Below are 55484 nucleotides of genomic sequence, written 5' to 3'. Positions count from 1 at the left end.
CTGAGGGATTAACGCTTCTTGAAATTCTAGAACAAGCGCATTCCTTAACTAGCGATGGTAAACGCTCGCAGATATTGTTCTTCCCATTTGGTGAAGAGGAATTTGGACGGCATCAGTGTTTTCTTATTAGAGGTAACAACCATTTCCTTGAGATTGATAGGGGTTTCTCCGATTTTATACCAATTTATCTGTACGGAAGAGAGATTTATGAGCTTAGGGAAGCTTTAAAAGAAATCCTTGATATTAAGCAATTACATGTCGGCAGGGGGGAAGAGCCGAATGAGACGCATCCGATTCAAGCAGCTGGGGTTGCGGAATTACAAAGTGCACCGTTCTCTGACGGTCAATTACGGTGATATCACCAGACTATCCGGAAAAAACGGCGAGGGAAAGTCATCAATCGGTGAGGCGCCGGCATGGGTATTCTTCGGCACCGATTTGTTTGGAGGCTCTAAGTACAACCCGACGCCTACGAATTATGAGTTCGACGCTGTGCATGCTTCATTGCTGATATCAGTTGACGGCACCGATTACCTTCTTACCCGCGAGATTGTCAACGGCTCAAATAAATATTATCTGAACGAGGTCCCGGTTAAGGAAGGGGAGTATAGTGGATTCGTCCAGTCGCTGTTCGACAAAGAGACGTTCCTATCGCTCTACTATCCATTGTACTTCTTCAGTCTCCACAAGGATAAACAGCGCGATTTGCTGTTAAGGTACTTGCTGCCACCAGCAAATTCGGAAGTGCTCGCGGAAATGTCGCGAACGAGTCCGGACCAGAAGCAGAAGGAGATTGCCTTAACCCCCCAAGCAGCTCGCTTGGCTGAAGCTTTGAAAAAGCATTCTATCGACCAGTTGGCAAGCTTGCATACGGACCTGAAGAACAAGAATGACAAGCTTCATATTCAGGCACAAGGTAGCGTTAAGACGCTCACAGGGCAATTGCAAGAGTTTGGAGAGACAGGTCCGTTAGACCAAGAAGCAATCTCGTCTGAACTTGCATCGTTGAAAGATCGGATCAAAGCGTTCGAGACGGACCGGAAAAAGGTTGCTGATCGGAATAACGAAATCCGTACGTTACAGTTGAAAATCGATGCTCTTACCCGGCAAATTGACGCTGGGAAAAAAGACTATGATGCTGCAGTTGCTCAAGTGATTGATCAGGAATGCCAGACATGCGGACAGCCGCTGACCGAAGAAGCCAAGGGAAAGGCGGAGCAAGCCAAGAAAGATGCTGTTAAATATCAAGCTGAAAAGGTGAACCCTCTGATCCGCGAGCGCAAAGCTTTACGAGAGCAACTGGCCGGACTCAAACCGCTGACGGAACCGGGATATTCCGTTTCTGACCTTGTTGTACGATCAAACGAACTGAATGCTTTGCTTCAATCCGAACAGTCCAGAATTAAGATCATGCGCGACTTGGAAGAAGCCAAAAAGAACGAGGCGGCGTATCTCCAAGCTAAAAACGACTCCATCTTCATTCTGGACGCAATCAAAGCTTTCAAGGCAAAAGAGGCGGAGCTTCAAACCAAAAAGGTGCAGGATCTATTCACAACACTGTCGGTCCGGCTCTTCAAATACGTGAAGAGTAGCTGCGAGTATATATCGGACTTCATGATTCAGATGGACGGTAAAGATTACGTCGCGTTGTCGGCTGGCGAGAAGATTGCAGCGGGCCTTGAGCTCACTGAGGTTCTGTTCAAGCAATCGGAGTTGATCGTACCGTGCTTCATTGATGGCATAGAGTCGTATACCGGAAAGATAGTTGTTTATGACCAATTGATCACTGGTAGAGCCATACCAGATCAAGAATTAAAAATCGAAACTGAAAAGGTAGGTAATTAATCCATGGCCCAGCAAAACCAAGTAATGCTTTACCAAAACACTGTTTTCGGTGAATTAACTCCCGAGGATGTAAAGACGGTCCATGAGACCATTGCAAAAGATTGCAACGAATCTCAATTCCGTTTATTCATGGGCATTGCTAAGGCAGCCGGCGCGAATCCAATTTTGGGAGAGATCCACCCCAGCGTTTTCCAAGGCAAGCTTACAACGCAATTTGGCATTGACTTTTATGTTCGCAAAGCAAAGGAAACTGAAGGCTACCGCGGTTACGACGTTCAATTGGTTCATGAGCAGGATGATTTTGAAATGCATCAGGAGTTGTCGGAAGACGGGCGCTATTTTATAGCTATCGACAAGCACAGATTTGGCTTTCCGCGAGGCAAGGTTATCGGCGGATATGCGTTTGCATATAAAGAAGGTTTTGAACCATTCTCTGTCATTATGGAAGTTTCTGAAGTTGAGCATTACCAGCGCTCGCAAATCGGAATGCAAAAAAGAATGTGGACGGATCAATTCAACGACATGTTCAAAAAACATATGGTTAAGCGCGTGCTGAAAGCTGCTTTCGGCTTGACATTCGAGAATGAGGAGCGCGAAGCGGCAGGTTATTCGGCCGAAAACGTGCCGGCCTACGAGCCCCAGCGCCGAGATATCACTGCTGAGGCGGAAGCTATGGCAACAGAGCAGCGACAAAAACAAGCACCTGATGGGGAAGACTCTGGCAACGAACAAGAATTGAAGCTTCAAGAAGCGCGTCAACAGATGGCGGTAAAGTTTCAAGCACTTGGCATTACCGATCCGGAGGAGATGGCCAAATACATTGCTCAGCATGCCAAGCCAAAGGGTAAAAAGCCGACTTTGGCCGAAATGATGGGCCTATTAAAAATCATGGACATGCACATTGAGGAAAAGAACGCTGCAGACGCGGATAAGTCTGGTGACGACCTCTTGGATGATGAATTGATGGCGGCGCTTGAATAGATGGCTGCAATCCAACTCGATCTTTTTGATGATGTACATCCGGTTCCGGTGTCCACTGTGGCGCCAGGGAATCCGGTTCTCAACGGATTTTACTATGAAAGCTCAACCGATAAGTTCGTATCCTTCGCACAGGGGCGGCGGTATTACGAGGAGCCAGCTAAGGGCTGCGGGCATTTGAAGGAGTGGCAAGAAAGAATCAAGAAGGAGCGTGCGATATGAACACAGATCGTTTGTGGAGACATTATAAGTTTATTTTTAAACATTATGGTCATATCGAAGGTGTGTCGCGTAAGACAAAAAAAGCAATAATCGGGAAGAAGATGAGCCGAAAGGCGTTGCGAAAGCGGCTTGCAGCAGTGGTTATTACGAAGGATGAGCAGTCTCGGACAGTGGATATTTCAGATGTATTCTGCCCTAGGTGTGGTTGCGATCAAACACGTTCAACTGGAAATATGACAGAATACCCCGAATTATGGGTACGGAGTTACTGCTTACGCTGCGGTTTTCTGGTGTGCGAAGCCGACAACAGTCTAGAGCATCACGCTCTGGAATTTCCAGAAGATAATTATAGGATTCATTGAGGTGAGGGGATTGAAAGTAACTATTCTCGCGTCCGGAAGCTCCGGAAACTGCATTCATCTTCAAAGCGGTGATACTGGCATCCTAATCGATGCCGGAGTACCTAAAACCAAAATCGAAAAGCGTATGATCGAGGCCGGGATTAACCCAGCTTCAGATATCCAGGCAATTTTCATCACACACGCACACGGGGATCACATAAAAGGCTTGCCGCTTGCCAACAAATGGCGGATTCCAGTTTGGGCCAGCGAAGGCGAATGGAAGAATATCCAGGCGGTGGATGATGATCTTCGGCGGGTAATGGATGTTGGTTTTGACATGCATCTATTCGGAACATTTTGGGTTAGGGCATTTCCTACCCATCACGACTCCTATAATTCATTAGGTTATGTTGTCGGTTGGGAAAACGACGGATGGTGTTCAATATGCCTCGACACCGGAAAGGTTGATGCCGAAATGCTCGAAGCAATGGCTGGCAGCGACGTCTACATCATAGAGAGCAACCACGAACCGAATATGGTTGAGGCCAGCAGCTACCCCGATAGCGTAAAGGCCCGGGTACTCTCAGACATTGGACATTTGAGCAACGAGCAAACAGCTGCGGCACTGGCGAAGCTGATCAAGGGCAAAGGTGAACGAATTTACCTCACACACCTTTCGAACAACAACAATATGCCAGCTCTTGCCGAGGGAACGGTTAGGCGAGCATTACGGCAAAAAGGATTTGAAGCAGGCAAGCATTATCATCTGGAGGTGGTTTGAGTGCTTTATGTAATTACGATCGGGAATATTATGTACAAACACGATTGTCATCCTATACCCGCTGGAACGCTGTTAGAGGTTGAGGAAAGCGATGGAGATCGATATCAGGTCATTAGGGGGCATTACGAAGGGGTTAGCATCTATAAAAGTAGATGCGTTCTCGCGCCACTTTGCCAAGAGCTTTCCTTACTCCGAGGCATTATTGATCAAGGCAACGATATTAAATTGCATGAAAAAGCTTTATTCGAAGCACTTGAGGTTATTGCCGAGCTAAAAAGAGACATCCCCAAAGAACGGAACAAAGATTGGCCGGAAATTCCTTTGGAAGTTGCTGAAGCTCTGATAGTTTGTGCTGATGCGGGAATTTCGAAATATAACGTCCTGCCACTAACGGAAGTAATCAGTCAATTGTTTAGGGACTATGATCAAAGGACACTAGATGCCCTTAAGGTTATTAAGGAGTATAACCAGACAGCGGCCGGCGCAGAAAAGCTATTTAGAGCTCTCGCCAATGGCTACAGAATCGAAATGTCCGGTCCGGTTCAACAAGCTTCATTGGACGATCGTTTGAAACTGGGCATTCGTCAAATTTTCGAGCAATTCGGTTTCGAACAAAACAAGCGGGACAAAGAATTATCCGATCGTATCGCTTCCTTTGTTAAGCAAGTATACGCAGAACAAAATGCATAGAGGGTGAGGTGAGATGCAGGGCTGGATAAAACTTCACCGCAAGTTGCTGGCAAGTCCTTTCTTCGCTGATCCGAATTACCTCAAGCTGTGGGTTTTGTGCCTGCTCAAAGCATCTCACCAACAGACTAGGCAGCTTGTAGGTAACCAACTGATTGACTTGGAAGTTGGGCAGTTTGTAACCGGCAGACATTCCATTGAAGAGGAGTTCAACAAGGGGATAAAGCCCTCAAAACAGCTAAGTGAATCCACTTTATGGCGAATGCTATCACGCTTCGAAAGTGAGCAAATGTTGAACATCAAAAAAACGACGAAATACAGCGTCGTTACTGTGGTTAACTGGATTCAGTATCAAGATTTGGACAGCAGTTGGACAGCAAATGAACAGCAATTGAACACAAACAAGAATGTAAAGAATTATAAGAACTTAAAAGATCTTAAAAGATATAGTGTTGTGCGTAAGAAATCAGGTTTGAAAAAAGAAAAGACGGAGGGAGAACCAGTGTCAAAGGAAAACGAAGCTTTAGTCGCGGACATTATCCATTACCTTAACGCAAAGCTTTCTACGAAATATAGACCTTCGACTAAAGAGATAAAAAAAATGATCAACGGGCGCTTGAACGAAGGCTATACGCTGGACGACTTCAAGTATGTGATTGACGTAAAATGTGCCGACTGGCTTGGAAATGTAAAAATGGAAAAGTTCCTTCGTCCTTCTACATTATTTCGTCCAACTAATTTCGTTGAATACCTCAATCAAAAGATGCCTATTGCTGCAGAAGTGGACGGCGGAACACTGTCTAAGGAAAATGAAAGGCTCTTACGAAAAATCCAAGAGGAGCAGGCAAATGAAAAAATCGGAGCTTATTCAGATTTTGACGATTCTCCGAAACACTTACAATAACTTCACCTTCGACGATTTTAAAGAGAACTTATGGTTCGATTTGCTGAACGACCTTCCTGATGGTACCGGGCTGGCAAACGTTCGGGAGCACATAATGTCCAATAAATATCCACCAACTATAGCCGATATCAGAAAGTCCAAGGAAGAGGAGATCGAAGTGGACCCCGAAATTCGAGCCCGCAACATCGAAATAGCTCTTTCGGCTTGGGTAAGAGCAGGAAATGATCCGGAGGCGTTTGTCTATGAACCTGATGGAGACTCCATTAAACGACTTAGAACTTGAAATGGCCGTGCTTGGGGCGGTACTGCTAGAAGGTGACTGCATCGATGAAATCTATTTTCTAGAGCCGAGGGATTTCTCCCAAAAGCGGAATGAAATCATTTTCGGTGTGATGCGGTACCTACGAGACAGGAACGAACCGATCGATCTCCAGACGCTCGCCGGGCATTTCGAACTGCGAGGAAAAACGGCTCTATTGATGAAATTGGGGGGGATAACCTACCTCTCGCAAATGGCCGGTGCAGTAGCAACAACTCGAAATATTAAGCGGCATGCTCAAATCGTTCGTTCAAAGGCGCACCGGCGCCGGGCGATTGAAATAAGCAAGGATATCGTTGAAATCTCGAGCGGTGGCGAGTACACGATTCAAATTGTTCCGAATCCTGATGCGGAGAAATCAAAGGTGAAGGAATTCGATAACGATGAAGACTTCTTTGCAGCAGTCGAGGATCGAGTTTATGATCTGCGTCCGCAGAAAACCTCAAAGATGCGAAGCTTTGCTGAATCCAAAAAGGAATACTTCGAACATTTAAAAAGTAAAGCTGCAAAGCTGATGACCGGGTTATTCCAACAATTCGACGCATGGGCAATGATCTGGATCGGATGGCTATATATCATCGCCGGCCGTCCAAGCGTAGGGAAAACCGCCAAAGCACTGCAATTAGCATACGGAATCGCTAAGTACAACAAGAAAGCAGGCCCGGTCCTTATTTACAGCCAGGAAATGAACGAGGCCGAAGTTAAGGACCGGATGGTTGCAATGGTAGCCGAGGTGAACTACAGCAAGCTCATCAACAAGGGCGGCGAGTACGGATTCACAGTCGAGGAGTGGGAACGAATCGAGAAAGCATATGCCGAAATAGAGGGACTGCAGATCTTTATCCAGGACAGCGCGGGCGTTACGATCGATGAGATCCGAGCTACGGCGAGGCAATTTATCAAGGAGTATGGGAAGATTGCGGCAATTATTGTGGATTATTTGCAAATCATGGAGATTCCACAACGAAAAGGTGAAAATCGAACGCAAGCGATCGGGCGAGTAACTCGCGCCGCCAAAACCATGGCTCGGAACATGAAGTTCGTCATGATCATGCTGTCACAACTAGACCGGGCCGTCGATGACGAAGAGCCGAAGCTCCGACATTTAAAGGAGTCCGGAAGCATCGAACAAGATGCTGATGTCGTGGAATTTCTTTGGTGGAACGGAGAAATGAAAGACGGTCTAAAAGTTATACAATCCATTTTTGCGAAGGGCCGTAACGTAGGGCTTAACAAATTCCGATACCTCTTCCGCTGGTGGCATCAAAAGTATGTCGAGCTCGAAAAGAAGGACGGTGATGACGATGGCGGCACTGCAAATCCAAAACGTGGAGCAGTTAAGAAAGGCCGAGGAGCTAAAAAATAGTCTTGAAGTGGAACTTAGAGATCCGCTGCTGGATGATGCAGAAAAGTCAAAGCTTCAGACAAAGGTCAATCGGCTGAGCGCTGCCATCCAAGAGTACAAGGATATAACAAAACCAGTCGATCCTGTCCCCAAGTCAGAAAAAACAGCCATTGTACTGCAAGAAGCTGCGCCGCCGGAAAAAGATCCACGTCCGGACCTTACGGAGGATGCTCATTTATGGGCTGATTTGCTCCAGATGGCGCTAGATAAGGACAAGCAGGCCGGCAGGGTATACGGCGAGGTAGATACGCTCTGCGGTGTTTTAAACAGCTTTCGGTGCGCAGGAACACGGCTGCGGGCGGGTAAAAGTATCTGGGTGCTAAAGCCCGACATCGATCCAAGTGGCCGAGGCGCCTGGGAATCACAAGCCGAATACGACGACTTCAAAGTACGCTATCTTCAACAATGGGGCGATGTGATCCCGGAATTGCTGAAGCAGTTGACCAGAAAGCATCCGCTGCCGATAGGGGAGTGATATTAACCGTGGGCAAGCAAAACCCACTCACAATGTGCAAACTGACAGACATGTATGAGTTGTACCTGTTAGCCGCAAATGAAGCCATACCGCTAGAGATTCGCTATGATATCGTACGTCAAATGATGCAGATACGAAGATCTCGAAGAATCGCTTTGAAAAGAGTTAAGGACTATCGCCAATATAAAGAATTGAAGCACCAAGCTGCAGTAAAGATTATTTCCAAAACACGAGAAAGAAGGTTGCAAAAGAAAGCGAGGCGGTCACATGGCCCAAACATTTATTATTAAGCGCAAGGATAAAATTGACGACACCCCTACTGCTGTTGACCTTGAGCAAAGCATTTTGGATGTAAGGAAAGCGTATAGTGACGGCACAGATGAAGAGTTTGCAAGATTTTATCGGCGCCGATACAAGGTTGCCGAATCCATAGTACTTAGGGTACTGCGGGCCCGGGATAAGATTTTGGATCTACGGCCAAAGCATTCAGATATGCCGGCGGACGATTTCGCCGAGATGATCCATGCAGAGCATAGGGTCAAGCATGAATTTGTTAAGGTGGTATTGAGAATGCAGCAGAAGGAGATGGAAAAATGAATTTAGAGAAAATGTACGAAATGCAAAAAGAGTTGGACGCTCGAATCATCAAAGAAAAAGGTCTTGAGGGAGTGGATTTGCTGCCGAACACCGTTCTGGCGCTTCAGGTTGAAATCGCCGAACTGGCAAATGAATGGCGAGGGTTTAAGCATTGGTCAAATGATCAAGAACCGCGGTTTAATGTTCTGGAAATCGGGGTAACCGACTGCAGTGAAGAGAAACTTGTTAACCGGGTGCTTGAAGAATACGTAGACTGCCTTCATTTCTTTCTCTCCATTGCCCGGCAGCTTGATTTACCAGCAGAAGATTTGTATGTATGTGAGGATGTGCTCGAAGAGGAAACAGTCGTGTTATTTATGGAATTGCTGCATAATGTTGGGTTGATCAATGGGGAGAAGTTCTTATTTCAAAATCCAGATAACCTTAGTAAATATCAACGCGAAAGTTTGCGTGCGGCATTGTTTATATTTTATAACCTTGGAGAGCAACGTCTGGGATTCACCTTCGAGCAGATCGTCGAAGCTTATGTTGCCAAGAATGCAATTAACCATAAGCGTCAATCGACCGGGTATTAAGGACGGTGCCGCATGACAAAAAATCTTGCAGACGATATCAATCGAGTTATCGATGACCTTGAAACTAAGTTTCGAACTGAAATGGAAATAACAAAGAATTACCTCGCATTTGGACGTTTTATCCCGGCAATTAGTCATATCCACACTGCCGCCGGTTACCTCTATGCTGCAGGGGAGTTGAAGAAATTGCTATGAATTACCCAAAAGTCACAAGACATCGGTGCAACTTTCCCAACTGCGCTGCGGCCGCAAATAAGTCGTGGGCCTTGGTTCCACTATGCTGTTGTCACTACGAAGTAGTCCGAGCTGAGACGTGTCGTTACTATGCTTCATCAAAGCCGGCTTCATTTCGGAGAACGCAATATCGTCGGATAGCCTGGTTGATTCCTTGGAGCCAAAAGGAGGGAAGGTCAACGTGATCAGGTTCGTAGGAATTGACCCAGCAACAAAGACCGGTTTCGTGGCATTAGACGAGCAAGGCAACATTCTTATTGCGAAGGATCTGGCCGGAAAATCGAAGGAAGATATTCAAAAACTGGTCGAGCTCGAAAACGAGGTATACCGCCACCTGAAAAATGAAGACGAAATCGTCATCGAGGGAACCCCATTCGATACGCAAAAGGCTATTACGGCTGGCATGATTCACGGCGGCGTAAGGACAATGGTCGTCAGGAAAGGACTAACCTTCAACCAAGCTGCCCCCAATGCAGTGAAGAAGTACGTCGGCGTCACTGGTTGGGTAGGGGAACCGGGAAGCAAGCGACGCCTCAAGGATAAAGAAAAGAAGGAAGCAATGAAAGAGGCAGTGCAGCAGCATTTCGGCTTCACGCATAAGAGCAATAACGTCGTTGATGCTTATGTGATCGCTAGGATCGCCTGGAATCTGTATCGGGAACGCGAGTTGCTGGGGATGATCGATAGGATGCCTTATCAACTGGAAGTCGTCAGGGATATTCTTAATGCAAAATCATAATCGAAAAGGATGCGTGATCAAATGAACATTGTATTGACTTCTGCCGAAATTAAGAGAATTGCAAGCAGCAAAACCACAGTTTTAACCATTGAAATTCCTTCGAGCGTAAGTCTTGATTCTATCCAGCGGCTGGCTAAACGGGATGAGATCTTCATTGCCCTCGGTATTTCACAGATGGAGGTAACGGATTATCTCGGCGAACCTCGTAAGGGGCTTCTGATCACAACTGATTCGGCCGGCGTAGTTGAATCGGCAACTGCTTCAGAAGAAACTGGGCAAATGAACATCGATGAGGTCGAAGAGGCTCGTGAGGACGAAGATGCCAAGGGGCAAGAAGATAGTACTGAAGACGGCAACGAAGAGGATGCAGACGGTATGCAAGGCGCCGAACGTGATTCGGACGAGGAAAAGGAACAGGAAGAAGATGATGGCGATGAGGAAACCGATGAAGAGCCTCAAATGCCTGAAGACGATGACCTCCCTTTCTGATCCCGGGCATTTCTATGCCCATAAGGTCAGCGAAAATGACGGAGATGTAAGCAATGGTATCGAAAATAGCACAAACGAGGGCGGAGAGATCCGCTCTCAAGTGCAAAGATTGTTCTGAAATCACCCCCGGCTGCATCCTGGGGGATGGGCAAGGGGGTGGAGGAAATACCAGCAGATAAAGATCGTATTGAGGCTCAGGAGGTTCTCGCAGAGCAACTAGAGTTGTTCCCTTCGATAACGGAATTTGACATTGAGTGCACATTATTTCTTCTTGATCAGTACGTTTACATGAAGATGCTTTGCATAGACTTCGAAGAAAATGAGGATGAAATGTATAAAACGGATATCGAAGGAGAAACAGCTCGTCGTATATCGCAAGAGGAGACTCATGCTGATAAAACATCTAATGCGGTTATCCTTCACGAACATAGGAAATGGGTTTACAGCGAATACAAAATTGCTACAAAAGCGGTCGAACGGGCTCACCGGCTATTACGGACTGAGGATCAGCGAAAGGCAATTAAGTACAGATATATCGAGGGCCACCCGTTTATGATCGCCTTACAATTTGCTTTCATGAGCAAGTCAAAATTAAGGAGAAAATTAATTGCAAGCATTCCTGCAATGACGGACTCTTTAAAACTCTGGGGAGTTCTTTCAAAAGAATGGGTTATCAAAGCCACTAAAGAGCGAATGGAGAAAAAGCAGACCCAATAGGAGGAAGCGATGGACCACATAAATTTGCTTGATTTCATCGTATTTTGTTTAGCCGCGTACCGAATCACGCACTTTCTTGTTTTTGACAAAGTCTTCGATCCGATCCGGAATTTCTTCGTCACTCGGGATTATGGTGGCCCTATACCAACTTTCACACTTCAAGGAGGTTCCATAAGGAAATACATCGGAAAGCTGCTAAATTGCCACTGGTGCACAGGGATTTGGGTATCGTTCGCGATGGTCGGCTTTAACTGGGCGTTTCGTGATGCGGCAAGTTGGTTCTTCCTTGCTCTGGCTGCTGCAGCCGTACTTTCCCTGATAGAAACATGCTGGATGAAGGCTGTCGGCTTCCCGGAGATGAGAGAACGGAGGGAGCCATGAATTTTGCCGATCGTCCAGCATTGACCTATACGAAAGAAGATCAATGCAAAAGCAAGCGCCAGAAGCTCACACAGCGCCAAATGGGAAACATAACCCCAAAGGTGGACAAGCAGCTTAAAGACCGCTCAAACGGCGTCTGCGAACGCTGTGACGCTGCCAGAGCAACCGAGCGGGCACATCTCATTAGGCGCGGGAAATTGACGGCTAGGACGACGGTAAACGATTTAGCCCACTTATGTACTGATTGCCATGATTGGGCGGACGAATCCGGGTTTGAGGGCCGTCAGTGGCTTAAAGAGTTCAGGAAGGGATTGAGAGAATGAAAGGAAATATTAAACCAGAAATGATCACGCAATTTAATGAAATGTTACAAGATCACGAATCTGTTCTTCGCATCTATAAGTCTACTTGGAACGATTATGGTTATGAAATCAATGTCATGGATGATGTTTTCATTAAAAATAACTCTCTCGTTTATCCAAACGACGACTTCTATAAACTGTTAGGCGATTTTTTCAAGGGATATGGTGTTGAACTGTCTTTCAACAACACAGGAACTACATTCTGGAGCCTGTAGACCCCTCATAAGGGATAAAGGAGATGAAACGTAATTGGAAAAGAAGAGCATTGACTTTTTTAGAACAAGCAATACGGCAATTGAAATCAACGAAATGTGGTGTCCATACTGCGAAGGTGTCTTCTATGAACTTGATATGTATGAATTGGATGAGTGCCCATTGTGTAGATCTGTTTTTGTCGAGGAGCCGAGTTTAAATGAATCAGATTCCGATGAGTATACGCTCATTGTGGATCCTCAAACAGGGATTCCGACAGTGATCAGAAACGACGAATACGAACCTGTATTAAGGCCGAAGGCCATCGGGGCGACCGAATAAGCCCAGCAACGCGGAGGCCGTAAGAAGATTTTAGTCGGGGAGTTTCGGCTCCCCAAGGAGAGGATGATACCGGATGTTCGATTTCTATCAATGCGAGGAATGCGGTATCCAGTTTGCAATTCAAATCGGACTAATCGATGAACCAATATGTCAATGCGGATGCTCCTATGCTAAACACCTTGGAACGTTTCTCGTACAGATTGAGGTGAATGAACATGCCCAGGACCGATCAGAAGTATCTGGAAATACAGAAAACGTATTGGCGGATTGCTGACGAGAAGGTGATCGGGAAAATCTCTAAATTGTTCAATGGCGAATGCCTGGCGTACTTCAAAACGAAATGGACGCAGTATGTTGCCATCGTAGAGATTGGTGAGCGGTATGAATTTTGCCAGTTGGATAACCACTATATATCACCTAATGGATACAACAGTTGGGGGTATGGCGTTGTCGAGTACTTCCGGAAGGAAGGCAGGGGATATGACAACTATTTCAGGGATGCATGGAACTGGACAGACGAGAAAGCCATTACGACGTTCTTCGACTGGATCTTTGCGGAAGAATACAAACTATATTCGGCCGAGTCACGGGCGGAAGACGAAATTGTCCGCACGCCGAAACAAACGACGGCCAAGGCGAAATCTAAGAAAAAAGATAGCAACGACACAGGCAGTCAACTGGACTTGTTCGACTTTGTGTCATGAGTAATTTGATACCGGAGAAGGTCAATAAGCCTTCTCCCCATGGGAGGAATGGAACGGATGATTAGACTGACGAAAATTAAAAATGAAGGTTATGTTTGGGTGAATCCTGAATCGGTGGTTGCAATTTGGGAAAACGAAACAGGTGTTGGATTCGGCAAATTACCAGTGGTCACTTTTATTGAAACCGTCGCGGGTAAAATCAGTGTCACCGAATCACCCGAGGAAATTGCTCATAAGGTACTGAACTATCGATTGGCTATGGTCAGACATATGGCATCAAGTCAGGCAGCATACTTCAATCGAGCTAAAACCGAAAATCCATGGACGCCTACACTTGAGGAATGGAATGTGCTACTGGATCTTGCCGGACTCTCTGGATTGGAGGCCGAACGCCATGAATGAACAACAGGTACGGGATATGAAGCCCGGACGAGAGCTGGATGCTCTTGTAGCAAAAGCGATGGGATGGACTAACTTTTCTCCGATTGATCCTAATTGCGATCATGCCGTCGGTGTAGACGGTTATAGAAGGAATTTTGCTCTTGATCCGAGCGACGGAAAGCAAAAGCCGTTCCCGCTGTATTCCACCGATATATCCGCAGCATGGGAAGTGGTGGAGAAGTTCCCTTTATCAATTATAGAACGCACTGAAATATTTGTGGGGGAAGTCACATATACCATCACCATTTATCCGCGATCAGATAGCGACGCTTTCTATACGGAATCATCAAGGGAATTCCCGCATGCTGTCTGCTTGGCCGCTCTCCTAGCCTTGAGAGGAGAGGAACAGCAGTGAAAGTTAGATCTAAGCAGCAATGTTACCTAGATCCCGAAGCGAGAACGACTCGTAAGACATGGCACCCGCAGGTCAAATTCAACGGCAGATGGTGCTATCTCCCAGACGATACGACGTTAAGCAAGCTAATGGAGGCTACCGACGAGACAACAGCCGTTGAAATGGCGATTAAGGCTTTACGTGAGATTGAGTCAAAGTATGGAGGTGAACAGGGATGAGCATGTACTTCAACGACAAACAACTTGCGGAGCTGAGAAAAGAGTTTCGGACACATCCAGTAGACGAGGAAGGTCGTGTGAAACCTGTCGATTACTCCGAAGAATACGTTCGCGGAACCGTCTTGAAACTGCTTTCGGACATAGAAGGGCTACATGCTGAGATCGAACGACTCACCAAAGAATACGCCGAAGAAAGAGCGGCCCATAATGCTCATGTGGCCGAGCTTCTGGAGTCTGAGAAGCTCATCAAGCAATTCACCAAAGAACGAGACGACCACGGTCCAGAAGGACGGAACTATACAAACGGGCAGTATGTGGAATTGCTGATGAAATACGAAGCCATGCGCGAGGCGCTGGACCTCACATTGCCGATCGTCGAACACAACAGCCCAACAAGAGCGGAAATGATCCGTTCCATCCTAGCAAAGATAGGGGAAGGTGAAAAGCCATGAAATACACTCCAGAACAGATCACGGAGCTTCTGGAAGAGGTCCAAACGGCGAGGGAAGCAGCTACGCCGGGGCCGTGGACAACAAGTTTTTTTGCACCGGGATACATTATTACAGATTACCCTCTGCACAAAGCTGTGGCATCAGTATTGGAATATAACGAAGACGGTTCTGTTCATCATGAATTTGATAATTGGCGTCACAACAGAAAGTTGATCGCCAACGCCCCCTCGTGGCTCCAGCAGCTAACTGAGATCGTCCAGCAGCAGTCCGTGGAGCTTTCCGAAGCATGGAAGGCATACGACAATCTGAAAGCTGAGATGGAGGCGCTGGGGAAAGCGAAGGATGCGGAGATCGAGCAGATGAAAAACGAACTAGAAATAGCAGATGAAGCATTGGGCCTCATCGAACATGGTGTGCCAGGCCAAGATGCCGCTGATATAGCCACAGAAGCCTTAGATCGGATCAATCAGGCAGACGAAGATGATATCGTCAGAAGCATGAACTCTGGTCCTGTTGACTTAGAGCCTGATGATGGATCACAAGAAACTGAAGGGAGCAAAGCCAATGCCTAAAATCGTGACTACTGACTTTTTTGCAAACGGAAAATGCGTCTGGAGAAAAGAATACCCCACAACCTTGACTACCGAGCAGATCGAAAAGGAAGTCTCATATATCGCTGAGATCGGCTATGGAACGGTGGAGGCGGTCACGGATTCGACGGGACGATATATTCGTATCAAGGCATCACAAGAAACTGAATAGGAGGGGATCAGCATGATAATTTGTCCAGTATGCGGACCTGATTATGGAGCTAATGGCACTCGAAAATTCAATGGGAAAGAACACTGTTGCAATACAGAAAAGCATCATGGATTTTACCACGCCTTGCAGTATAGCTGCAAACACGGGCTTAAGTATAAAGATTGTGCGGATTGTCAGGCTGAAGATTACGTCAAAGAAATGAACGAACGACGAGCGAGCATGGAACTGGACGTTGGTAATATAGTGTTATTCGAAAAAGAAAAGGAGCCTTACATCGTCAAGGCGTGCAATGACAAGTTTGCGATCTGCATAACAAGTTCATCTGATCTCTATACCATTATTGATTGGAATAAAGGTCAGCGTAATCGAAATAACCTGATATTTAATCCATATGACTATAAAAAGCAAGAGGACATCGAAAGGTGTCTACGCGATCTTTGCGACACGGAGCACGTCTGCGAAATATCACAACGTGGAGCAGTAGAATTAGACATTGTGAAAGTTGAACGAGTCTGAATACAGAATTACAAGGAATAGGCGGTGTATCGTGCCATATTTAAAAAAAAAAGAACTGAAATCTTTGCTCCATAATTTTTTCCGAGCTGGTTGTGATGCTGGACATGGTATGGACCACGAAAACGACCTAATCAAACAAGAAAACGAGGAATTCGAAGAATATTACAAGATGGTTTTTGATCGAAGGAAGAACGATCGAATTACAACAACAAAATAAATATAGGAATAGGCGGTGTATATGGATGCAAATCAAGAAAGGCATCACGTACTGGGGAATGGAAGGAAAAAGGCAAGTCGAGCGGCGAGTCAACATCATTGAGACAAGAAGCAGTGGCACAAAATACGTCAACTGGACACATATCAAAAAAGACGGGTCCGAGGGCAAGCATAGATGGACGGAGCTTCGGAAGTTTGAGACTTGGGTGAAAGGCATTTACGAATTACCACAAGAGAGCGGAGGTAAATGAACATGGAAATAGAAAAAATATCGGAACAAATTTTCAAAATGACCGATCAAGCAAAAGATACAAAAGAACTATTCAAAATCATTCATAACATTGCCTATACGATTGGTGGAATGATCTGTTTATTTCCACCAGATGATCGCTCACAAGTAACCATGGATTTGACACAGTCAATTGTCTACGGACATATGCTCACTGCAAAAAATATCGGAGAAACGTGCGACATTGAAATGATTGTAGGTCATGGTGGGGAGAGCGGAGGAAGCGAGACATCCCATCCGGTATCCCAAGAGAAAGGGTGAGGGGATGAAGAAGTGTAAATGACGACTCCCCCACATGGTTAGTGGGGGAGAGCAGGGATTATGAAGGGAAGAGGTCACCTCTAATTTTGACAGGGGTTTTATGGAAACTTGTGTATTCGACTCTATAGATTCCCGGCGGTAGTGTAAAAGTTCTTACGTGTTTGTCGTTGCCTTCAAAATCGAACATTTGACTACCAGCGCCCGTTTCACTCTGTATTAGATATCTTATTGCTTCAATGTTTGTATTGTCATAGGTATATTGTTTAACTTGTAAAGTGTAGTTTGTTGGGGTAGATACTAATATTTTATAGTCATCTATTACAACCCACTTATCTGCTTCCGTTAAATAATCGTGATCAAACTGAAGATCGCGATAATACGCGGATGGCTGTACTTGTGCTTGAGTTGACTGAACATTAGCAGCATGTACTTTTGCAGGAGCGTCGATAGGTAGAGCTACAATCCCGGCAGTAAGCGAAAGAGCCAGCAAACCATTAACAACAAGTTTCGTCAATGTAAATCATCTCCTTATAATGGAATAATTTTACTACTGCTTCATAGTAACATTGTTTACCTATAATGTAAATTGGTTTTTTTGTAAATTCTATTCTATTACCCTGAAACGGCAGACCAGTATGCTCGGGGAGATTTGAAGCTATTGAAAATAAAATAGGTTACAAAAGAAAAATATATATCAGTAACTGGGTCTTCCTAATGTATGAGACATGCGGGCAATTGAATAAAGTGTAACGAGGTGATTATAGATGAAAGAACAAACTGATTTTAAAAAAGACACACTCGAAGTATCCGATATTAGGAAGATACTCGGATGCGGTTTAAATCAAGCTTACAAATTAGTTCACTCTGGCGTTTTCCATTCAGTCAGAGTTGGAAGAGGAATAAAAATTAATCGTGAATCTTTTTATAATTGGTATAACGGTACCAAATCAAAACAGGAGAACTAAAGCTCTCCTGTTTTCTTTTTTTGTTTGATGCAGTTGATGCAAATTTGATGCAAAAAGAGCAAACGAAAGGGAAATTTAAGAAGTGACTAGAGGTGAATAAAGGGGAGATGAAAATGGACAAGTCCTAATAAATACAAGGAAAAAAGGGGAAACTAGGGTGAGGCGAGTGAAACCAGAATAAAGGGTATTTATGCCTTTGAAAGGCAGCGATCACAAAAGTAAATTTTTGCTCACCAATCGCGAACGTGAGGTCTTTGAACTGCTGGTGCAAGACAAAACGACAAAAGATATCGCACAGCAGCTGTTTATTAGCGAAAAGACAGTGCGGAACCATATTTCTAACGTCATGCAGAAGTTAAATGTCAAAGGCCGTTCGCAAGCCGTTGTCGAGCTGATCAAGCTTGGGGAACTGCAGATTTGAAGCATTCGCGAAACAGCCACACCAGCCTTCTTTTTCCGCTTTCCTTCCGGGGAAGCGCGGGAAGAGGGCTATTTGGTTTTCGGTGGTACTTAACTGGAATTTTTCTCTGTTGCAGATCACGGATATAATTATCGATACAGGGTCATCTCATACTGTGTTCAGTCCTGATGTATTGGAAGAAATCGGGGTTACATATGAAAATGGAGATCCTGTATATGAAGCATAGGGGATTGGTGGAACGTAGATATGGATACACTGGAACTTTATTCATCTTATTCTATGGGGTAGCTGTGACTTTCATGCCTGCTCTCTTCAACCCTCGAAGCAGCCAAACTGGCCTTCTTTTTCCATTTTCCTCATGGGGAACGCAGGAAGAGGGCTATTTGATTTTCAAAGATTGAACGCCATAAAAACGTGCCGAAATTTACATGAATTTGGAGAGGGAGATGGCCGATATATACGGAGGTGTTTGAATTAAGCCCACGTGAAATCGAAAGGAAGCAACTTATGCAAAGCAGATTATTTCGACACACCATGAAATGGTTAATGGTCATGACATTCTTGGCCGCAGCGGTAGGCTGCGAGAAGTTAACTCAGGATAAACCGGGGGCGACACAGAAAGACGCAAGCCATCAGCAGGAAGACACTAAACAAAATGCGGAAGCATCGCAACCGCAAGCGCAAACCCAAGCTCCATCTCCATCCCAACTGGCGTCCGCGCCGCAATTCAAGCCTCAGCCTGAACCGCAGCAGACTGGAGCCCTACAAGATATCCATAACCTTGCTTCTCTCATTCCGGCAGGCAAAGAACTCTCGCTTCTAAGTAACGGTCAGAAGGCCGTCGCCCGCGGAGACCTCAACAAAGACGGAATTGACGATCTGGCCATCATCGTAGAAGATCCCAAGGAGTCCATGGTGGAAAGGATTTAATTTTATTGTTTGGAAACGCCGCAGGAGCTTACGAACAATCGATCTACGCCAAAGAAGCCATTTTGTGTAAAGACTGCGGGGGCGTCTATGGAGAACCGTTGGACGACTTGTCTGTAAACAATAATACGGTTCTGGTGAGCTTTCACGGAGGGTCAAGCGAACGGTGGTATTCGAAGTACCGTTTTCAATACCGGGATCGGGACTGGGTTTTGATAGGCTATACGGGCGGAAGCTACCATACGATGGATGTTTATCAAGGGGAGGAAGAAGACATCAATCTGCTGACCGGAGATTTTATCCTCAAAAAGAGCGACAAAAACGATCCGGCCGGCAAGCTGATTCAAACCGAGAAGGGGAAGCGGCCCAAGCGCAAGCTTGTCAAGTTAAGCGAGTTCAAAGGGAAGATCTACGATGAGACGGTCATCGAACGTTTGGAGGCAGATAAAGGCAATCACGATATTACTCCATCTCCCGACAGGCAATTCGTCTTTTTTACCAAGGAGAAGAACGAAACCCATTTTCTCTGGAATATAGACGAAGCGCAGCCCAAGGAAATCATAGGGATTGCTTCCAGAGTCGGTCATGTCATTTGGTCGCCGAACAGTAAATGGCTGATGGTCGATTCGGGTACTTCTCCGATCCGTACGGGGCAGCTCGTTGATCCGGCAAGCGGTCAAATTATTTTGGAAGTAAGCTACATAGGCGCAGGCCAAATCTCTTTCTCACCCGACAATTCCAGACTGCTGTATGCTCGTGGTTCGGAGAAACTCCCCTCGGTTAAAGACCACTATGTTGAAGGAGGCCGCATAAGTATTATCGTGTTGGATCTTCGCACGGGTAAGGAGCAGATCGTAAAGCAAGGCACGGAAACCGTCGATTACCATTTTCCGAAGTGGAAGGATGATGGTCAAATTTCTTACACGAAGATAACGAACAGCGCAGCCCATGGTGAGCTTGTCCAGACGGATACCCAGGAAACGACGAAGCTCGACGAATAATCCATGACAAAAAATACCCTCATCCCGCAAAGGGGAGAGGGTATTTGCTCGTTGTAAGTGGACTGGTTGGTTTGGTTCGATCAAACTTCCATAATAATCGGAAGAATCATCGGTTTTCTTCTGGTTCGCTCATATAAGAATCGTCCAAGCGCATCTTTTACATTTGATTTTATCGTAGACCATTGGTTCTCATTCTCGTGAGTTAATTTGTTGATAGTATTGGACACTATGCGGCTTGCATCGTCGAGCAAGCCTTCCGATTCGCGGACGTAGACGAAGCCGCGGGAGATGATGTCAGGTCCGGAGAGGATCGTGCCTTCCTGCTTGCTGATCGAAACGACAACAATCAGGATGCCGTCCTGAGACAAATGCTTGCGGTCTCGCAGGACGATATTTCCGACGTCACCGACGCCTAAGCCGTCGATGAGGGTATTGCCTGCCGGAACTTTTCCGCGTTTGCGGGCTGCGCCGTTCTGAATTTCAACGACTTCGCCGTTGTCGACGATGAAGATGTTGGCCGGGTCGACGCCGACCGCTTGCGCCAGCGTACTGTGCTGACGAAGCATCCGGTATTCCCCGTGAATCGGGATGAAAAATTTCGGACGCATCAGATTGATCATCAGCTTCAATTCTTCCTGGCTGGCATGTCCGGAAACATGCATGCCCGTCAGCGAGCCGGAGCCGTAGATGACATGGGCTCCAAGACGGAACAGCTCGTCGACCGTCCGTCCGATATTTCTTTCGTTCCCCGGAATGGGCGTGGCCGAGATGATGACCGTGTCCCCGGGGAGAATTTCCACCTGCTTGTGGTTCGAGCGGGCCATCCGGGTCAGCGCCGACATCGGCTCGCCCTGACTGCCCGTACACAGAATAACGATACGGTCGGCCGCATATTTATTCACTTCATTCGGCTCGATCAGCATGCCGTCCGGAATGTTCAGATAACCGAGCTCGGAGGCGATGGTAATCATATTGACCATGCTGCGTCCGATGACGACCAGCTTCCGGTTCGAAGCGATACCCGCTTCGATGACCTGCTGAAGCCTGTGCACGTTGGAGGCAAAGGTGGACACGATCACGCGCTGGCGTGCAGTCCGGAATACATCTTCAAGATTGACGCCGACGCTTTTTTCCGAAGGGGTGAACCCTGGACGCTCCGCATTCGTGCTCTCGGACAGCAGGGCGAGGACGCCTTTTTTGCCGATATCCGACATGCGGTGAAGGTCCGCATATTGGCCGTTAACGGGCGTTTGGTCGAATTTAAAATCGCCGGTGTGAACGACTGCGCCTTCAGGGGTATCAAGCACGACCCCAAGGCTGTCCGGGATGCTGTGATTCGTCTTGAAGAACGAAGCGACAATTGATCCGAACTTTAATACGGAATCCGCGTGAATTAACACCCGTTCCGTCGAGCCCAGAATCCCGTGTTCTTTTAATTTTCCTTCAATAAGTCCCATCGTCAGTTTGCTCGTATAGACGGGCATGTTGAGCTGCTTGAGGATATAAGGCAGTCCGCCAATATGATCCTCATGACCGTGCGTAATGACGAGCGCCCTGACTTTATTCCGGTTCTCGATCAGATAGGAGATATCCGGTACGATAATATCGATGCCGGGCAGCTCCACATCCGGGAATTTCGAACCGCAATCAATGACAACAATGTCGTCTGCGTATTGTACTACATACATGTTTTTGCCAATTTCGCCTACGCCGCCCAAGGCAAAAATGGACAACTTTTTTTCTGAACCAGCCAAGTTAGACCTCCTCGATGGAATTGACGACGAACATACAAATCAAACTCAAAAGATCCGAACCAGTCACTTGCTTTTATTATAACACAACTCTCGGAAAAAAAGTAAATGTTGGACGAACTCGGAACCAGAACATGCTGCGGGACAAAGAGATCATGGCAAATGCCGCCGCTTTTGATACAATGGAAAGGAAATACAGCCAGGCGCGGCACAAAAGACGGAAGGTTGTACATCAGCCGTTATTCGATATCATTCCACGTATTCAAGGAGGAATTCTTATGAGCGAGCAGCAAGCATCCGGATTGCAAAAGCGGCGTTTCGAGCAGCCGATTGACGCCGGGCTGACCCTTCGGGGTGAAGTAACGGTACAGGAGATAGCAGACGGAGGGGCGCTGCCCGTCGTGATCATGGTGCACGGCTTTAAAAGCTTCATGGATTGGGGCTTTCAGCCTTATGCCGCCGCCGAGCTGGCCCGCCGCGGATATTACGTTGTGAGGTTTAATTTTTCTTGCAACGGAGTGAACGAGCGGGATTTCGACGAGCTGGACAAATTCGCCGCAAACACGTACTCCCGCGAGCAGGCGGATCTGGCGGTCGTATGGGAGCTGCTGCAGGAGAAACGGCTGCCCTTTGCGGAGCGGGCGGATACCGGCCGGCTTGTCTTGCTCGGCCACAGCCGCGGGGGCGGAAACAGCATTGTGTTTGCCGCGGAGCATCCGGACGTGCAGGCCGTCGTCACGTGGAACGGCATCGCTTCGGCCGACTTGTTCGACGACGCGTTCAAGGAAGAACTCGCCCGGAGCGGCGTCGCCTACGTGGCGAACGCGCGGACAGGGCAGAACATGCCGATTCGGCAAACGTTCTACGATGACTTGAAGCAAAATGCGGAGCGCTTCGATATTACAGCGCGGCTCGCCGAGCTGAAGACTCCGGTGCTGTCCGTGCAGGGCGACGCGGATTCCGATCGGCTGAAGGAGGGCTTCCGCAGGCTGCGCGAGGCCGCTCCGGACCAAACGTTCGTGACGATTGCAGGGGGGACGCATACGTTCGGCGCGGTTCACCCGTTTGCCGGAACGACCCCGCATCTGGAGGAAGCGCTCGAAGCGACTTTGCGTTTTCTGGACGACCGGATGCGCGGTACCGGCGAAAGGGGCAGGGAGGTTTGAACGCAGAACGAAAAGCCGGGACATCGGTCCCGGCTCCGTCGGATTTTTACGGACAGCGCATTCTTCCCGCCGTACGCAAGCTGAAGGATTTGGAGCATTTGCTCGCATCCTCCTATGTCTGGATCGTTCTGCTGGACAGCCATGTGTCGCAGCTGATGAGCGTCGCGCACCTTGTCCGGCAGCATAAGAAGCAGCTGCTGGTGCATGTGGATTTGATTCATGGCCTGAAAAACGATGATTACGCCATCGAATTTTTATGCCAATCCGTGCGGCCGGCGGGCATTATCTCCACCCGAAGCAGCGCCGTAGCGACGGCGAAGAAGCATAAAGTGCTCGGCATTCAGCGGCACTTCCTGCTTGACTCGATTGCGCTCGACACGACCTACCGGCTGTCGGAGAAAGTGACGCCCGACTACATTGAAGTGATGCCGGGCGTAATGCCGCATATTATCGCCGAGATGCACAGCAAGCTCGACATTCCGATTCTGGCCGGCGGCTTGATCCGGACGAACGAGGATGTCGAGCTTGCGCTTGGCTCCGGCGCAGTAGCCGTCACCACCTCCCGCAGGGAGCTGTGGGACGCCTATGCGCCGGTATAACGGCTCGCCGGGACCGGGCGATTACTCGGAAGCGGCAGGCGTCGCCGCATCGTGCAGCAGCACGTCCAGTCGGCGCAGATGCTCCTCCGCGACCTCCGGCGTCCAGCCGAAGCGCTTCGCCATGTAAGCCGTCGCCGGCTGCTTCCAGCGCTGCGCCCAAGCGATGTCGAAGTACACCGCGCCGGTACGGCGGACGAAAAAGTCCTGCGGTGTCGCGACCATTTCCTCATCGATGCCGTAGGCGAGCGAAGCCAGCACGTCCACCGGCAGGCCGATTTGCTCCGCTTCTTCGCGCAGCTTCGTGCAGCGCTGGAAGACGCGGTCCGCGTTGGAGCCGTAGCGCTGCACGATCGACTCGGCTTGACGCTTCGTCAAGCCAAGCGCTTCGCCGTCACGTACTTTCGCTTCCGCGAACGCCTTGAATTGCGCGGAGCCACCGACATTCCCGCCGGACAGCTTGATCCGGTCCGTCGTACAGCCCGGATACGAAGCGCCGCCTTGCTCTTGGAGCTGGCCCGTGACCAGGTTGACGATGCGCTCCGCCATTTTGCGGTAGCCGGTCAGCTTGCCGCCGGCAATGGTAATGAGACCCGAAGGGGCGATGAAGATTTCATCTTTCCGCGACAGCTCCGAAGGCGATTTGCCGTCTTCGTGAATGAGCGGACGCAGTCCGGACCAGCTGGACTCGACATCGGCTGCCGTCAGCTTGAGGCTCGGGAACATGAAGTTCGCCGCCGTCAAAATATAATCGCGGTCGGCCGTCGTCATCCGCGGATGGACGATATCGCCGCTGTAGTTCGTGTCGGTGGTGCCGACATACGTTTTGCCGTCGCGCGGAATGGCGAACACCATGCGGCCGTCCGGCGTATCGAAGTAAATCGCCTGCTTGAGCGGGAACCGCCCGCCATCGATGACAAGGTGCACGCCTTTGGTCAGGTGCAGACGCTTGCCCTGCTTCGAACCGTCCTTTTCCCGGATCGTATCGACCCAAGGTCCGGCCGCATTGACGATTTTGCGGGCAAAGATGTCATACGTTTCGCCGCTCAGCATGTCGACGACGCGCACGCCCTTCAGCTTCCCGCCTTCATAGAGCAGCTCTTCCACCTTCGCATAGTTGACCGCCAAAGCGCCGCGGTCCGCAGCAGCTTTCATCGTTTCAATCGTCAGCCGGGCGTCGTCCGTACGGTACTCGACGTAATACCCGCCGCCCTTCAGCTTGTCTTCGCGGAGCAGAGGCTCGCGCCGCAGCGTTTCGGCTTTGGACAGCATGATCCGGCGCTCGCTCCGCTTGACGCCCGCCAGCGAGTCGTACATCATCAGCCCGACGGAGGTCGCCAGCTTGCCGTAGGTGCCGCCTTCGATAATCGGCAGCAGCATCCACTCCGGCGTCGTGACGTGCGGAGCGTTCTCGTAGACGATGGCCCGCTCTTTGCCGACCTCGGCCACCAGCTTGAATTCGAGCTGCTTCAAGTAACGCAAGCCGCCGTGAATCAGCTTCGTGGAACGGCTCGACGTGCCTGCGCCGAAGTCCTGCATCTCGACCAGTCCGGTTTTTAGACCCTGGGTTTGCGCGTCGAGCGCGATACCTGCTCCGGTAATGCCTCCGCCGATGACCAGCAGATCGAGCGGGGCTCCGGCCATCTCCCGAAGCTGTTCTTGTCGGTGTTCCGCTGAAAATTGCGCCTGTTTTGTCATGTGTATCGATCCCCTTTCGAAATATGCGGCCGCCCGGTTCCGGGAAAAAGCAAAAAAGAGAAGACGTGAAACAACTCTACGTCGGCACGTCGCTTAATCGCACACGCGCTCCTGAAGAGCTTGCTCACGGTCTTCTCTTGATCTCTGACCTGATTAACTTGTTAACTTTATCATAGCACGAGACCGGCTTCGGATCAACCTTGACAGCGAAATCGGGCGTATGATAGATTCCCTTTGCAACCTTTTTCCTAATATATATTGCTCGGTTAAATAGTCAAATGAGGCCCGCAGCAAGCGCGGGGTCGTCTCAGCCGGCCCTACCGGCGATTCGCGGGTCAGTACTCGTTCATGATATGGAATCAAGGGGGACCCGGACGTGGAGCCTGACCGTTTCGATACCGCGCACCGCCCATGGCCGCTGCCTGCGCTGCCGTGGATCATGAAGCAGACTTGGCGCAATCTGTTGTTTGCCCATTGGCCCGTTCCGGCGGAGGAGCTTCGCGCTTACATGCCGAAGGAGCTGCCGCTGGATACCTTCGAGGGCAGCGCGTGGCTGGCCGTCGTCCCTTTCCGGATGACGGATATCCGGCTGCGCGGCTTGCCGCCGATTCCGGGAACGAGCCGGTTTCCGGAGCTTAACGTCAGGACGTACGTCATGCTCCATGACAAGCCCGGCGTCTATTTTTTCAGCCTCGATGCGGCGCATACGCTTGCCGTCAAGCTGGCTAGATGGCTGTACCATCTTCCGTACTACCGGGCCGATATGGGCGTAACCGTGCAGAACGAAACCGTGTTTTACCGGAGTGAGCGCCGACAGGGGGGCCCCGCCTTTGCCGCGCGTTACCGGCCCGTGTCGGCGCCGTATACGGCCCAGCCGGGATCGCTGGAGTATTGGCTGACCGAACGCTACTGCTTATATACCTTAAACGGGAGTCGGGACGTCTTGCGCTGCGACATCCATCATCGGCCCTGGCCGCTGCAGAAGGCGGAAGCCGAGCTTTACGAGAATACGATGCTGACGGGCAACGGCCTTCCGTTCGTACCGGCCGTTCCCCCGATTTTTCATTATGCGGAAGCTCTTGAAGTGCGCATATGGCCGCTTCTGAAGGCCGCTGACCGAATGCCTTAGCCCGCGTCCGTTCGGGACGAATCCATCATAGCTCTGTAACCGGCCGATACGTTTCTTCCCGAAGTGTCGGCTTTCCTTATTTTGCTCTTTTTCAAAAAAGCAAGCTCGGAAAACGAAAAAAAAGACGCATATTTTGCCAATATCCTGAATGTTTCGTGTCTTTTCGGTGTATAATGGAATTATATGAACCTATTATAGTAAACTATATGCATATAGCTTTACGCGAGGTAAGCCAAGGAGGAAAACGGTTATGGATCAAATTTCATCTCTGTCGGAGCTGCTGGCGGAGCAGAAAGCGTCATCGTATATCGAAATCCCCGGGGCGATGTCCCGGACGTTCGGACAGACTACGCTTTCGACCACGCTTCCGATGAGCAAGCTGTTCGCCATCTACGAAGTGGATTTGGAGGTTCAGCGCTCCATCGTTCCGCAAAACTTGTCCAAGATGATGGATTATATCATGCTCTATCTGGATCACGGACAAGGCATTTATTTTCCGGGTATCATCCTCTCGGCCCGTGGCGCGGGAGAGTATGATGCGCAGGCGCAGGTCTACCGTTTGCAGGCGATCGAGAAGCTGTACGTCGTGGACGGCCAGCACCGGCTTGCCGCTTTCCGCCGCCTGATGGAAACGCTGCAGGGCGCGATGGCCCGGGCGAAAGACCGCCGGGAGTACGACCGTATGGAGGAAATCAGCGCGAAGCTGAGCAAGCTGTACGCTTTCCCGATGTCCACCATGATCTACCTGGACATCAACGCGCGTCAGGAGCGGCAGCTGTTCTCCGATATCAACAAGCTTCCGCGCAAAATCGGCGGGAACCTGGCCGTTCTCCGCGAGCAGCGCCGGTTCTATCACGTACTGGCCTCCAGGCTGGTGGAAGATGCGCCTGTGATGAAGAATCTGCCTGTCGACATGTTCACGGAGCGGGGCAAAGGGCCGGAGTATTTGTTCTCCTACCACCTGCTGATCGAAATTTTGATCGGCTTGTTCGAAGGACGGCTCAAGTCGGCGGCGCGCAACAACGGGTACTATTTTGAGGAAAAAGAGATCGAAGAGCACTTGAAGCTGGCGGCGCTCTATTTCGAATGCCTGCTCAAATACTTGCCGGAGCCGGAAAAGGGCGAGCTCTGCTGGACGGAAAACCTGCAGATCGCGCTGGCGATGTTCTTCCACGACGAAGTGACGAAAACCGGCACGTTCAACAAATACGCGCTCGATTACGCGCTCAAAATTTTGCCGCATATCGACTGGAGCGCCATTTACAGCGGGGACGAGAAAGACCGTTTGCCAAGACGCTCGCGCATCGTAAAAGCGTATCAGTTCGTCAAAGATTTTTACGTGGAGCACCACATGTTCCTGATCCGCGACGATTCGATGGGGCAGCAAGCTTTTCCGGGAGATAGCTCTAAGGAGGACGTCGGTTAATGGACGGTTTAAATTTGCAAATGACCATACATCCGTTTTGCGATCGGTTCGGACTCGCAACGGTTGCGATACAAGTGCAGGATCTGCTGAACTACACCACCATCGATCCGATGGTGCAGCGGAAGCTGAGCGGGGGACAACGTCGCAAAATTTCCAACTACTTGCAGGAGCGCGAGCTCGACCGCGTCTTTTTCGGTCCGGTCACCTTAAGCTTGCGCGACGTAAGCAGCCTGGCTAAGGTGCAGAACGGCCTGTACCTTCGTCCCGGCTCGAAGCTGAGCATTCTGGACGGCCAGCACCGCATTCTCGCTCTCGGCTACGTGAACGAGCAAATGCTTAAAGAAGCGCGCAGCCTGGACAAGAAAGTGGCCGCCATGAAAATCAAGCACCGGAAAGCGCCGGACAATGCGGAGATCGCAAGCGAGCTGGAGCAGCTGGAAGGCCAGGTTGAGCAGCTCGAACGCCGCCGTCTGGAGCTGATGGAAAGCGAGCTGGCGGTGCAAATCTACATCGGGCTGAGCGAGGAAGAAGAGAAGCAGCTGTTCGGGGATATCAACTCCAAGGTGCAGCTCGTCAGCAAAGAGCTCGGTCATTCGTTCGACTCGATCGATCCGCTCAACGTCGTCATTCAGCAGGTCGTGGACCACAACGTCTTCTTGAAGTCCGCGGGCGTAGAGCGTCGGGCCAATCTGACGGCCTACAACAAAAACTTTACTTCGTTCAGCTGGATGTACTCGACCGCGACGATGCTGTTTACCGGCAAAATGCAGCCGTCCTACGAGCTGGCGCGCCGGATCAAGCAGGACCCGTCCACGTACATCGAGATTTTGCACCAGTTCTACAGCACGCTGATTCCTCTTATGCCGGAGCAGCCGGGGCTGCCGCAGTACACTTCGGCGTCCCGCGCCATGCAGGAAAGCGTCGCGCTGTATGCGCACCGTCATTTGTTCACGGACGGCAAGTATACGAAGAACTGGACTAACTGTCTGAACATCTTCGAAGGCTTCGATTGGACGCACGAGAACGAGCAGTTGATCGAACGCTTCGGAGTGCTGGACAACGGCAAGCTGAACCTGATTCACGAAAAATCGCTGCGCAAGCACGGAAAGCTCGTTCAGTTGTTCCAGGAGCTGCACGGTGATCCGGTCGAGGAAGGCGAAGCGTCGGCTTAAGGAAGTTTGAATCGGAAACTTAAAATTAGGCGTCCCTGCATTGCATTGCGGGGGCGCCTTTTTGATATGTCCGTTGAGGATAAGAGACGAAGTGACGAGTAGATAGGCAGGGGAACAGTTGAGTAAAGACGGGGGAATGGGTAGCAGGACGGAATAGTTGATAGAGCGGGGAGCTACCCGTACGAGATGCCATTTTTCGCCGGTGAGGTTAGTTTTATTAAAGTGTTTGAGCATCTTTTGAGTCAGAGTACCCGGCAAGGTGCGTTAAGCGAGGATTTTAAACGTTGTATCGGGGTTAGCGGAACCCAGGTTCTCTAGTCGTGTCGAAAAATGTTCATATCCCCTGAAATAGGGCTGTTAGCGCACCACAGATTCGCTATTTTGAAATTCCAGGCCAATTCTGGAGGCATAGGGTACGTGCAGTTCCGCTAATTTTGGTGAAAGTCCAGGACATCCGCTCAGCCCCTTGCCAGCCGCTCTTGGCGGTCCGGGGTCTGGCCGCCAGCACTTGGTCGCCGGCACTTGCCAACGTCCCCCGGCGACCCCCATCGGTACGTGTTCCCTCGTCCCCGGTTCACGGCTCCCGACTCCTCGCTGTCGGTATCATGTCACGTACCCTGCCTTGGGTACCCGGCCCCGCCCGATTATACCGCGCTCAGCTTGTTCACGATCAGCAGCGCCGCCCCGGTGGCGAGCGCCTCTTCGCCGAGTGAGCCTTGGCTGAACACTACCTGATATTTGGGATAATAGTACGTTCTTTGAATCGCGACGCGTGTCGCGGTATGGAAGAAGCCGGTATGGCCGCCGATCAAGGCGCCGCCCAGAATGACCTTCTCCGGATGCAAAATGTTAAGCAGGTTGGACAGCCCGATGCCGAAATAAGTGGCGGCCTGCGTAAACAGCTCGACCGTGAGCGGATCGCCGGCCTGCAGCGCCTGCTGGAGATGGGCGAACCCGATCTTCTCCGGGTCGGGTTCCAGACGGAGCAGCAGGCTGTCGCGGCCTTGCTTGAGCCGGGCTTGCGCTTGCTGCTCCAGTGCATGAATGGAAGCGTACGATTCGAGCGAGCCGAAGTTGCCATGATTCCACAGCCGGGGGCCGTCCGTTTGGATGATCATTTGGCCGATCGACCCTTCCATATCCACCGCCCCGTAGACGACTTGCCCGTTCGTCATCATGGCCGAACGCAAGCCGACGCCGACGTGAACGTACAGCAAATGGCGGTAATCGCGCTCCCGGTCAGACCACGATTCGCCGATGAGCGCTGTATTCGCTCCGTTATCGAGCAGTACCGGAAAGCCGAGGCGGCTTTCCAGGAAGCCGGTGACGCTGACATTTTTCCAGCCGGCGGCGGCGAAATGAAGCGGCTCCAGCAGCATGCCGGAAGCCCGGTCCAGCGGTCCGACGGCCCCGATGCCCATCCCGAGCACCTTGTCGGCCGGAAGGGAACGGCGCTCCAGCATGGCGCGGGCCTCGGCCACAATTTCTTCCAGCAGCACCTCGGGAGTGACATCCTCCGTCATGACCCAGCGCTTGCTGTCCAGCTTGCTCAACTGCAGGTCGAATAGAATAAGCTTGGAATACATCCGCGATATATCCAATCCGAACACATAGGCATAATCGGGATTCACCGTATACAAAATCGGCCTGCGCCCCCCGGTCGATTCGCCGAAGCCGGCCTCCGCAATAACCCCTTGGGCCGTTAATTCCTCCAACGTACGGGTTAAGGTACTGCCCGTCAGCCCGCTTTTTTCCAGCAGATCGATCTTGGAGACCGTTCCCTGCTTGCGGATTTGCTCGAAAATTTCTTTATGCTTACGCCCGGCAATGCGCTGTTCAATGTCGGTTGTCATCTTTTTCCTCCGTTGCCAGAAGAGTCTTTTTCGTTTTCAACCGTTAATTATACTACAGTCCCCGGCAGTCGGCTATCGTTCCTAGAGAAAAACGAAGCCCGGCTTCAGCGCAAACGGCAGATTCGAACAAAAGCGTGCGTTCAGGCGGGACCTTCTGGTAAAATAGGGCTTAGTTTGTCTAGGCAAGCTTGGGATAGAAGGGACGAAAGCGAAATGACCGAATGGTTCGAAAAAAGCTTCGGACGGGATTATCTGCTCGTCTATAAGCATCGCGATATGCAAGGCGCATATGAGGAAGTGCGCCGGATGATGGAATGGCTGGAGCTGCCCGAGGGAGCGGAGGTCCTTGATCTGTGCTGTGGCATGGGGCGGCATTCGATGGCGCTGAACGGATTCGGTTTTCGGGTTACCGGAATGGATTTGTCGGAGGTGCTGCTGGCGGAAGCGAGAAAGCTGGATACCGCAGGCGAAGTGCGCTGGGTCCATGGGGATATGCGCAGCGTGCCGATAACCGATCAGTTCGATGCGATCGTCAACTTGTTTACGTCGTTCGGTTATTTTTCCGGCGATCGGGACAACGAGCAGGTGCTGCGGGAAATGTACCGTCTGCTCGCGCCGGGCGGGCGGTTCATTATCGATTATTTGAATCCGGCCTACGTGGCGGCGCATTTGGTGCCGCACTCGGTTAGAACCGTCGAAGGAATCCATATCGATGAGAAGCGCCGGATCGAGGACGGATTCGTGCGCAAAACGATCGTGCTGCAGGATGGAAGCGGATCAGGTGAGCGGGTCTACGAGGAGCAGGTGAAGCTGATCGGACGGGAACGTTTCCTGGACATGCTGGAGCTGGCAGGGCTGAAAATCGACGCCATTTACGGCGATTACGACGCTTCGGCTTACGAGCCCGACCGATCGAAGCGAATGATCTTTGTCGGCAGGAGGGACGCGTAATATGGATGGATCGCCATCAAGCCGCCAAGGTAGCGTGACGAAGCACGGCGACGTGCTCCAGATCAAAGTGCCGCTGCCGTTTCCGCTGCGCTGGGTGAACAGCTATTTGCTGCCGGGGGAGAGCGGCTGGACGCTGATCGACCCGGGGTTGCGGACGGAGGCGGCCGAAGCTGTCTGGACGTCGGCGCTTGCGGAGCTTGGGCTCGGCTACTCCGACATCGACCGCATCGTGCTGACACATCATCACCCGGACCATTACGGGCTGGCCGGATGGTTTCAGGAACGCACCGGCGCGCCCGTGCTACTGTCGCGGAGCGGGCTTGAACAGACGCGCTTGCTCTGGGGAGACGGGCAGCCGATGACGCAGCAGATCATCGGGCTTTTCCGGCGGGAAGGGCTGCCCGAGGAGCTGGTGAAGCCGATGGAGGAGCATTTGCAAGGCTTTGTCGCGTCCGTTTCGCCGCAGCCGGTAGTCACCGTCGTGGAAGCCGGGGAGCGCGTAAGGCTCGGCCGCGAGGAATACGAAGCGATCGAGACGCCGGGGCATGCCGCAGGGCATTTGTGCTTTTACCGGGCGGAGACGGCCGTTATGTTTTGCGGGGATCACGTGCTTCCGCAAATATCCCCGAACGTCAGCTACTTGCCCGGAGGGATCGACGAGAACCCGCTTGCCAGCTATTTGGCCAGCCTGGAAGCAATTCGCCGCTATGAGGTGAAGCTCGCTTTTCCCGGTCACCGGGAGCCTTTCGGCCATCTGCAGCAGAGGGCCGACGAGCTGATCGCCCATCATGCGGAGCGTCTGGAGGCGATGCGGTTGAAGCTTGCGGAGCCGGCCACGGCATATCACGTCTGCCGGGCGACCTTCGGGGAGCGGCTCAGCCTGCACCAGCTGCGCTTTGCGCTGTCGGAAACGATTGCGCACCTGATCTGGCTGCGCGAAGCCGGCAAGCTGACCGAAAGCATGCGCGAGGGGCTTGTATTTTACCGGCAAGCGCAAGCGTAGTACTATTCCAATTCGCCGGTTTTCGCCGGTTTCGACCGACCGGCTGCCAGGCGGCATGACTCCGTTTTTCGAACGGAGTCGGCCGCTTTTTGACTTAGGAGCGCAATGGCAGAGCAAGATCTGGAATAAAAAGGAATCCATTGGGGAATAGTAGATGATCTGTAACGCGTTTTCGTTAACGGTTATCGGACTATTTTTTTCAATTGGAGGCGGCTTCCTTTGAACATAAAGCGAATCTTGATGAACCGGGCCGTATCGATGCTGCTTGCTGTGGCTTGCCTGCTGCCCGCGGCGGGGTGCGTCCGCTTGACGGATGCCGAGCCTCGCGCGTTGCAATCGGAGGAAGCGCGGCTCGTAGCCGCCGGCATTGACGAAGGCCCCGGCGGCCTTCGAGTAACGACAGGCTATGGCCCGCCTGCGTCCGGACAGCCGGTGCAGTCTTACTCCAATACCGGCCCGCGGATGCAGTCGTTTGTTTCGTTCCAGGCTGCGGCTTACCGATGGGAGCGGCACCGGCCGCCGGAGCTTGTGGCGATCGGGGAAGCCTGGGCGCGTTCGCACGGCTTCCCCGCCTCGTGGACGAGGCAGATCCGGATGCTCGGCGTGAAGCAGGGCCGCAGACCGCTTGTGGCGGTGGTGGAAGGGACGGCCGAACGGTTCGTCAGCAGCCCGGACACGATGAACGGCGGCATTGCGCGGCTCCGGGAAGGAGGCTGGACCGCAGACCCGCTCCGCTTCGCGGGGAGCGCGTACGAGGACGATGTGGTCCTCCCCTACTTGCCCGCAAGTCCGGCCGCAATGGACAATATTCCCAGTGGATCGGGTGTTTCAACCCGGGCGCTTTTGTTTAAGAAACAGGAGCTTGTGGCCGAGTTGACCTCGTCCCAAAGCAATCTGCTCGCTTGCATGATGGGGGGTTACGGTCTGCCGAAGCTCGAATGGTCTTCGGATGAGACGAGGTTTGTTACCGATTCCCCGCTGCTGCGTAATATAACTTGCCGGGCTGAAATTGCGAGCAACGGCGATTTGAAACAGCCCCGGCTGAACATGGTGATGCGGGTGGCGGCTTCGCCCGGCGGACCATCCGTTACCGCCGATAGTTGGGCATCGAACCTGCAGCGGCAAGGAACGGAATTGATCCGGTTGCTTCAAGACCTGCGCTCCGATCCGCTGCGCTTGGGGGAGTCCGTGCGGCAGCAATATCCTGGCGTGTGGAACCAGGACCGCTGGCGTGACGCTCTCACCCGCGCTCGAATCGATCTGCAGGTTAGGGTTACATTCGACGGAGGTGCTTGACGATGAAAACAAAAAAACACGCACAATGGATGAGAACGGCGGCTCTGTTGTCCGCACTGATTCTCACCGTGACGCTGACAGCTTGCAAGAAAGAGGCGGCCCAGCCGCCGAAAACCCCGGATCCCACTCCGACGGAGCAGACGACACCGCCGGGACAAACGACCCCGCCAGGACAGACAACGCCGCCGGGTCAGACGGGTCAAGGCGGGGAGGCAGCCAAGCCGCCGGAAGAAGCTCCTATCAAAATCGGTCAGCTTCAATACACCGAATTAGAGCGGACGACCGCCGCCACGGCGGCCAAAACCGCCGGCGTTCCGACGCATTATTTGCCGGAGCGGGGAGCCTCGGACGATAAGATCGATCAGATGGGCACCAGCGCCAAGCTGCTGACGTTGAAATATTACAAGATGACGATCCTGGAATCGCCGGAAGAGATCAAGCCGACCGGCAAAGTGGAATCGAAGCAGGAGGTCAAGCTCCGCAACGGGACAGGCCAATGGATTACGGCTGACGGCCAAAAGAGCCTGCACCTGAAACTGGATAAAACTTATATTGCTCTTAGCTCGGACAAGCTGTCCCAAGCAGACCTGCAAACCGTAGCCGAATCGCTTGCGACATTGAAATAAGCGGCAAAGGCAACGCATTAGGAACGGATTCACAGTAAAAAAAACGGCGCTCTCCTCGGAGAAGCGCCGTTTTCCATTACGTCTGCGTACTTTCCTTCTCCTTCTGCTTGCGGTGGGCGATACGGCTGCTGGCGGACGCCGCGATAGCGCCGACGATATCGTCGAGGAACGTATGCTTGTGCTCACCGCTCTTATCGTTCAGCCGCCCGACCAGCCCCGGCTTGATTTTGTCTATATATCCAAAGTTGGTGAGCCCTATGCTGCCGTACACATTGACGATGGACAGAGCCAGGATTTCGTCGCAGCCGTACAGCCCCTCGTCGTTTTCGATCATTTCCTGAAGCGGAGACAGCAGCTTGCCCTCCTCGGCCAGCACGTCGAGCTGAATCCCCGTCAAAATGGCATTCTGCACTTCCCGTTTGCCGAGAACCTGCTCCAGGCTTTCCCGACACTCGTCCATCGTCAGGTTCGAGTAATAATCTTTTTGCAGAAAATAAGTAAGCTCCGCCATATCTTCCATGGTGACGCCGCGCTTCGTCAGCCACAAGGCCGAAGCTTCGGCAACCTGCTTGCTGTTCAAGCTGTAGCTCATAGAGGCCTCCTTAGGAATCCGAGAAAAACCGGAAGTGGTTTTTGCCTTGCTGTTTTGATGCGTACATCGCCGTATCGGCACACTGGAGCAGCGTGTCGATATCATGCCCGTCCTCGGGATAGCAGGAAACGCCGATGCTGCTCGTAATGCTCATCGTTTGGCCGTTCAGCTCAAAAGGCTGGTTCAGCGTCTGCGCGATTCTGCCGACGATCTTGGCAACATCCTCGCGGTGCTCAAACTGCTGCACCAGCACGACGAACTCGTCGCCGCCCATCCGGCAGACCGTATCCGGTTCCCGGATGGAATGCGAGAGACGGGAAGCGGCCATGGTCAGCAGCTCGTCGCCGGTCGCATGGCCGTATGTATCGTTAATGCGTTTAAAATCATCGAGGTCCAGGTAAATGACGGCCAGCTTATGGTGGTAGCGCTTCGCCAAATGCAGCGATTGTATAAAACGGTCTTGGAACAGCCTGCGGTTCGGCAGTTGAGTCAACGGATCGTAATAAGCCAGACGGGTCAGCCGTTCCTCCTGCTTTTTGAATGCCGTGATGTCTTTGGCTGCCAAGGCGGCCTGCCATCCCGAAGACTCGCATGCTAACGGATATCCTTGTCCTTCAAGCCAAACGAGAGCTCCGTCCGGCAGCACGGCCCGAAACGTCATCGTGAACGGTTCGCGCTCTTGAAGCAGCCGGCGGCATGCCTGATGCAGCGGGAGGAGATCGGTTTCGTATACCCAGCGGAACAAGGCCAAGCCGTAGTTGGGCTCCGGGGACAAGCCGACCGGCGAACCGGTCTCGTCGAGTACCCACAGCCAATCCGGAGATTGAAGCACAACGGCCCGGTATAGGTCGTCAGGCACGAAATCATGAAGACGGTTTTCCATGGAAAATCACCTCTTTTTGGAAAAACACATCTATATTATAGGCTTTTAGTACCGTATAAATCAAGGATATATCCGTCCAAAGTACCATAAAACCAATCTTCCTCCCAATCGGACAAATTGGTGTCATAAACTTGTCTGCCGCCCGTATACATAAAAGTAAAAACGGACAACACCCAATACCAAGGAGGAACACGCAATGAAACAATACAAATGGATACGATGGGTCGCCGCTGTCGGAATGGTCGCTCTGCTTGCCTCCGGCTGCTCGCCTTTGGGAAAGAAGGAACAGTCGCAGCAAATCGATCCTCCGCCGGCCGGAGCGGACGCCATGGCCACAAGCGGCAAAGTGTCCCAGACGGTTGCCAATCCGATGCAGGTGACGGTTTACGCCAAGGATGAAAAAGGATTCGTCGCTCCGATTGCCGTTCAAGTCGAGAAGACCCAAGGCGCCGCCCGCAAGGCGCTGGAATACATGGTGGACGGCGGTCCGGTACAAGGACGTCTGCCGGCCGGATTTACAAGCCTCCTTCCCAAAGGTACCGAAATTAAAGGCATTAACATCGTGGAAGATCAAAAGCTGGCTATCGTTGATTTTTCCAAAATGTTTACGGATTATAACCTGCAGGACGAAAGAAAAATTATGGAAGCCGTCACCTGGACCTTGACGGGCTTTCCTTCAGTAGAGAAAGTACAGCTCCGCGTCGAGGGCAAGCCGTTGAAAGAAATGCCGGTCGGCGGCACGCCGCTGGACGAACCGCTGACCCGGGCGATCGGAATCAATGTGGAGAAGCCGGAAAGCGTGGAGTACGGACAATCGACGCCGGTTACGCTGTATTTTCTAAATCAGAATCAGGAAAATTACAGCTATTACGTGCCCGTCACCCGGCTCGTCCCAAGAACGGACAACGTTTCGGAAGCGGTCATCCGGCAGCTTATTGCCGGACCGGATCAGAAGAAAGGTCTGGTTGCCGTCATGGCTCCGGGAGCCGAGCTGCTCAAAGTGGACAAAACGGACGACTTGATTACCGTCAATTTCTCGGACAAAATGCTTGGCCCGGATAAAAAGGCGCCTGCCGAAGCGTTGAAAGCGGTCGTCCTGTCGCTCACGGAAAATACGAACGCAGCCGCCAAAGTGCAAATTCTCGTGAACGGTGATGCCAAAGTAAACGCGACCGATAATCAAAGCTACGCGAAGCCCGTATCCCGGCCTCAAACCGTGAATCAGCTGAAGCTGTAGCTCTGGCGCGATGCCTCATAATCGAACGCTCCTTCCTGTGCGGCCCGCTTCCGGAAGGAGCGCTTTTTCGTTTCCGGAGGCCCGTTTGGTTTTCCTGAGGCGCTCTGGTACAATGGGAACGTGAAAGCCCAAAAGGAGGAAATGAGACTTAAATGAGAAGCGACGGGAGAAAGGTCGATCAGGCACGTCCTGTGAAAATTACGACCAATTACAATAAACACGCCGAAGGCTCGGTGCTGATCGAAGTGGGAGATACGCGGGTCATCTGCACGGCGACGGTGGAGGAACGGGTTCCGCCATTTATGAAAGGGCAGGGCAAAGGATGGGTGACGGCCGAATATTCGATGCTGCCCCGGGCGACTTCGGTCCGCAATCAGCGCGAAGCGGCCAAAGGCAAGCTCGGCGGGCGTACGATGGAAATTCAGCGGCTGATCGGACGGGCGCTGCGTTCCGTCGTCGATTTGGAAGCGCTGGGAGAGCGTTCCATTACGCTGGACTGCGACGTGATTCAGGCGGACGGCGGCACCCGGACGACGTCGATTACCGGCGCATTTGTCGCTATGGCGATCGCGATGGATAAGATCGTGCGGGAGCGGAATTTGAGCCGGTTCCCGATCACCGATTTTCTCGGTTCCGTAAGCGTGGGCATCATTCAGGAGCAGCCGTGTCTGGACCTGAACTACGAAGAGGATTCGAAAGCGAAGGTCGATATGAACGTGGTGATGACGGGCCAAGGCAAATTCGTCGAGGTGCAAGGAACCGGCGAAGAAGCCCCGTTTTCCAGGCAAGAGCTTGACGCGCTGCTGGCGCTGGCCGAAACGGGCATCCAGGGCATGATTCGGGAGCAGGCGCTGGCGCTCGGACCGATTGCCGAACGCATTACGGGGGCATCCCATGCGGCTCGGAGCTGAGGTCGTTATCGCGACGACAAACGCCGGTAAACTCAAGGAATTCGAGAAGATGTTCCGGGAGAAGGGCATCGCGGTCAAAAGCCTGCTCGATTACCCGGAGATCCCGGATATCGTCGAGGACGGAGATACCTTTGCGGCGAACGCCTTGATCAAAGCCAGAGCGGTGGCCCGGCGGCTCGGCGTTCCTGCGGTTGCGGACGACTCCGGCTTATGTGTGGATCGTCTGAACGGCGCGCCGGGGGTGTACTCCGCCCGCTACGCGGGCGAGCCGAAGGACGACGCGGCGAATAACCGCAAGCTCGTCGGCGAGCTGGACAAGCTGGAGCCGCTGCCCCGGCCGGATGATGCGGCTCATCCCGAAGCGCTCAGCCCCGCCCGTTTCGTCAGCGCCATTGCGCTCGTGGATGCGGAAGGAACGCCGCTTGCCGAAGTCGAAGGGACGTGCGAGGGCGTCATCATCCGCGAGCCGCGAGGCAGCGGGGGCTTCGGGTATGATCCGTTGTTTTACGTCCCGCAGCTCGGCCGGACGCTGGCGGAGCTGACGCTCGAAGAGAAAAATGCGCTCAGCCATCGGGGGCAGGCCATCCGCAAATTGTGGGATTTTCTGGCCTAAGGAAGCCGTATTGCCATTATCGAATCGATACTTTGTAATGGCGCAGCCAAGTGTCGACTTGAGCCAAATAAGCGAACAGCTGCGGCCCGGTCATCAGCTGGCCGAACCAAGGCAGCTGGAAGCGGCCTTCGGCGTCCTCTGCGAGGGTGCGGATTTTGGCCGTATCGATGAACGGAAGCAGAGGCGAGGAAGGGTCGTTTAAGATGTCCAATACCCAGGAGCGGACGGCGGTCAAATAGTTCGGATTGTGCGTTTTCGGATACGGGCTTTTTTTGCGGGCCAGCACGTCTTCGGGAAGTATGCCGCGGAGCGCTTTGCGCAAGATGCCTTTCTCCCGGTCTCCGGACGTTTTGACCTCCCAAGGAATGTTCCATACATATTCGACCAGCCGGTGATCGCAGAAAGGCACGCGCACTTCGAGGCCGACCGCCATGCTCATCCGGTCTTTGCGGTCGAGCAGCGTCGGCATAAAGCGGGTGATGTTCAAATAGGACATCTCCCGCATCCTGTTTTGCTGTCCGTTCTCGCCGGCCAGACGCGGCACTTCGGAGAGCGCTTGGCGGTAGCGGTCCTGCACATACTGGGCGGGCTTTACCCAATCGACGAATTCGGGAGAGAGCAGGGCAATGCGTTCGGGGGTTGCCAGCGACCATGGGAACGTTCCGGCATTCAGCGCTTCCTCCCGGTGAAACCAGGGGTACCCGCCGAAAATTTCGTCGGCCGCCTCGCCGGATATCGCCACTGTGGCGCCTTTTTTAATTTCGCGGCAAAACAAATAAAGCGAACCGTCCACATCGGCCATTCCGGGCAAGTCCCTGGCCAGCACGACGGTTCGGAGCGCCTCGACCAGTTCCGGCGTATCGAATTCGATCGCATGATGCACGGTTTCGAGGTGTTCCGTCATCCGCCTGATCCAAGGCGTATCCGCATTCGGCTGAAAGGCGCTTGCTTGGAAATGCTTATCGTTGTCGACATAGTCGACCGAATAGGTGTGCAGGGCGCCGAGCCCTTGCTGCGCATAATATTGTGCGGCAAACGTCGTTAGAGCGCTGGAATCGAGCCCGCCGGACAGCAGCGTGCAGATCGGCACATCCGAAGCGAGCTGGCGGATCACCGTGTCCCGTAGCAGCTCGCGCACTTTAGCGGCCGTCGTCTCCACGTCGTCCTCGTGCGGCTTGCTTTCCAGCTTCCAGTAGGCGCGTACGCTTAGGCCGCGCGCATCCATGACCATGCAGTGACCCGGCTTCAGCTCCTGCATATTTTTATAGACGCCGTGGCCTGGCGTGCGCGCCGGACCGATGGCGAAAATTTCCGCCAGCCCTTCGCCGCTGATCTGAACCGTAAAGTCCGGATGTGCCAGGATGGCCTTCGGCTCCGAACCGAACAGCAGCCGGCCTTCCGAATAGGAATAGAAAAGAGGCTTGACGCCCAGCCGGTCGCGTACGAGGAACAGCGTCTGCTCTTCGTTGTCCCAGATGGCAAAGGCGAAGATGCCGTTGAGCCGGTCGACGCAGGCTCGGCCCCATTCGACGAACGAAACGAGCAGCACCTCGGTGTCGCAGGTGGTGACGAACCGGTGGCCTCGCTGCTCCAGCTCTTTTTTTAATTCGGGCGCATTGTATAGCTCGCCGTTATAGACGATCGTTATTGTATTATCTCCGACTTTCCGGGTCATGGGCTGTGCGCCGCCTGCCGGATCCATGACGCTCAGACGGCGGTGGCCGAGCGCGCAGCGGGGCGTGATCCAGCTGCCGGAGGCATCCGGACCGCGCGAGGCGAGCGTATCCGTCATCGTTTCGAGAACGGACGGATACTGGGTCAAATCTTTGTTCCAATCAATCCATCCCGTGATTCCACACATAGCTTTCATCCTCTCCGGTCTTCCAGAATCTGTCGGTCCCATGAGGGGTCCAAAGATGACAGCAAGATGTTAAAGGTTATGCTTGGCGGGAGCGGATGATGTCTGTCCGGGCGAGGCGAGACGTGGAAAACTTGATGAAAAAATGGACAAACGGCCGAAGAAAAGTTACACTTAGCGTATAGGTGTATTTTTATAACGGCCTGCGTTTTGGAAACCGATGTATAGAATGCGTCAGTTTTGTCTCACGCTATAGCTGGAAGAACGATAGGCAGGAAGACAATTGATCAACAGGTAAAGGTGGTTCATCGTTAATGAAAAGAACGTTCTCAGAACAACAGAAAGAATACAAGGAAGCCAAAGAAAACTTCGAGAAGGCGAATAAAGAATTTGAGCAAAAGCTCGCTACGACGAAAAAACTCGGTAACGTAACTCCGGAAGTGATGGAACAGCTTGTCGGCGATACGGGACTTCATATTGCATTGAACCGGCTCGGTGCGGCGGAAGCCGCGCTTCTGAAATGGTCGCACGAGATGATTCAGAACGAACGCGACTATTTGCAAAATAAAGAGCAGGTCGACCGCATGTACAGCTTCATCGATCAAAATCCGCACATTAAAGCGCAGCTCATCCAAGCCGCGATGAAAATGGAATAGATTTCGGAATATTGAACGCTGAACAGCGCCTGCATAAAGGGCAGCCCGGATGCCGTGTTTATTACGCATCCGTGGCTGCTTTTTCACGTCCGCATAATGCGCGTTCGAATCCGGCATCCTAATTTAAGGGAACGATGGAATGGACAGGAAAGCGGGTCGCGGCAGAAGATTTTGCTTTCGCTTCTTTTTTGGGGTACACTGGCATTCATAAAGAAGCTCAGCAAGAAAGGCGGTGTTTCATGAGCGGGCAGACCAATGACAATGTGATTCTTTTTCCGAAAACCGTCGAATTTTACCAGTTCGAACTGACCCGGCTCCTTGAAGCGGAACGCTACGGAGAAGCGATGAAGCTCCTCCGCTTTTTGCTTGCCTGCCAATCGGACGACGACCGGGCGCGGGAAGAATGGCGGTCCTTGCTCGACTGGCTGCAGGTCATGTTTCCGGATCTGGCGCTCGGGCAGGAGGACGAGAGTGAAGAGCTCAGCGAAGCGGACCTGCTGCGGCAGCATATGCACGCCAAGGGCGAGCAGAAAGGCGACTATGCGAAGCGGCTGCTGGCCAGCCTGCGGGAGCAGCGCGCCGTGGACAAGCAGCTGCTGGCTTTGGATCAGCTCGCGTTTTTGGAAGACGAAGGGATCGACGAAGAGCTGATCGGGTGGTTGAAGGAGGATGCAGGGCGGCATCCGCTGATCCAGTTCAAGGCGCTGCAAACGCTCAAGAAGCGGGGCGCGACCGGCAGCGTAACGTTGTACAAGAACGGCGAAGCGACGGTCGTCGAGATCGAGGATACGCCGGCGGCCTTCGACAAATTTCCTTCGCAGATTCAAGAGATTATAAACCGCGTGCAGGAAATCAGCGAGACGCAGCACCCGGCGCTCTCGTATTTTGCATCGGAGACGTGGAACGAATTTTTGGCGTTTATTTACGGAACTTCCGCTTATCGGCAAATATTGCGGCAGGACGCGGCCTGTGTGGACGTATGGGCGGCGGCGCTGCATCTGACCTTGCTCGAACAAGTATTCGAAGGCGGGGACAAAGCGGAGCTGCTCGAATTGTACGGGATTACGTCGGATCTGGCGTTCCAGTGGGAGCAGGCTTACCGGATGATGCAGCAATTCGCCGCAAACGTATTCACCCGGAGATTATAAAATGGCGCCGCGGGACGATTTCCCGACGTTTCCGCGTTAGAAGCCTTGAAAACCGCATTTATTACGGTTATAATATAGTGGTTATATTGGCGGGCTTGTCCGGACTGTACAGCAACTCCGCCAGAACGTGACAAAATTGCGATGGATAATTTTTGGAGGGGAAAGCATAAAATGAAAGCAAGCTGGGAAAAGATAGAGAAGAACGTAGCCGTTCTTGATATTGAAGTGGACGCGGACCAAGTAGCCGCCGCTCTGGACAAGGCATTCAAAAAAGTCGTGAACAAAGTCAACGTTCCGGGCTTCCGCAAGGGCAAAGTGCCCCGCGCTATTTTCGAATCGAAATTCGGCGTGGAAAGCTTGTATCAAGACGCTCTCGATATCATCGTGCCTGACGCTTACATTGCAGCCGTTCAAGAGACGGGCATTCAGCCGGTGGACCGTCCGGAAGTGGACGTCGAGCAATTCGGCAAAGGCCAAGTTCTGAAATTCAAAGCGAAAGTTATCGTGAAGCCTGAAGTCGAGCTTGGCGAGTACAAAGGCATCGCGCTTGAAGCTCCTTCCGTCGAAGTAACGGCCGAAGAAGTGAACGAAGAACTGGAAAAGCTGCAAAAGCGTCATGCGGAACTCGTTCCGGTAGAAGAAGGCGCAGCCGAGAACGGCGACATCGTCTCGATCGACTTCGAAGGCTTCGTCGACGGCGTTCCTTTCGAGGGCGGCAAAGCGGAGCGTTATTCGCTTGAGCTTGGCTCCGGCAGCTTTATCCCGGGCTTCGAAGAGCAAGTCGTCGGCCTGGAGAAAGACGGCGAGAAGGACATCACCGTAACTTTCCCGGAAAACTACCATGCAGAAGAGCTGAAAGGCAAAGAAGCCGTTTTCAAAATCAAGTTGCATGACATCAAGCGCAAAAACTTGCCTGCACTCGACGACGAGTTCGCTAAAGACGTGAGCGAGTTCGACACGCTGGACGAGTACAAAGCGGATCTTGAGAACAAGCTGAAAGAGCGCAAGCAAAACGAAGCCGACCGCAAGAAAGAAAACGATCTGGTGGAAAAAGCTTCCGAAGCTGCGCAAGTGGAAATTCCGGAAGTCATGATTAACGACGAAGCGGAGCAAATGGTGAAAGAATTCGAAAACCGTCTGCGCACGCAAGGCATGAACATCGACATGTACTACCAGTTCACCGGTCAAAGCGCCGAGGACCTCAAAGGTCAAATGCGTTCCGACGCCGAGAAGCGCGTACGCAACAACCTCGTGCTTGAGGCGATCGCGAAAGCGGAAAACCTTGAAGCGACGGAAGAGGAAATCAACGCCGAGCTGGAGAACCTGGCCCAAATGTACGGTCGTTCCGTTGACGAAATTCGTACCATCTTCGCATCCAATGGCAATTTGGGATCGCTGCTGCAAGATATCGTCAACCGCAAAACCGTGAAATTCTTGGTTGACAACAGCAAAACGGCTTAATTCGGAAATTGTATAAACGCGAACATACATGCAAAGGCACGTGTACATCCATGCGTGCCTTTGTTTTACCTTAAATCGCGTGTGACGGTTTCCGCGAAACATGCACATAAGAAGTACATAAGCATAACATAATAAGCGTTACATACGCAGTAAACGAACCAATACATATGCGGTACATAATGAAATACATAGGCGGTAGCAAGGCTGTCCTGTCCGGTAAAACTAGCGTTAGCGGCCGCAACGTTTGTTCGTATCGGGCAGGAAATGACTTTAGTCTTTAAACGTGCTACAATGTTTTGAGTAAGGCTGAAAAATGTTTTGCATTTTATGAAGTAAAGGGGTTGGGACGATGACTCTGGTACCTATGGTTGTGGAACAGGAAGGCCGCGGCGAACGCTCTTACGATATTTACTCGCGTTTGCTGAAGGATCGTATTATTTTTTTGGGCAGTGCGATCGATGACGACGTCGCCAACCTGGTTATTGCCCAGTTGCTTTTCTTGTCGGCGGTAGATCCCGAGAAGGATATTCATTTGTACATTAACTCCCCCGGCGGTTCGGTGACGGCCGGTATGGGTATATATGATACAATGCAATTCATCAAGCCGGACGTTTCGACGATTTGCGTCGGTATGGCCGCCAGTATGGGGTCTCTGCTGCTCACGGCAGGCGCCAAGGGCAAACGCTATGCGCTTCCGAACAGCGAAGTGATGATCCATCAGCCGCTGGGCGGCGTCCGCGGGCAGGCATCGGATATTAAAATTCATGCCGACTGGATTATCAAGACGAAGCAGAAGTTAAACCAAATCTATGTGGAGCGTACGGGGCAGCCTTACGAAAGAATCGAACGCGACACAGACCGTGACAATTTCATGAGCGCCGAAGACGCGAAGGCGTACGGTCTCATTGATGCGGTTATCACTCGCAGTGATCTGACTTAGAAAAGGAGTGATCCCATGTTTAAATTTAACGATGAAAAAGGCCAGCTCAAGTGCTCGTTCTGCGGCAAATCCCAGGAGCAGGTACGCAAGCTGGTTGCCGGGCCCGGCGTTTATATATGCGACGAGTGCATCGAGCTTTGCACGGAAATCGTTGAGGAAGAATTGGGTCACGAGGAAGAGCTCGACCTGAAAGACGTACCGAAGCCGAAGGAAATCCGCGCGATTCTGGATTCCTACGTCATCGGGCAGGAACAGGCCAAGAAATCGCTGTCGGTTGCCGTATATAACCATTACAAACGGATCAACTCGCAGCAAAGCAAGCTCGAAGATGTCGAACTGCAAAAGTCGAACATCGTCCTTGTCGGTCCGACGGGCAGCGGTAAAACGCTGCTGGCCCAAACGCTGGCCAAAATTTTGAACGTTCCATTTGCGATCGCCGACGCAACGTCTTTGACGGAAGCCGGCTACGTAGGAGAAGACGTCGAAAACATTTTGCTGAAGCTCATTCAAGCGGCCGATTACGATGTGGAGAAAGCCGAGCGCGGCATTATTTATATCGATGAAATCGATAAAGTAGCGCGCAAATCGGAAAATCCGTCCATCACCCGCGACGTTTCGGGCGAAGGCGTGCAGCAAGCTCTTCTGAAAATTTTGGAAGGCACGGTTGCTTCGGTACCGCCTCAAGGCGGACGCAAGCACCCGCATCAGGAATTTATCCAAATCGATACGACGAACATCCTGTTTATTTGCGGTGGGGCATTCGACGGGCTTGAGCAGATCATTAAGCGCCGGATCGGCAAAAAAGTGATCGGCTTCGGCACGGACGGTCATAAAGCCGACCTGAAGCCGGGCGAATACTTGTCCCTTGTGCTTCCGGAAGACCTGCTGAAATTCGGTTTGATTCCGGAATTCGTGGGCCGTCTGCCGGTCATCTCGACGCTGGAGCCGCTCGACGAAGCAGCGCTTGTCCGCATTTTGACCGAGCCCAAAAACGCTCTTGTCAAGCAGTATCAGAAGATGCTGGAGATGGATAACGTGTCCCTCGAATTCGAACCGGAGGCGCTGGAGGAAATTGCGAAAGAAGCGATTAAGCGCAATACCGGAGCAAGGGGGCTTCGCGCCATCATCGAAGGCATTATGCTGGAAGTGATGTACGAGGCGCCATCCCGCACGGAGAGCTCCAAGTGCATCGTCACCAAGGAAGCCGTACAAGCGAAGATCACACCTCAGATCACCGCGGCGGACGGCCAGTCCATGAAGAAAAAAGAAGAAAGCGCGTAAGCGCCGGATATACAAAAAAACTAAACGCCTCCAATTCGCAGGACCGATGATTCGTCCTGCGGAGCGGAGGATGTTTGGCATCATGGGAGAGAAGAAAACACATGTTCCATAGAACGGAAACGGTTCCGGTTAAGGTCGGCAATCTAACCATCGGCGGCAGCAATGACGTGATCATCCAGAGCATGTGTACGACCAAAACGGCGGATGTAAAGGCTACGGTGGCCGAGATTCACCGGCTGGAAGAAGCGGGATGCCAGATCGTCCGCGTTACGGTCAACAATAAGGAAGCGGCCGAAGCGATCAAAGAGATCAAGAAGCAGATCTCCATTCCGCTGGTGGCTGATATTCACTTTGATTACCGGCTCGCCTTGCAGGCCATTGAGAACGGGATTGACAAAGTAAGAATCAATCCGGGGAACATCGGCCGCCGCGAGAAGGTGGAAGCCGTCGTCAAGGCTTGTAAGGAGCGGGGGATTCCGATCCGGATCGGCGTCAACGCCGGCTCGCTTGAGAACCATTTGCTGGAGAAATACGGCTATCCGACGCCGGAAGCGATGGTCGAAAGCGCGCTGTACCATATCGGCATTCTCGAAGAACTCGATTTTCGCGACATCATCGTCTCGCTGAAGGCATCCGACGTCCCGATGGCGATTGCCGCTTATACGAAAGCGGCCGCAGCCTTCCGCTACCCGCTGCACCTTGGCATTACGGAGGCCGGGACATTGTTCTCCGGTACCGTGAAGAGCGCGGCAGGCTTGGGCGCACTGCTCAGCATGGGGCTCGGATCGACGATCCGGATTTCGCTCAGCGCCGACCCGGTTGAGGAAGTCAAAGTATGCCGCGAGCTGCTGAAATCGTTCGGGTTGATCACGAACGCCGCCACCTTGGTATCTTGCCCGACCTGCGGCCGATTGGATATCGATCTGTTTTCTATCGCGAATGAGGTGGAAGAGTATATCTCCAAGCTGAAGGTGCCGATTAAAGTATCCGTACTCGGCTGCGCGGTGAACGGCCCGGGCGAAGCTAGGGAAGCCGATATCGGCATCGCCGGCGCCCGAGGCGAAGGAATGTTGTTCCGTTACGGCGAGATGATTCGCAAAGTACCGGAAGCCGAGCTGCTGTCCGAGCTGAAGAAGGAAATTGACATTATCGTCGAGCATTTTGAACGAACGGGTGAAATTCCCGGCCGCAAGCATCACGCGGCGATGTAATAGGGCACATCAGAAATACACCCGCACATGGCAGACGGAGGGAAGCGAGTTACGGCTTTCCGCCCGGCATTGGCGGGTGTATTTTTATTTGTTTAAAGCTTGGTATCGAAAAGGATCGGGAGTTCCTCCACACCATAGACAAAAGGGCTGCGGATCGGTTTAAATGCGAAATGCTCCGCAAAACGGATATTCGTCATCCGGTTCATGATGATGCGCAGTGCTATTATAGCTTCCAACCGGGCTAAAGGAGCCCCCAAGCAAAAATGATTGCCGAAGCCGAAGGCCATATGCGGATTGGGCGTCCGATCTTCGATAAATTGATCGGCAGCGGGAAACTTGTTTTCGTCCCGATTGGCCGAGCCAATCCAGGGGATGATGAGCTCACCCTCACGTATATTGGTGTGTCCGATGCGAACGTCTTTGGTCGCATAACGGCTTAGAGATAAAACCGGGGGATAATACCGCAGAACTTCTTCGACGAAGCTCTCGATCAAAGCCGGTTGTTCGTGAAGTCTTGTCTGCAGCGCCGGGTCCTCGGCCAGTCTCCGTACCGAATTCGTAATCAAATTGGTCGTCGTCTCGTTGCCGGCGGCTAGCAGCAAAATGCAAAACTCCACAATTTCCATATCGTTTAAGCGCTCACCGTTTACTTCCGCTTCCACCAATTTTGTGACCAAATCATCTTCCGGACGATTGCGGCGCTCCGCAATGACTTTCAGAAAATAGTCGTCCAATTCGTGCCTCGTCTTCTCTCGTTCCAGATACAGCTGGAGCATGTCTTCTTTGCTGCCGGATTGCGGCCCTTTGACAATCGAATCCGACCATTCTTTGAAAAGTCGGCGGTCTTGCGCCGGAATCCCCAGCAGCTCGGCAATGACGATGACGGGCAGGGGAACGGCCAGATCGTGAACCAAATCCGTCACCCCTTCATTTGCAACCGCGTCTAATAATTCTTCGGTAATAGAAGCGATGCGCGGACCTAGTTCCTCGATCGATTTCGGAGTAAACGCTTTGCTGACGATGCCGCGCATCTGCATATGCTTGGGCGGGTCCATCCCAATGATGCTTCCAAGCAGGACAGGGCCTTTGATCGGTCTTACCGAAGAGAAGGTAGTTGGATCTTTGAGCACGTTGTACACATCTTCATAACGAAAAATATCCCAGCATTCCCTCTGGGGATCGTAACGTACGGGAGCGGACTCGCGGCACTGGCGAAAAAACGGAAACGGATCGATTTGCGCTTCTTTTGTAGACAATTCCTTCACTGGTGCTATAGCTTTAGGTAACTCTTTGGCAGACTCCATCCATGTCATCCTTCCATAATAGACTCATATAACAATTTCTTAGTTGATATTTCTATTATAGTAGATAAATAATTAAAATAGAATAATTTACTAAACTACTTTCTGAAGTGGACATCCATTTAAGATAAGGAGTAAAGGAGTACCGCTATAAAAAACAGGCTAGAGTAAAAGGCTTCTTTTTTTGTACCCTGTGTTTTATTTCTCAAAACCAAAAAACGTTCAATGACTAGAAACAAAACACCAAGTACGACGAAAATCATCAGCGGCCGGCCTGCCAGGACGGAAGCCAGAGCGAATAGCACCAGGACACTCATTTTCATCGCATTCGTCAGGATAATCCTTAAAGCACGCCTCAGCTCAAAGCGCTTCCTAAGCGCCAGCACATAATAAAGCAGAAGAAAGACGCCGAACCAGGCAAGAGCAAACTTCGCCAGCATCCACAGCGACCCCGTAAGTAGCCTTGGCAGCAATCCGTCCCCCAACCGTTGTTCTGTTTGGGCTCTCGATTCCCGGACAAAATTCGGGTCGTAAGCCCCGTCCAAGAGCGTTTGAATGGCCTCCACAGACAAACCAGGGATTTGTTTTACCTCGGCCAGCTCTCGGATAAACGATTGATTGTCCCGGTATCGAATGATAACTTCCGCCTCAGCCTCTCCGATGCCCGGAAAAGTCATGAGATCGTTGATATCCGCTGCATTCAGATCGAACGCATAAAACGGCATTCGAATCGAGCCTGCCTCATCGATCGCTAAATAGCTGTGCGTTTGGCTCTTGTTCAATAGCCAGATTTCCGGGGGGCTTGCTTCAAGTTCCTTTTCACTTAGCCCCGTAGCTTCGCCTAGGATCCGGTACAGTACTTCTTTCTCGTCCGGGTACTCGGCGGCGTAGCCCTGAACAAAATCCGCCAGCGGAGAATCGGTTCGATTCACATACTTATGGAGAACGTGAAATATTTTCATGTACTCGTTTTGCAGTGGGGTAAATACAGCTTTGGCATCCACGGTACGCGAAGCGTCCGCCAAAAAAGCCGAATAGAACGTATCCTCCCTATACCGGTGCTTCAAGTCGCTGGAAAGCAGCTTCGTAAAAAGAGCGGAAACGACACCTTCGGTAGCCAAGGCTTCCGATATTTTCCTCGGTTTGTTTTCATCATAACGAACGCCCATATTGCGGTATTTGATGCTCTGTTCGGGGGACCCTACAGTTGGCTGCGTCGTCGAGAAACGTATCGTTCCTTCCTTCACCCAATCGTGCCGTTTCAACATTTCAAATCTCTGATACCAGAACGGAACTGCGGCCCGATAAAGCTGCAATCGCATTGGCCAGGCATAATCTCTTTCGTATCCGGTGACCATGGTCGCTGTGGTTAACCGAGCCTGCCGGACGCTGGATTCAAGGCCGGCTTTTCTGGATTCGTCCGGTTCATGATCCAAAGACACATTTTCGAAATGCTCGGCAAAGCCTTCGTCAAACGCGACCCGCCGGTCCGTGGTCAAGGACACGTAATGCATATCGCCCGAACGGCTTTCGGTCCGGTCCCAGTCCGGCGAAAGCAAATGGTACATGACATGGCCGAGCTCATGCGGATAAATTTGGCTCATGGAGCCCAAGTAGTCGGACGCGGCCGTGCTTTTCATAAGGTCGACATACGGCGTGCCCGTATGATCGAGCAGCTCCCCATTCTGCTTCAAATAAAAGCCCGTCCCGGGGAAGCCGCCTTCCCGTTCGGATAATAACAAGTAGGCAGGGTGGCTTGCCTGACGGAGTTCCGTTTGCGCCTGCGTTTCCTTAGGGCGGTTAACCAAGTTTTGAGCGAGGAAAAACAAACGTACGGACTCAGCCATAAACGAATCGCGGAATAAATGCTCCGTCTGCGGATCGTCGGTATGTTCGAAAATCGGGTATTCGCCTTTCTTCTCGCCGGTATCCCGAACGATTCGGAACGGCGGGGATGGGTCCGGTCTGACGTAGGATAGAAAAGAATCGGATTCCTTAACCGAAGACGCAGCGGCTTGGGAGGCATCGCAAGCACACGTCCCCATCCATACTAGCCCTGCGAAGCATAACAGTTTCCATCGTTTCATTTGAGCCCCCACTTTCTTGTCTCTATGTAAATAATTCCAATAACTATGACGAACCAGACTGCATTTTTCCTTCAAAATAGGGATAAAAATTTCTGGAGCATAAATCCAAAATTAGCAATCGCTCGTATAGGTTTTCGGTGTACTGCAAACAATGAGGTTAAGAAAAAAACGGATAAGGAGGTGCGGTCCATGCGAAGGAAATGGTGGGCGTCCGTCACAGGATGGGTCTGTCTATGCGTCCTCATTCCGGCAATTGCAGCCGGACAGTACACAGCCATCGACCCGGCGGCAGCAACGAAGCAAATTGCCGTCGTCATCGACGATTTCGGCAACGGTCAAGCGGGCACCGAGCAGATGATGGAGCTGCCGATTCCGTTTGTAGCGGCGGTTATGCCTTTTCTGTCGACAACGAAGCGTGATGCGGAATGGGCGCATAAGCTTGGCAAAGAAGTCATCGTACACCTGCCGATGGAGCCCCGGAACGGAAAACCGGAGTGGCTCGGTCCGGGTGCGATAACCACGAGACTTCCCGACGATGAAATCCGGCGAAGAGTCATTGCCGCCATTGAGGATGTGCCCCATGCGGTAGGCATCAATAACCACATGGGATCGAAGGCGACGTCTGACGAGCGAGTCATGCGGATTGTGCTCACCGTATGCAAAGAGCGCAACTTGTACTTTTTGGACAGCCGGACGACCGACAAGAGCGTCATCGGTAAGCTGGCGAAAGAAATGGGTGTGCGCACGGCGGAAAACAACTTGTTCATGGATGATACCTACACCCGGAGTCATATTCTTAAGCAGGCGGTAAAGCTGCAAAAGCTCGTCCGCGAGAATGACAGCACGATTGTCATCGGCCATGTCGGTCCACCGGGGAAGCATACCTCCGAAATTTTGAAGCAATCGATTCCGACTTTGCAGCAGCTTGGCGGACATTTCGTACCGGCATCGCAACTAATGAAATAATGATCCCAATGCAAAAAAGACCGCGCCCAAAATCGGCTTGTTTACGCGGTCTTTTACTTTTGTTGCTGCTGGAAGTACTGTTCGACGCCTGCGGCGATGGCTTCACCGACAAGCTGCTGAGACCGGTCCTCGGTTAGCATCCGGCGGTCTTCGGCATTCGTAATAAAACCCATTTCGACGATAACCGTTGGCGCCTTCGAATATTTTAACAAATAAAACGTGCGGCCGAGCACAGGCTTGTCGTTCGTACCATATAGCGCGTTCAGCGCTGCTTGCACGGATTTTGCGAGCTGCTGGCTCTGCGGCTTTGCTTGATGAATGAGGATCGCGCCTCGTTTCGAAGAATGGCGGGCAGAGTTGACGTGCAGGCTGATCATGATTTTGGGCTTGACCTCATTGCACAGATGGCTGCGTTGGGCCAAGTCCTTGATATGTCTCGAACGGATTTTCAACCATAAATTTTCTCCGCTTAGCGCGTAATCGTCCATCCGGTTCATTAAGACGACGTACCCTTTTCTGCGCAAAGTCTCGTACGTTTTTTTGGCGATCGCCAAATTGATATCTTTTTCCAACAAGTCACCGTACGAGGTGCCTCCGTCTACTCCGCCATGCCCTACGTCAATTAAAACGTCGACGCTTGTAATGGCAGGATTGGAAGCCGGAAGCCCCGATAAGGACCGGGCTTCGGGCGCCGCCGCTTTCGCATGTCCGGCTTGGAAAGTCAGGACGGTCAGTGCCAGCATTGCGGCAACGGCAAGTTTAATCGCCCGCTTCCATAGATTCGGCCACGACATCGGCTGCCCCTCCTTTCGCGTAAAATCGTCAGCAGCTTATTTTGTATCTCATGGTTTTAGCATTCCCTAAAAAAGTTTCTTAAAGCGCAGCGATTAATGCCACCATGACAGGGCAATACTACCAATTATATGAATGCCGTAGCGGCCGTTCGGGCGGCCGTGAGCAACAGGAGGGATTAGATTGAATATCAGCGTGGTTTTGATGGTTATCCAGTTGTTTTTTGCCATCGTTATCGGTATGTACTTTTGGAACCTGCTGCGCAATCAGCAGACGAATCGTTCCGCCGTCGATAAGGAATCGAAGAAAGAGCTGGAGAAGCTGCGCAGGCTGCGATCCGTCTCTTTAAATAAACCGTTAGCCGAAAAAACAAGACCGACGGCCATGGAAGACATCGTCGGGCAAAAGGAAGGGCTGCGTGCCCTGAAAGCGGCGCTGTGTGGCGCCAATCCGCAGCACGTGATCATTTACGGCCCGCCCGGTGTGGGCAAAACGGCCGCCGCCCGCGTCGTATTGGAGGAAGCGAAGAAAAATCCGGAATCGCCGTTTCGTCCGGACGCCAAATTTACCGAGATCGATGCGACGACGGCGCGATTTGATGAGCGGGGCATTGCCGACCCGTTAATCGGCTCGGTTCACGATCCGATTTATCAAGGAGCGGGAGCTATGGGAGTGGCCGGCATTCCGCAGCCGAAACCCGGGGCGGTGACGAAGGCGCACGGAGGGATTTTGTTCATTGACGAGATCGGTGAATTGCATCCGCATCAGATGAATAAATTATTAAAGGTGCTCGAAGATCGCAAAGTATTTTTGGAAAGCGCGTATTACAATTCCGAAGACACGAATGTGCCGAGTTATATTCACGATGTGTTCCAGAACGGCCTGCCTGCGGATTTCCGGCTCGTAGGGGCAACGACACGCAATCCTCAGGAGCTCCCTCCGGCGATCCGCTCGCGCTGCATGGAAATTTATTTCCGTCCGCTGTTGCCGGATGAAATCGGCTCGATTGCCACCAAAGCGCTGAAAAAAATCGGTTTTCCCGACTGTCCTGCCGCTATTGAGGTTGTTAAGAAGTACGCGACCAACGGCCGAGAAGCGGTTAATATTATTCAGCTTGCGGCAGGAGTGGCGCTGACCGATCAACGCAGAGAGCTGACGGCAGCCGACATCGAATGGGTTGTCAACAGCTCGCAAATTCCGCCGAGGCCGGAGAAAAAAGTTTCCCAGCGCCCGGAAATCGGGCTGGTTAACGGATTGGCCGTTTACGGACCGAATCTCGGCATGCTGCTTGACATCGAAGTGACCGCCATTCCGGCGACCAAACCGGGGATGGGTCAATTTACGATTACCGGTGTCGTCGACGAGGAAGAAATGGGCGGCGGGTCCCGGACGCTCCGTCGCAAAAGCATGGCGCGAGGCTCCGTTGAGAACGTGCTTACCGTCCTGCGGCGGCTTGGTTTACAGCCTTACGATTACGATATGCATATCAATTTTCCGGGCGGCATTCCGATTGACGGACCTTCGGCCGGCGTATCGATGGCCGTAGCAATTGCTTCTGCCATCAAACGGATTCCGGTCGACAACCATCTGGCGATGACCGGTGAAATCAGCATTCATGGCAAGGTGAAGCCGGTAGGGGGCGTTATCGCCAAAGTCGAGGCAGCTTTTCAGGCCGGAGCGACTAAAGTCATCATTCCGAAGGAAAACTGGCAGGAAGTTTTTGCGGGACTTAACGGATTGGAAGTCATTCCGGTCGATTCTGTGGAGGAACTGCTTCATCACGCCTTGGGTATCGAAAGCGCCCATCTGGCTGCCGAGCCTCCTGCTATGCCTCAGGAGACGGTCAGCAGCGCCTCCGTTACGATTCTGCACGCCGATGCGCTCGAATAGAGCGGTTGGCGTCTGTTTGTTCACGAGAGCGGAAACTGCGGCCCCCGATTGGTGTTTTAAAATCAATTTTGATAAAATGTAAATCACATGCATGTAAGTATAGTCTGGAGGTGCTCGCGGATGGGAACGAGCAAACAGAAATTGCGCCGCTTGCCGCTGCTTCCGCTCCGGGGGCTGCTGGTGTATCCGAGCATGGTTCTGCATTTGGATGTGGGCAGGGAGAAGTCGGTACGGGCCCTGGAGAAGGCTATGGTCGAAGACAGCATGATCCTGCTGTGCTCACAATCCGAGGTGAACATCGAGGAGCCGAAAACCGAGGATATTTACCGGATCGGCACGATATCGAAAGTGCGGCAAATGCTCAAGCTGCCGAACGGAACGATCCGCGTGCTTGTGGAAGGCGTCGTTCGCGCCGAAATTGCGGAGTTTCTGGTTAACGACGAATACTACGAGGTTCATGTCAGGGAACTCCCTGAGCAGGAAACGTCCGATCCCGAAATCGACGCGCTGATGCGCACGGTGCTGAACCAATTCGAACATTATATCAATCTTTCGAAAAAAGTGACCCCGGAAACGTTGGCTGCCGTATCCGATATTGACGAACCGGGGCGGCTCGCGGACGTGATTTGCAGTCATTTATCGTTAAAAATTAAGGATAAGCAAGAAATTTTGGAAACGGTCGATGTCCGGATGCGGCTTGAGAAGCTGCTCGGCATCCTGAACAACGAACGCGAGGTGCTCGAGCTCGAACGCAAGATCAGCCAGCGCGTCAAGAAGCAGATGGAAAAGACGCAAAAGGAATATTATTTGCGTGAGCAAATGAAGGCGATTCAGAAGGAGCTTGGAGATAAAGAAGGACGGGCCGGCGAGGTCGAGG

The 55484-nt window shown here is 51.8% G+C and carries 64 protein-coding genes (2 of these 64 cut by a window edge); 54 read left to right on the top strand and 10 right to left on the bottom strand.

What is annotated here, in order from left to right; translation table 11 throughout:
• The 29 genes from KQX66_RS25540 to KQX66_RS25400 all read left to right on the top strand — a co-directional run.
• On the top strand, nt 1-356 hold the 3' portion of the coding sequence (locus KQX66_RS25540; protein WP_216795616.1) for a hypothetical protein. 139 nt of this gene lie to the left of the window's left edge; only the last 356 of its 495 coding nucleotides appear in the window; its start codon lies off the left edge, out of view; it ends in the stop codon at nt 354-356.
• Nucleotides 280-1845, top strand: a complete 1566-nt coding sequence (locus tag KQX66_RS25535; protein ID WP_216795615.1) for an ATPase — start codon at nt 280-282, stop codon at nt 1843-1845. Before KQX66_RS25540 ends, KQX66_RS25535 begins: the two co-directional genes overlap by 77 nt.
• A gap of 3 nt (nt 1846-1848) precedes the next feature.
• On the top strand, nt 1849-2826 hold the full coding sequence (locus KQX66_RS25530) for a recombinase RecT (RefSeq protein WP_216795614.1): 978 nt from the start codon (nt 1849-1851) through the stop codon (nt 2824-2826).
• Between the two features lie 215 nt (nt 2827-3041).
• Complete coding sequence (locus KQX66_RS25525) at nt 3042-3407, top strand: hypothetical protein (RefSeq protein ID WP_216795613.1); 366 nt, start codon at nt 3042-3044, stop codon at nt 3405-3407.
• Between the two features lies 1 nt (nt 3408).
• Nucleotides 3409-4167, top strand: coding sequence for an MBL fold metallo-hydrolase (locus tag KQX66_RS25520; RefSeq protein WP_308647275.1), 759 nt, complete (start codon nt 3409-3411; stop codon nt 4165-4167).
• On the top strand, nt 4168-4857 hold the full coding sequence (locus KQX66_RS25515; RefSeq protein WP_216795611.1) for a hypothetical protein: 690 nt from the start codon (nt 4168-4170) through the stop codon (nt 4855-4857).
• A 13-nt stretch (nt 4858-4870) separates the two neighbouring features.
• The gene (locus KQX66_RS25510; protein ID WP_216795610.1) at nt 4871-5758 is read left to right on the top strand and encodes a conserved phage C-terminal domain-containing protein; all 888 of its coding nucleotides are present in this window, start codon (nt 4871-4873) and stop codon (nt 5756-5758) included.
• Entirely contained in the window at nt 5703-6041 is a 339-nt protein-coding gene (locus KQX66_RS25505; RefSeq protein ID WP_216795609.1) for a replicative helicase loader/inhibitor, read from the top strand. The genes KQX66_RS25510 and KQX66_RS25505 overlap by 56 nt, the downstream gene beginning before the upstream one ends.
• Nucleotides 6001-7443: a replicative DNA helicase gene (locus tag KQX66_RS25500; protein WP_216795608.1), complete on the top strand. Its 1443-nt coding sequence runs from the start codon at nt 6001-6003 to the stop codon at nt 7441-7443. The genes KQX66_RS25505 and KQX66_RS25500 overlap by 41 nt, the downstream gene beginning before the upstream one ends.
• A complete protein-coding gene (locus KQX66_RS25495; RefSeq protein WP_216795607.1) occupies nt 7382-7957 on the top strand; it encodes a hypothetical protein in 576 nt (191 codons plus the stop codon). Before KQX66_RS25500 ends, KQX66_RS25495 begins: the two co-directional genes overlap by 62 nt.
• Before the next feature lie 267 nt (nt 7958-8224).
• A complete protein-coding gene (locus tag KQX66_RS25490) occupies nt 8225-8554 on the top strand; it encodes a hypothetical protein (protein ID WP_216795606.1) in 330 nt (109 codons plus the stop codon).
• The gene (locus tag KQX66_RS25485; protein WP_216795605.1) at nt 8551-9129 is read left to right on the top strand and encodes a dUTP diphosphatase; all 579 of its coding nucleotides are present in this window, start codon (nt 8551-8553) and stop codon (nt 9127-9129) included. Before KQX66_RS25490 ends, KQX66_RS25485 begins: the two co-directional genes overlap by 4 nt.
• A gap of 12 nt (nt 9130-9141) precedes the next feature.
• A complete protein-coding gene (locus tag KQX66_RS25480) occupies nt 9142-9324 on the top strand; it encodes a hypothetical protein (protein WP_216795604.1) in 183 nt (60 codons plus the stop codon).
• A gap of 220 nt (nt 9325-9544) precedes the next feature.
• The gene (locus KQX66_RS25475) at nt 9545-10102 is read left to right on the top strand and encodes a hypothetical protein (RefSeq protein WP_253957429.1); all 558 of its coding nucleotides are present in this window, start codon (nt 9545-9547) and stop codon (nt 10100-10102) included.
• A gap of 21 nt (nt 10103-10123) precedes the next feature.
• Nucleotides 10124-10591, top strand: a complete 468-nt coding sequence (locus KQX66_RS25470; protein WP_216795603.1) for a hypothetical protein — start codon at nt 10124-10126, stop codon at nt 10589-10591.
• Between the two features lie 156 nt (nt 10592-10747).
• Nucleotides 10748-11308, top strand: a complete 561-nt coding sequence (locus KQX66_RS25465) for a hypothetical protein (RefSeq protein ID WP_216795602.1) — start codon at nt 10748-10750, stop codon at nt 11306-11308.
• 9 nt (nt 11309-11317) lie between these two features.
• The gene (locus KQX66_RS25460) at nt 11318-11689 is read left to right on the top strand and encodes a DUF1360 domain-containing protein (protein WP_216795601.1); all 372 of its coding nucleotides are present in this window, start codon (nt 11318-11320) and stop codon (nt 11687-11689) included.
• The gene (locus KQX66_RS25455) at nt 11686-12012 is read left to right on the top strand and encodes a hypothetical protein (RefSeq protein WP_216795600.1); all 327 of its coding nucleotides are present in this window, start codon (nt 11686-11688) and stop codon (nt 12010-12012) included. The genes KQX66_RS25460 and KQX66_RS25455 overlap by 4 nt, the downstream gene beginning before the upstream one ends.
• The gene (locus KQX66_RS25450) at nt 12009-12266 is read left to right on the top strand and encodes a hypothetical protein (RefSeq protein WP_010501356.1); all 258 of its coding nucleotides are present in this window, start codon (nt 12009-12011) and stop codon (nt 12264-12266) included. The genes KQX66_RS25455 and KQX66_RS25450 overlap by 4 nt, the downstream gene beginning before the upstream one ends.
• Before the next feature lie 34 nt (nt 12267-12300).
• Entirely contained in the window at nt 12301-12585 is a 285-nt protein-coding gene (locus KQX66_RS25445; RefSeq protein ID WP_216795599.1) for a hypothetical protein, read from the top strand.
• A 215-nt stretch (nt 12586-12800) separates the two neighbouring features.
• Complete coding sequence (locus KQX66_RS25440; protein WP_216795598.1) at nt 12801-13289, top strand: hypothetical protein; 489 nt, start codon at nt 12801-12803, stop codon at nt 13287-13289.
• A 57-nt stretch (nt 13290-13346) separates the two neighbouring features.
• A complete protein-coding gene (locus KQX66_RS25435) occupies nt 13347-13691 on the top strand; it encodes a hypothetical protein (RefSeq protein ID WP_216795597.1) in 345 nt (114 codons plus the stop codon).
• Complete coding sequence (locus tag KQX66_RS25430) at nt 13684-14085, top strand: BC1872 family protein (RefSeq protein WP_216795596.1); 402 nt, start codon at nt 13684-13686, stop codon at nt 14083-14085. Before KQX66_RS25435 ends, KQX66_RS25430 begins: the two co-directional genes overlap by 8 nt.
• A 214-nt stretch (nt 14086-14299) precedes the next feature.
• Nucleotides 14300-14755 carry a hypothetical protein gene (locus KQX66_RS25425; protein ID WP_216795595.1) on the top strand — a complete coding sequence of 152 codons (456 nt, stop codon included), beginning with the start codon at nt 14300-14302 and terminating at the stop codon, nt 14753-14755.
• Nucleotides 14752-15327, top strand: coding sequence for an XkdD/Y8K6 family phage-associated protein (locus tag KQX66_RS25420; RefSeq protein ID WP_216795594.1), 576 nt, complete (start codon nt 14752-14754; stop codon nt 15325-15327). Before KQX66_RS25425 ends, KQX66_RS25420 begins: the two co-directional genes overlap by 4 nt.
• The gene (locus KQX66_RS25415; protein ID WP_216795593.1) at nt 15320-15517 is read left to right on the top strand and encodes a hypothetical protein; all 198 of its coding nucleotides are present in this window, start codon (nt 15320-15322) and stop codon (nt 15515-15517) included. Before KQX66_RS25420 ends, KQX66_RS25415 begins: the two co-directional genes overlap by 8 nt.
• Before the next feature lie 12 nt (nt 15518-15529).
• Nucleotides 15530-16033 (top strand): hypothetical protein, encoded by a 504-nt coding sequence (locus KQX66_RS25410; protein ID WP_216795592.1) that lies wholly within the window; start codon nt 15530-15532, stop codon nt 16031-16033.
• A 242-nt stretch (nt 16034-16275) separates the two neighbouring features.
• The gene (locus KQX66_RS25405; protein WP_216795591.1) at nt 16276-16500 is read left to right on the top strand and encodes a hypothetical protein; all 225 of its coding nucleotides are present in this window, start codon (nt 16276-16278) and stop codon (nt 16498-16500) included.
• Nucleotides 16501-16502: 2 nt separating this feature from the next.
• The gene (locus KQX66_RS25400; RefSeq protein WP_216795590.1) at nt 16503-16799 is read left to right on the top strand and encodes a hypothetical protein; all 297 of its coding nucleotides are present in this window, start codon (nt 16503-16505) and stop codon (nt 16797-16799) included.
• A gap of 58 nt (nt 16800-16857) precedes the next feature.
• Here the strand turns inward: KQX66_RS25400 and KQX66_RS25395 are convergent, their stop codons facing one another.
• The gene (locus KQX66_RS25395) at nt 16858-17313 is read right to left on the bottom strand and encodes a hypothetical protein (RefSeq protein WP_216795589.1); all 456 of its coding nucleotides are present in this window, start codon (nt 17311-17313) and stop codon (nt 16858-16860) included.
• 250 nt (nt 17314-17563) lie between these two features.
• On the opposite strand from KQX66_RS25395, the gene KQX66_RS25390 reads away from it, so the two are divergent.
• From KQX66_RS25390 to KQX66_RS25375, 4 genes are all read left to right on the top strand, one after another.
• Complete coding sequence (locus tag KQX66_RS25390; protein WP_216795588.1) at nt 17564-17764, top strand: helix-turn-helix domain-containing protein; 201 nt, start codon at nt 17564-17566, stop codon at nt 17762-17764.
• A gap of 196 nt (nt 17765-17960) precedes the next feature.
• A complete protein-coding gene (locus KQX66_RS25385; RefSeq protein ID WP_010493958.1) occupies nt 17961-18185 on the top strand; it encodes a helix-turn-helix domain-containing protein in 225 nt (74 codons plus the stop codon).
• A gap of 507 nt (nt 18186-18692) precedes the next feature.
• Nucleotides 18693-19115 (top strand): hypothetical protein, encoded by a 423-nt coding sequence (locus KQX66_RS25380; RefSeq protein ID WP_216795587.1) that lies wholly within the window; start codon nt 18693-18695, stop codon nt 19113-19115.
• Between the two features lie 5 nt (nt 19116-19120).
• Nucleotides 19121-20113: a TolB family protein gene (locus KQX66_RS25375; RefSeq protein WP_216795586.1), complete on the top strand. Its 993-nt coding sequence runs from the start codon at nt 19121-19123 to the stop codon at nt 20111-20113.
• Between the two features lie 80 nt (nt 20114-20193).
• On the opposite strand, the gene KQX66_RS25370 is transcribed toward KQX66_RS25375, so the two are convergent.
• On the bottom strand, nt 20194-21867 hold the full coding sequence (locus tag KQX66_RS25370; protein WP_216795585.1) for a ribonuclease J: 1674 nt from the start codon (nt 21865-21867) through the stop codon (nt 20194-20196).
• 275 nt (nt 21868-22142) lie between these two features.
• Between KQX66_RS25370 and KQX66_RS25365 the strand changes: the two genes are divergently transcribed.
• Together KQX66_RS25365 and KQX66_RS25360 are read left to right on the top strand one after the other, a co-directional pair.
• Nucleotides 22143-23030 (top strand): alpha/beta hydrolase family protein, encoded by an 888-nt coding sequence (locus KQX66_RS25365; protein WP_216795584.1) that lies wholly within the window; start codon nt 22143-22145, stop codon nt 23028-23030.
• Nucleotides 23027-23629, top strand: coding sequence for a glycerol-3-phosphate responsive antiterminator (locus KQX66_RS25360; protein WP_216795583.1), 603 nt, complete (start codon nt 23027-23029; stop codon nt 23627-23629). Before KQX66_RS25365 ends, KQX66_RS25360 begins: the two co-directional genes overlap by 4 nt.
• Nucleotides 23630-23650: 21 nt before the next feature.
• Here KQX66_RS25360 and KQX66_RS25355 read toward each other — a convergent pair whose 3' ends face one another.
• The gene (locus KQX66_RS25355; protein ID WP_216795582.1) at nt 23651-25324 is read right to left on the bottom strand and encodes a glycerol-3-phosphate dehydrogenase/oxidase; all 1674 of its coding nucleotides are present in this window, start codon (nt 25322-25324) and stop codon (nt 23651-23653) included.
• A gap of 376 nt (nt 25325-25700) precedes the next feature.
• Here KQX66_RS25355 and KQX66_RS25350 point away from each other — a divergent pair, with 376 nt between their 5' ends.
• The 3 genes from KQX66_RS25350 (at nt 25701) to KQX66_RS25340 (ending at nt 29051) form a co-directional block, all read left to right on the top strand.
• A complete protein-coding gene (locus KQX66_RS25350) occupies nt 25701-26453 on the top strand; it encodes a YqjF family protein (protein WP_308647274.1) in 753 nt (250 codons plus the stop codon).
• Nucleotides 26454-26703: 250 nt separating this feature from the next.
• Nucleotides 26704-27879 (top strand): DNA sulfur modification protein DndB, encoded by a 1176-nt coding sequence (locus KQX66_RS25345; protein WP_216795581.1) that lies wholly within the window; start codon nt 26704-26706, stop codon nt 27877-27879.
• Nucleotides 27879-29051, top strand: a complete 1173-nt coding sequence (locus tag KQX66_RS25340) for a DNA sulfur modification protein DndB (RefSeq protein ID WP_216795580.1) — start codon at nt 27879-27881, stop codon at nt 29049-29051. Before KQX66_RS25345 ends, KQX66_RS25340 begins: the two co-directional genes overlap by 1 nt.
• A 644-nt stretch (nt 29052-29695) precedes the next feature.
• Here the strand turns inward: KQX66_RS25340 and KQX66_RS25335 are convergent.
• Entirely contained in the window at nt 29696-30904 is a 1209-nt protein-coding gene (locus tag KQX66_RS25335; protein ID WP_216795579.1) for an ROK family transcriptional regulator, read from the bottom strand.
• 213 nt (nt 30905-31117) lie between these two features.
• Between KQX66_RS25335 and KQX66_RS25330 the strand changes: the two genes are divergently transcribed.
• The 4 genes from KQX66_RS25330 (at nt 31118) to KQX66_RS25315 (ending at nt 34780) form a co-directional block, all read left to right on the top strand.
• The gene (locus KQX66_RS25330; RefSeq protein ID WP_216795578.1) at nt 31118-31855 is read left to right on the top strand and encodes a class I SAM-dependent methyltransferase; all 738 of its coding nucleotides are present in this window, start codon (nt 31118-31120) and stop codon (nt 31853-31855) included.
• Nucleotide 31856: 1 nt separating this feature from the next.
• Nucleotides 31857-32858, top strand: a complete 1002-nt coding sequence (locus KQX66_RS25325; protein WP_216795577.1) for an MBL fold metallo-hydrolase — start codon at nt 31857-31859, stop codon at nt 32856-32858.
• A 219-nt stretch (nt 32859-33077) separates the two neighbouring features.
• Nucleotides 33078-34154 carry a Ger(x)C family spore germination C-terminal domain-containing protein gene (locus tag KQX66_RS25320; protein ID WP_216795576.1) on the top strand — a complete coding sequence of 359 codons (1077 nt, stop codon included), beginning with the start codon at nt 33078-33080 and terminating at the stop codon, nt 34152-34154.
• A gap of 2 nt (nt 34155-34156) precedes the next feature.
• Complete coding sequence (locus tag KQX66_RS25315) at nt 34157-34780, top strand: hypothetical protein (RefSeq protein WP_216795575.1); 624 nt, start codon at nt 34157-34159, stop codon at nt 34778-34780.
• Nucleotides 34781-34856: 76 nt separating this feature from the next.
• Here the strand turns inward: KQX66_RS25315 and KQX66_RS25310 are convergent, their stop codons facing one another.
• Together KQX66_RS25310 and KQX66_RS25305 are read right to left on the bottom strand one after the other, a co-directional pair.
• Complete coding sequence (locus tag KQX66_RS25310; protein WP_216795574.1) at nt 34857-35372, bottom strand: phosphatidylglycerophosphatase A family protein; 516 nt, start codon at nt 35370-35372, stop codon at nt 34857-34859.
• Between the two features lie 10 nt (nt 35373-35382).
• Nucleotides 35383-36255, bottom strand: coding sequence for a sensor domain-containing diguanylate cyclase (locus KQX66_RS25305; RefSeq protein ID WP_216795573.1), 873 nt, complete (start codon nt 36253-36255; stop codon nt 35383-35385).
• 196 nt (nt 36256-36451) lie between these two features.
• Between KQX66_RS25305 and KQX66_RS25300 the strand changes: the two genes are divergently transcribed.
• The 3 genes from KQX66_RS25300 (at nt 36452) to KQX66_RS25290 (ending at nt 39016) form a co-directional block, all read left to right on the top strand.
• On the top strand, nt 36452-37492 hold the full coding sequence (locus KQX66_RS25300; RefSeq protein ID WP_216795572.1) for a GerMN domain-containing protein: 1041 nt from the start codon (nt 36452-36454) through the stop codon (nt 37490-37492).
• Nucleotides 37493-37644: 152 nt separating this feature from the next.
• Entirely contained in the window at nt 37645-38403 is a 759-nt protein-coding gene (rph, locus tag KQX66_RS25295; protein ID WP_216795571.1) for a ribonuclease PH, read from the top strand.
• Nucleotides 38387-39016 (top strand): XTP/dITP diphosphatase, encoded by a 630-nt coding sequence (locus KQX66_RS25290; RefSeq protein ID WP_216795570.1) that lies wholly within the window; start codon nt 38387-38389, stop codon nt 39014-39016. Before rph ends, KQX66_RS25290 begins: the two co-directional genes overlap by 17 nt.
• 16 nt (nt 39017-39032) lie before the next feature.
• Here KQX66_RS25290 and asnB read toward each other — a convergent pair whose 3' ends face one another.
• Nucleotides 39033-40877 carry an asparagine synthase (glutamine-hydrolyzing) gene (gene asnB, locus KQX66_RS25285; protein ID WP_216795569.1) on the bottom strand — a complete coding sequence of 615 codons (1845 nt, stop codon included), beginning with the start codon at nt 40875-40877 and terminating at the stop codon, nt 39033-39035.
• A 311-nt stretch (nt 40878-41188) separates the two neighbouring features.
• Between asnB and KQX66_RS25280 the strand changes: the two genes are divergently transcribed.
• From KQX66_RS25280 to ispG, 6 genes are all read left to right on the top strand, one after another.
• The gene (locus KQX66_RS25280; RefSeq protein ID WP_025849669.1) at nt 41189-41530 is read left to right on the top strand and encodes a hypothetical protein; all 342 of its coding nucleotides are present in this window, start codon (nt 41189-41191) and stop codon (nt 41528-41530) included.
• 239 nt (nt 41531-41769) lie between these two features.
• Nucleotides 41770-42678 (top strand): hypothetical protein, encoded by a 909-nt coding sequence (locus KQX66_RS25275; RefSeq protein WP_216795568.1) that lies wholly within the window; start codon nt 41770-41772, stop codon nt 42676-42678.
• A 171-nt stretch (nt 42679-42849) separates the two neighbouring features.
• Nucleotides 42850-44139 carry a trigger factor gene (tig, locus tag KQX66_RS25270; RefSeq protein ID WP_216795567.1) on the top strand — a complete coding sequence of 430 codons (1290 nt, stop codon included), beginning with the start codon at nt 42850-42852 and terminating at the stop codon, nt 44137-44139.
• Between the two features lie 349 nt (nt 44140-44488).
• A complete protein-coding gene (gene clpP, locus KQX66_RS25265) occupies nt 44489-45079 on the top strand; it encodes an ATP-dependent Clp endopeptidase proteolytic subunit ClpP (protein WP_010493986.1) in 591 nt (196 codons plus the stop codon).
• Nucleotides 45080-45094: 15 nt separating this feature from the next.
• Entirely contained in the window at nt 45095-46360 is a 1266-nt protein-coding gene (gene clpX / locus KQX66_RS25260) for an ATP-dependent protease ATP-binding subunit ClpX (RefSeq protein WP_216795566.1), read from the top strand.
• A gap of 101 nt (nt 46361-46461) precedes the next feature.
• On the top strand, nt 46462-47571 hold the full coding sequence (gene ispG / locus KQX66_RS25255) for a flavodoxin-dependent (E)-4-hydroxy-3-methylbut-2-enyl-diphosphate synthase (protein ID WP_216795565.1): 1110 nt from the start codon (nt 46462-46464) through the stop codon (nt 47569-47571).
• Nucleotides 47572-47663: 92 nt separating this feature from the next.
• Here ispG and KQX66_RS25250 read toward each other — a convergent pair whose 3' ends face one another.
• The gene (locus KQX66_RS25250) at nt 47664-48875 is read right to left on the bottom strand and encodes a cytochrome P450 (RefSeq protein WP_216795564.1); all 1212 of its coding nucleotides are present in this window, start codon (nt 48873-48875) and stop codon (nt 47664-47666) included.
• A gap of 119 nt (nt 48876-48994) precedes the next feature.
• The gene (locus KQX66_RS25245; RefSeq protein ID WP_216795563.1) at nt 48995-50959 is read right to left on the bottom strand and encodes a ComEA family DNA-binding protein; all 1965 of its coding nucleotides are present in this window, start codon (nt 50957-50959) and stop codon (nt 48995-48997) included.
• Between the two features lie 189 nt (nt 50960-51148).
• On the opposite strand from KQX66_RS25245, the gene KQX66_RS25240 reads away from it, so the two are divergent.
• Entirely contained in the window at nt 51149-51925 is a 777-nt protein-coding gene (locus KQX66_RS25240) for a divergent polysaccharide deacetylase family protein (RefSeq protein ID WP_216795562.1), read from the top strand.
• 53 nt (nt 51926-51978) lie between these two features.
• On the opposite strand, the gene KQX66_RS25235 is transcribed toward KQX66_RS25240, so the two are convergent.
• Nucleotides 51979-52719: an N-acetylmuramoyl-L-alanine amidase family protein gene (locus KQX66_RS25235; RefSeq protein ID WP_216795561.1), complete on the bottom strand. Its 741-nt coding sequence runs from the start codon at nt 52717-52719 to the stop codon at nt 51979-51981.
• A 181-nt stretch (nt 52720-52900) separates the two neighbouring features.
• On the opposite strand from KQX66_RS25235, the gene lonB reads away from it, so the two are divergent.
• Both lonB and lon read left to right on the top strand, forming a co-directional pair.
• Nucleotides 52901-54607: an ATP-dependent protease LonB gene (gene lonB / locus KQX66_RS25230; RefSeq protein WP_216795560.1), complete on the top strand. Its 1707-nt coding sequence runs from the start codon at nt 52901-52903 to the stop codon at nt 54605-54607.
• Between the two features lie 120 nt (nt 54608-54727).
• Nucleotides 54728-55484, top strand: partial view of an endopeptidase La gene (gene lon / locus KQX66_RS25225; RefSeq protein ID WP_216795559.1) — the 5' portion only. The gene runs 1574 nt beyond the window's last position; 757 of the gene's 2331 nt are visible here — the first part of the coding sequence; it begins with the start codon at nt 54728-54730; its stop codon lies off the right edge, out of view.

The sequence above is a fragment of the Paenibacillus oleatilyticus genome (assembly GCF_018998565.1).
GTDB classification, from domain to species: Bacteria; Bacillota; Bacilli; order Paenibacillales; family NBRC-103111; genus Paenibacillus_G; species Paenibacillus_G oleatilyticus.
This window is presented reverse-complemented; position numbering and strand designations above follow the sequence as displayed.

What these genes read in the sequence shown, in the direction of transcription:
- KQX66_RS25440 (WP_216795598.1), top strand. Translation starts at nt 12,801, where the DNA reads ATGCCCAGGACCGATCAGAAGTATCTGGAAATACAGAAAACGTATTGG.
- KQX66_RS25325 (WP_216795577.1), top strand. Translation starts at nt 31,857, where the DNA reads ATGGATGGATCGCCATCAAGCCGCCAAGGTAGCGTGACGAAGCACGGC.
- KQX66_RS25425 (WP_216795595.1), top strand. Translation starts at nt 14,300, where the DNA reads ATGAGCATGTACTTCAACGACAAACAACTTGCGGAGCTGAGAAAAGAG.
- KQX66_RS25305 (WP_216795573.1), bottom strand. Translation starts at nt 36,255, where the DNA reads ATGGAAAACCGTCTTCATGATTTCGTGCCTGACGACCTATACCGGGCC.
- KQX66_RS25500 (WP_216795608.1), top strand. Translation starts at nt 6,001, where the DNA reads ATGAACCTGATGGAGACTCCATTAAACGACTTAGAACTTGAAATGGCC.
- KQX66_RS25340 (WP_216795580.1), top strand. Translation starts at nt 27,879, where the DNA reads ATGGACGGTTTAAATTTGCAAATGACCATACATCCGTTTTGCGATCGG.
- rph (WP_216795571.1), top strand. Translation starts at nt 37,645, where the DNA reads ATGAGAAGCGACGGGAGAAAGGTCGATCAGGCACGTCCTGTGAAAATT.
- clpP (WP_010493986.1), top strand. Translation starts at nt 44,489, where the DNA reads ATGACTCTGGTACCTATGGTTGTGGAACAGGAAGGCCGCGGCGAACGC.
- KQX66_RS25380 (WP_216795587.1), top strand. Translation starts at nt 18,693, where the DNA reads ATGCAAAGCAGATTATTTCGACACACCATGAAATGGTTAATGGTCATG.
- KQX66_RS25530 (WP_216795614.1), top strand. Translation starts at nt 1,849, where the DNA reads ATGGCCCAGCAAAACCAAGTAATGCTTTACCAAAACACTGTTTTCGGT.
- KQX66_RS25450 (WP_010501356.1), top strand. Translation starts at nt 12,009, where the DNA reads ATGAAAGGAAATATTAAACCAGAAATGATCACGCAATTTAATGAAATG.
- KQX66_RS25510 (WP_216795610.1), top strand. Translation starts at nt 4,871, where the DNA reads ATGCAGGGCTGGATAAAACTTCACCGCAAGTTGCTGGCAAGTCCTTTC.
- KQX66_RS25430 (WP_216795596.1), top strand. Translation starts at nt 13,684, where the DNA reads ATGAATGAACAACAGGTACGGGATATGAAGCCCGGACGAGAGCTGGAT.
- KQX66_RS25490 (WP_216795606.1), top strand. Translation starts at nt 8,225, where the DNA reads ATGGCCCAAACATTTATTATTAAGCGCAAGGATAAAATTGACGACACC.
- KQX66_RS25290 (WP_216795570.1), top strand. Translation starts at nt 38,387, where the DNA reads ATGCGGCTCGGAGCTGAGGTCGTTATCGCGACGACAAACGCCGGTAAA.
- KQX66_RS25405 (WP_216795591.1), top strand. Translation starts at nt 16,276, where the DNA reads ATGCAAATCAAGAAAGGCATCACGTACTGGGGAATGGAAGGAAAAAGG.
- KQX66_RS25330 (WP_216795578.1), top strand. Translation starts at nt 31,118, where the DNA reads ATGACCGAATGGTTCGAAAAAAGCTTCGGACGGGATTATCTGCTCGTC.
- KQX66_RS25505 (WP_216795609.1), top strand. Translation starts at nt 5,703, where the DNA reads ATGAAAAAATCGGAGCTTATTCAGATTTTGACGATTCTCCGAAACACT.
- KQX66_RS25415 (WP_216795593.1), top strand. Translation starts at nt 15,320, where the DNA reads ATGCCTAAAATCGTGACTACTGACTTTTTTGCAAACGGAAAATGCGTC.
- KQX66_RS25280 (WP_025849669.1), top strand. Translation starts at nt 41,189, where the DNA reads ATGAAAAGAACGTTCTCAGAACAACAGAAAGAATACAAGGAAGCCAAA.
- KQX66_RS25345 (WP_216795581.1), top strand. Translation starts at nt 26,704, where the DNA reads ATGGATCAAATTTCATCTCTGTCGGAGCTGCTGGCGGAGCAGAAAGCG.
- KQX66_RS25300 (WP_216795572.1), top strand. Translation starts at nt 36,452, where the DNA reads ATGAAACAATACAAATGGATACGATGGGTCGCCGCTGTCGGAATGGTC.
- KQX66_RS25390 (WP_216795588.1), top strand. Translation starts at nt 17,564, where the DNA reads ATGAAAGAACAAACTGATTTTAAAAAAGACACACTCGAAGTATCCGAT.
- KQX66_RS25245 (WP_216795563.1), bottom strand. Translation starts at nt 50,959, where the DNA reads ATGAAACGATGGAAACTGTTATGCTTCGCAGGGCTAGTATGGATGGGG.
- ispG (WP_216795565.1), top strand. Translation starts at nt 46,462, where the DNA reads ATGTTCCATAGAACGGAAACGGTTCCGGTTAAGGTCGGCAATCTAACC.
- KQX66_RS25315 (WP_216795575.1), top strand. Translation starts at nt 34,157, where the DNA reads ATGAAAACAAAAAAACACGCACAATGGATGAGAACGGCGGCTCTGTTG.
- tig (WP_216795567.1), top strand. Translation starts at nt 42,850, where the DNA reads ATGAAAGCAAGCTGGGAAAAGATAGAGAAGAACGTAGCCGTTCTTGAT.
- KQX66_RS25420 (WP_216795594.1), top strand. Translation starts at nt 14,752, where the DNA reads ATGAAATACACTCCAGAACAGATCACGGAGCTTCTGGAAGAGGTCCAA.
- KQX66_RS25240 (WP_216795562.1), top strand. Translation starts at nt 51,149, where the DNA reads ATGCGAAGGAAATGGTGGGCGTCCGTCACAGGATGGGTCTGTCTATGC.
- KQX66_RS25525 (WP_216795613.1), top strand. Translation starts at nt 3,042, where the DNA reads ATGAACACAGATCGTTTGTGGAGACATTATAAGTTTATTTTTAAACAT.
- KQX66_RS25535 (WP_216795615.1), top strand. Translation starts at nt 280, where the DNA reads ATGAGACGCATCCGATTCAAGCAGCTGGGGTTGCGGAATTACAAAGTG.
- asnB (WP_216795569.1), bottom strand. Translation starts at nt 40,877, where the DNA reads ATGTGTGGAATCACGGGATGGATTGATTGGAACAAAGATTTGACCCAG.
- KQX66_RS25460 (WP_216795601.1), top strand. Translation starts at nt 11,318, where the DNA reads ATGGACCACATAAATTTGCTTGATTTCATCGTATTTTGTTTAGCCGCG.
- KQX66_RS25235 (WP_216795561.1), bottom strand. Translation starts at nt 52,719, where the DNA reads ATGTCGTGGCCGAATCTATGGAAGCGGGCGATTAAACTTGCCGTTGCC.
- KQX66_RS25275 (WP_216795568.1), top strand. Translation starts at nt 41,770, where the DNA reads ATGAGCGGGCAGACCAATGACAATGTGATTCTTTTTCCGAAAACCGTC.
- KQX66_RS25355 (WP_216795582.1), bottom strand. Translation starts at nt 25,324, where the DNA reads ATGACAAAACAGGCGCAATTTTCAGCGGAACACCGACAAGAACAGCTT.
- KQX66_RS25435 (WP_216795597.1), top strand. Translation starts at nt 13,347, where the DNA reads ATGATTAGACTGACGAAAATTAAAAATGAAGGTTATGTTTGGGTGAAT.
- KQX66_RS25480 (WP_216795604.1), top strand. Translation starts at nt 9,142, where the DNA reads ATGACAAAAAATCTTGCAGACGATATCAATCGAGTTATCGATGACCTT.
- KQX66_RS25250 (WP_216795564.1), bottom strand. Translation starts at nt 48,875, where the DNA reads ATGGAGTCTGCCAAAGAGTTACCTAAAGCTATAGCACCAGTGAAGGAA.
- KQX66_RS25485 (WP_216795605.1), top strand. Translation starts at nt 8,551, where the DNA reads ATGAATTTAGAGAAAATGTACGAAATGCAAAAAGAGTTGGACGCTCGA.
- KQX66_RS25365 (WP_216795584.1), top strand. Translation starts at nt 22,143, where the DNA reads ATGAGCGAGCAGCAAGCATCCGGATTGCAAAAGCGGCGTTTCGAGCAG.
- KQX66_RS25335 (WP_216795579.1), bottom strand. Translation starts at nt 30,904, where the DNA reads ATGACAACCGACATTGAACAGCGCATTGCCGGGCGTAAGCATAAAGAA.
- KQX66_RS25410 (WP_216795592.1), top strand. Translation starts at nt 15,530, where the DNA reads ATGATAATTTGTCCAGTATGCGGACCTGATTATGGAGCTAATGGCACT.
- KQX66_RS25470 (WP_216795603.1), top strand. Translation starts at nt 10,124, where the DNA reads ATGAACATTGTATTGACTTCTGCCGAAATTAAGAGAATTGCAAGCAGC.
- KQX66_RS25400 (WP_216795590.1), top strand. Translation starts at nt 16,503, where the DNA reads ATGGAAATAGAAAAAATATCGGAACAAATTTTCAAAATGACCGATCAA.
- clpX (WP_216795566.1), top strand. Translation starts at nt 45,095, where the DNA reads ATGTTTAAATTTAACGATGAAAAAGGCCAGCTCAAGTGCTCGTTCTGC.
- KQX66_RS25310 (WP_216795574.1), bottom strand. Translation starts at nt 35,372, where the DNA reads ATGAGCTACAGCTTGAACAGCAAGCAGGTTGCCGAAGCTTCGGCCTTG.
- KQX66_RS25455 (WP_216795600.1), top strand. Translation starts at nt 11,686, where the DNA reads ATGAATTTTGCCGATCGTCCAGCATTGACCTATACGAAAGAAGATCAA.
- KQX66_RS25495 (WP_216795607.1), top strand. Translation starts at nt 7,382, where the DNA reads ATGGCGGCACTGCAAATCCAAAACGTGGAGCAGTTAAGAAAGGCCGAG.